We start from the raw sequence: 57,671 nt of genomic DNA, 5'->3' as shown, positions 1-57,671 counted from the left end.
GGACTACGTGCCGCGCAAGGAACCAGCCAGCGCATTCGCGGGCGGCAAGGTCGCCCGCGTGGACCGGCTGGAACTGGTGAACATCCCCGACAGCCAGACGGCCGTCAACGCGCTGCGCAATGGCGAGATCGACTTCCTGGAAGACGTGCCGCCTGACCTGATGCCGCAATTGAAAGACGCCAAGGGCATCACGCTGAAGTCGTATGGCAAGAACTCCAATATGTTCACGCTGCGCATGAACTGGCTGCAAGCGCCGTTCAACAACGTGAAGGTACGCCGCGCGGCGCTGGCGGCCTTGAACCAGGTGGACTATCTGGACGCGCAGATTGGCGACCCCGAGGTCTACCAGGTGTGTGGCGCGGTGCTGACCTGCGTGTCGCCGTATGCGTCTGAAGAAGGCGCCACGCAGATCAAGGCGCCAGACCTCGCGCATGCGCGCCAGCTGCTGAAAGACAGCGGCTACAAAGGCGAAAAGGTGGTGGTGCTGCACCCGACGGATCTGCCCATCTTCGCCAATATTGCGCCGGTAACCGCGCAGGCGTTGCGCAGCATCGGCATGAACGTCGAGATCCAATCGATGGATTGGGCCACCTTGCTCAGCCGCCGCAGCAAGAAGGACGGCGTGGAGCAGGGCGGCTGGAGCATCTTCCAGTCGAACATGTCCAGCCTGGACCTGATGTCACCCGTGGGCAACCCCAACCTGGACGGGCGCGCCGGTTCCACCTACCCCGGCTGGACGCACGACGACGCGATGGACGCGTTGCGCACCCGCTTCGCCGCCGCCGGTACTGAAGCCGAACGACGTGACATCGCCACCGCCATCCAGCGCCGGAACTACGAACAGGTGATGTACGTGCCGCTGGGCGGGTATTCGAAGTTCAAGGGCTATGACGCCAAGTTCGCCGATCTGGTGGACGCGCCGATTCCGCTGTTCTGGACCTCGGCCAAGTAGCGGGAACTGCCATCATGCTGAATCTGATCCTCAAACGCCTGCTGGCGGCCATTCCCGTGATGTTGGTGGTGGCCACCGTGGTGTTCCTGCTGTTGCGCATGGCCCCGGGCGACCCCGCCCGGGTCATCGCCGGAGACATGGCCAGCGAAGAGGCCGTGGCCGAGGTCCGCGCCCAAATGGGCCTGGACCAGCCGCTGCCCACGCAGTACCTGTTGGCCATGGGCGCGCTGCTCAAGGGCGACCTGGGCGAGTCCATCATTTCGAAGGACTCGGTGGCCACGCTGATCGGCCAGCGCCTGGGGCCGACCTTCGCGCTTGCCCTGTGCGCCATTTTGCTGACGATCTTCGCGGCCATTCCCTTGGGGGTGTTTTCAGCCTGGTGGCATAAGCGTCTGATCGACCGCGTTACGTTGGCCGTGACGGTGCTGGCGTTTTCGGTGCCCGCCTTCGTGGTGGGGTATCTGCTGATCCTGGTGTTCTCGGTCAAGCTGAACTGGCTGCCGGTGCAGGGCTATGCGGGCCTGGCTTCCGGCTTCGGCACCTTCCTGTATCACATGGTCTTGCCCACCGTGACGCTGGCCACCGTGTTCGTCGCGCTGATCACCCGCATCACGCGCGGCAGCATGCTGGAAGTGCTGGGCGAAGACTTCGTGCGCACCGCGCGCGCCAAGGGCGTGCCCGAACGCTACGTGCTGTACCGCCATGCGCTGCGCAATGCGGCGGTGCCCATCGTCACGGTGATCGGCCTGGCGCTGACCACGCTGATCAGCGGCGTGGTAGTCACCGAAACCATCTTCAACATTCCGGGCGTGGGGCGCCTGATCGTCGACGCCGTGCTGGCGCGCGACTATCCGGTGGTGCAGGGCACGATCCTGTTCTTCTCGTTCGTGTATGTCTTCATCAACCTGGCGATCGACCTGCTGTATGTGGTGCTCGATCCGCGCATCCGCTACTGAGGCCGGATCCCCATGACTTCCAACGCGATCTCATTTCCCCGGGCGCGCGCCTGGTGGCCCGCGCTGACGCGCGATCCCATGATGCTGACGGGGCTGGTGCTGCTGGTGGTGTTGATTGGCCTGTCGCTGCTGGCGCCCGTCATCACCTGGCACGATCCAGCCAGCCTGACGCCGCGACTGCGCTTGAAACCCGTCAGCGCCGAGTACTGGCTGGGTACCGATTCGTTGGGCCGCGACCTGTTTTCCCGTGTGCTCTACGGCGGCAGGCTGTCGATCACGCTGGCCGCGCTGGTCAGCGTGATCTCGGTGTGCGCCGGTTTGCTGCTGGGCTTGCTGGCCGGTTACTTCCGCCAACTGGACGCGGTGGTCATGCGCATCATCGACGGCATCATGGCCATACCCGGCCTGCTGCTGGCCATTGCCATGGTGGCGCTGGGCGGGGCGTCCATACCCACCATGGTCACGGCCATTGCCATTCCGGAAATTCCACGCGTGGCGCGCTTGGTGCGCAGCGTGGTGCTGTCGGTGCGCGAAGAACCTTACGTAGAAGCCTCGCTGGGCATGGGCACCGCCACCTGGCGCGTGCTGTGGCGCCACGTGCTGCCCAGCACCATCAACCCGCTGGTGGTGCAGGCCACCTTCATCTGTGCGTCCGCCATCCTGATCGAAGCGGTGCTGGGCTTTCTGGGGCTGGGCTTTCCGCCCGAGATCCCCAGCCTGGGCAGCATCATTTCCGAAGGCCGGCCCTTCTTTCAGCGCGCGCCGTGGATCATTTTGTTCCCCGGCATTTTCCTGGCGCTGCTGATCCTGTCCGTGAACCTGTTCGGCGACGCGCTGCGCGACCGCCTCGACCCGCGCATGGCGCGTCTACGCAAGGGCTGAACGCCATGTCTTTGACTCCCATTCTTGAAATCCGCGACTTGAACGTCAGCCTGCCCGGCGCGGGCGACCGCCGTTACGCCGCCGAAGGTATCAGCCTGACGGTGAGCGCGCGCGAAATTGTCTGCATCGTGGGCGAGTCCGGGTCGGGCAAGTCGGTGACGGCCAGCGCCGTCATGGGCTTGCTGCCCAAGAACGTGCTGCGCCTGGAAAGCGGGCAGATCCTGCTGTCGGGCCGCGACATCACGCACGCCACGAACACCGAGCTGCGCGAGCTGCGCGGCGACCGCATGGCCATGATCTTCCAGGAGCCCATGACGGCGCTGAACCCGCTGATGCAAGTGGGCGACCAGGTGGCCGAGATCTTCCAGTTTCATGGCCCGTCGCTGTCACGACGCGAGGTCGACGCCCGCGTGCTGGCCTTGCTGACCGACATGCGGCTGCCGTCGCCCGAAACACTGCGCCATGCGTATCCGCATCAGTTGTCGGGCGGCCAGCGCCAGCGGGTGATGATTGCGATGGCGCTGGCGATGGAGCCCGCGCTGATCATCGCCGACGAGCCCACCACCGCGCTGGACGTAACGTCGCAAGCGCAGGTGCTGCGCTTGCTGCACGGCCTGCGCGAGCAGCACGACACGGGCATTCTGTTCATCACGCATGACTTCGATGTGGTGGCTGAAATTGCCGACCGCGTCATCGTGATGCAGCAGGGCCGCATTGTTGAAGCCGGCACGGCGGCCGAGGTCCTGGCCAACCCCCAGCACCCTTACACCCGCAAGCTGATCGATGCCGTGCCCAAGGGGCAGTTTGGCGCGGGTGCGCCGCTGGCCGAGGGCGACCCGGTCATCAGCGTGGAAAACCTGGGCATGCGCTTTGTGACGGCTAGCCTTTTCAAGGCCAAGCGCCGCGAGGTGCTGGCGCTGGACGGGGTGTCGCTGTCATTGGCGCGCGGCGAAACGCTGGGCATCGTGGGGGAATCCGGCTCGGGCAAGACCACGCTGGGCCGCTGCCTGGCGCATTTTGCGCGGCCCACGTCTGGGCGCATCGTGATGAACGGCGAAGATGTATCGCGCCTGTCGCGTGCCGCCTGGCGGCAATGGTGCAAGCGCATCCAGATGGTGTTCCAGGACCCTTACCGCTCATTCAACCCGCGCATGACCATTGAAGCCACGCTGGCCGAAGGGCCGATGAACTACGGCGAAGACCGCGCCCGCGTGCAGGCCCGCATGCGCGACATGCTGGAACTGGTCAGCATCGACGCCAGCGCGCTCAAGCGTTATCCGCACGAGTTCTCGGGCGGACAGCGCCAGCGCATTTCCATTGCGCGGGCCTTGATGATGGAACCCCAGATTCTGATTGCCGATGAAGCCGTGTCGGCGCTGGACGTGTCGGTGCAGGCGCAGATCCTGGACTTGCTGGAGCGCATTCGCGAACAACTGAACCTGAGCATGATCTTCATCACCCACGACCTGCGCGTGGCGGCCCGGCTGTGCCATCGCATCGCGGTGATGCAGCGCGGCCGTGTGATGGAGATCGGCCCCGCCGAACAGATCTTCATGCGCCCCGGCAGCGGCTACACGCAGGAATTGCTGGCCGCCATTCCCGGCAAGGACGGGCTGGGCAGCCGCCCCGCTGCCGGCCTGGCCTTGGCCAGCGCATGACGGAATCCAGGAAACCAGACGATGACACGCGTTGCCTTATTGAGCCGGTCGGCCAATCTTTCGTATTTCCAACCCTTGCTGCAAGGGCTGGCGCCCGAGTTGGACGTGGCCGTCTGGCCCGACCCGCGCAGCCTGTCCGCCGACGTGGCGGTGTGCTGGAACCCGCCCGTGGGCGTGTATGACGACATGCCCAACCTGAAGCTGATCCACAGCATTGCCGCCGGCGTCGACAACCTGTTGGACGGGCAGCGCACGCGCGGCCTGCCGGTGTGCCGCGTGGTGGATCCGCAGTTGGCGCAGGGCATGTTGCAGTACGTGCTGTGGTGCGTGCTGACGTTTCACCGCAAGCTGGACGTGGCGCTGGCCAACCAGCCCAGCGCGCAATGGCAGCGGCCCGTGCAGACGCCCGCGTCGCAATGCCGCGTGGGGCTGATGGGCCTGGGCGAACTGGGCAGCGCCATCGCGGCGGTGTTGCCGGGGCTGGGCTACCCCGTGAATGGCTGGTCGCGCACGCCGCGCCAGATCGAGGGCGTGCGCGGCTATGCGGGCGAAGCCGAATTCGATGCCTTCCTGGCCAATACCGATGTGCTGATCTGCCTGGTGCCGCTGACACCCGCCACGCGCGGCATACTCAACCGCCGCACTTTCGACGCCTTGCCGGCCGGCGCGGCGGTGGTCAATTGCGGGCGCGGCGAACATCTGGTGCCCGCCGACCTGATCGATGCCTTGGCGCGCGGGCAGTTGCGCGGCGCGGTGCTGGACGTTTTCGCGCATGAGCCGCTGGACCCCGCCGACCCGCTGTGGCGCACGCCCGGCGTGATCGTGACCCCGCACATGGCCACCATGCCGGCCCCCGGCACCGTGGCCGAACAGGTGGTGGCCAACATCCGGCGCCTGGGCCAGGGCGCGGCGCTGGCCAACGCCGTGGACGCTACGCGCGGCTATTGAGCTGGCGCCTTTCCCGCTATTCCCTTATCCCCAATCCCCGATTTCATCCCGACCTCTCAACGAGACACACCATGTATTTCGACGACCCCGCGTTCACCATTCCCACCGGCACCCCCGCGCCTTTGGATCCGCAGATTGCCGAATTCCTGCGCCGCATGGCGGCCGACGCATCGCAGTACCCGCGCCGCGACACCTTGTCGATCGAGCAGGGCCGCGCCAATGCCGAAAAAGTGCGCCTGCCCTGGGCGCAAGGTGGCCCGGAAATGGCCCGCACCGTGGAACATCAGGTTGCCACCCGCCACGGCGATGTGCGCGTGCGCGTCTACTACCCGGCCGAACGCCGCTTGCCCGGCGCCTTCATCTACATCCACGGCGGCGGCTTCGTGCTGTTCAGCATCGATACCCATGACCGCGTCATGCGCGAATACGCCCAGCGCGCCGGGGTGGTGGTGATCGGCGTTGACTACACGCGCGCGCCCGAAGCCAAGTTCCCGCAACCGCTGGAAGAATGCGTGGACGTGGTGCGCTGGGTGGCGGCGTCGGGCCAGGCGCTGGACATCGATGCCAGCCAGCTCTTCCTGGGTGGCGACTCCGCCGGCGCCAACCTGTCCATGGGCACGGCGCTGACCCTGCGCGACGAGAACCAGCCGCTGCTCAAGGGCCTGGTGCTGAACTACGGCGGCTTCGGCAGCAACCTGTTCCGCAACTCGGTGGTGCGCTACGGCGCGGGCGACTACGGCCTGTCGCTGCACATGATGATCTGGTTTCGTGGCATGCACATCCGCCATGGCAAAGACTTTTTCGACCCGCGCGTGGACATCCTGCGCGCCGACGTGACGGGCCTGCCGCCTGCCTGGCTGGTGGTGACCGAATGCGATCCGCTGCACGACGACAGCATCGAACTGGAACGCAAGCTGCGCGAGGCCGGCGTGGACGTCGCCGCCAAGGTCTATCCCGGCACGGCGCACAGCTTCCTGGAAGCCGTGTCGATCGCGGCGGTGGCGGGCGAGGCCTTCGACGACACGGCGCGCTGGTTGCACGCCAAGGCCGCGTAAACGGAGCCGACACGCCATGTACACCCCGCCGGCCTACGCCGAAAACGACACCCGCGTGCTGCATGCCTTCATGCGGGCGCATAGCTTCGCCACGCTGGTGACCGTGGGCGCGGACGGCGCCCAGGCCACGCACCTGCCGTTCCTGCTGCGCGAAGACGGCGGGCTGGGCACGCTGGTGACGCATCTGGCGCGCGCCAATCCGCAGTGGCGCCACCTGGAGGCGGGCGCGCGGGCGCTGGTGCTGTTCCAGGGGCCGCATGCCTTCATATCGCCTAGCTGGTACGTGAACCAGCAGACGTTTCCCACCTGGAACTACACGGCAGTGCACGCGCGCGGCGCGCCGCGCCTGATCCAGGAACCCGAGTCCATCCGCGCCGTGCTGTCGGCCACCGTCGCGCATTACGACACGCCCTTGGGCGGCGAGTGGACGTTTCCCGCCATGCCCGAAACCCTGACCGCCCCGCGCCTGAAGGCCATTGCCGCGCTGGAAATCCCGATTGCCACGCTGGAAGGAAAAATGAAGCTGAATCAGGACAAATCGGTGCAGGACCGCCTGGGGGTGGTACGCGAACTGGAGCGTTTGGGCGACACTGGCGGCTTGGCCATCGCGCGCTTGATCCGTGCCCAGCTTGATCTGGCCGGCCTGGCGGATGCATGAACCCTGATCGCAACCGGAGCCTTACTCATGATTCAAGAAGCAAGCGAAGCACAAGTGCGTGAAGAACTGGCGGCACTGTACCGCCTGATCGCGCATTTCCGCATGACGGACCTGATCGACACCCACATCAGCGCACGGGTGCCCGGCGACAAGCATCATTTTCTGATCAACCGCTACGGCGTGCTGTTTCACGAAATGCGTCCGCAGGATCTGGTGAAGATCGACCTGGACGGCAACCCGGTGGACCCGGGCGACGCCGAAAGCCAGGTGGTCAACGCGGCGGGCTTCACCATCCATTCGGCGGTGCACGCCGCCCGCCACGACCTGGCTTGCGTGGTGCACACGCACACGGCCGACGGCATCGCCGTGGCCTGCCAGCGCGACGGGTTGCTGCCCATTACCCAGCACGCGCTGCGCTTCTACAAGCGGCTGGGCTATCACGACTATCAGGGTATTGCGCTGGACCTGGAAGAACGCGAAAGCCTGGTCGCCAGCCTGGGCCAGCACAAGGCCATGATCCTGCGCAATCACGGCCTGCTGGCCGCGGGGTCGTCGGTGGCCGAGGCCTTCGTCAATATCTACTACCTGGAACGCGCCTGCCAGGCGCAGGTCAAGGCGCAGTCGGCCGGCGTGCCGCTGGTGTTTCCGTCCGAGGCGGTGTGTGAACGCACCGCGGGTCAGTACGAACGGCCAAACGCCCCGATCTACACACAACGTGTCTGGACAGCGGCCCGTCGGCTGCTGGAGCCGGGCCTGGAGACAGAGGCGGGAGGCTCTTCCCTTCCTGTCTGACCGGCGGCGCTGGCGCTGACCCGTGGCGCTGGCCGGCCCCGGCGGTCAGGACATACCGGCCCCACCAATCAGGACATGCCGACCTTGCCGCTCAGCGCGCGGGCGGCCGTCATCAGCAGGGGGGAATAGCGCCGCGCGAAGTCTTCCGGCGAGTCCCATTCGGATACCAGCCCCGCAATCTGGATGGCCGCGACCGGGCGGTGGCGGTGGTCCAGGATGGCGGTGGCCAGGTTCAGTTCGCCCAGCAGGCTTTCTTCGATGGCCGTGGCGTAGCCGTCCTGGCGCGCCTGGACGACCAAGGCGCGGATGCGGTCCGGGTCGTTGTTGGTCTTGGGCGTGGTGGGGATGGTGGCGCGCGGCATGTCGATGGACCGCGTGAGGATGTCTTCGACTTCTTCATCAGGCAGGTGCGACATGATGGCGCGGCCACCGGCCGTCTGCACCATGGGCAGGGCGCGTCCGGCCAGCGTGCTGCTGAAGGTCTGGCGCTTGGTCTGGCGGCGCAGCGCGAAGATGATGTAAAGGTCGTTGAAGAGACTCAGTTCGACCCTTTCGCTGGTTTCGCGCTGCATTTCCGCGATCAGTGGCGTGGCGCGTTCCAAGAGCGGTACGCTGCGCATGTAGTCGAAACTGCGTTGCAGGATCTTCTTGCCGGGCGTGTAGCCCTTGCCGCCCGCGCCGCGTTCCAGGTAGCCCAGCGTGACCAGCGTATGCGTCATGCGCTGGGTGGTGCTGCGGTCAAAGCCGGTGATTTCCATGAGCTCGTTCATGCTGAGCGTGGACGGCCGCTGGGCAAAGGCCTCCAGCAGTTCGAAACCCTTGGCCAGGGATTGCACGAATAGGGGGTCAGGGCGGCTCATGGTGTATGGCGGCGGAGTCGATGTCAGGCGGAAATTTCGGAATTTTGGAATTGTATAAAGATTCGGAAGTATTTCCTAGAGATACCTGGGCCGGCGGTATGACACTGCACTTGGCGCGCTATCTAGCGGGCCGCGCAGGCCGGGCCGCGTAGGTCGGGCCGCTGCGATTTTCGATGTTCTTATTGATGCGGCGTTGCTTCATATTTGAGAAATTCTTGATATTTAAATCAAGCAATAACAACACTTTCCAGGCAAAAGTGTCCTGTAAGGCGCATAAACGCTCAAGAATTTTCTGAAACTCCCATGAAACGGGTGTTTCGGGGCTAATAGGAATACAATTCCCGCACTTTCGGAGGTTTCTATGTCGGTCATATCCGATATCAAAATTCGCCCCCTGGAGCGCGGCGACCTGCACTTCGTGCACAAGATCAACAACAACGACGTCATCATGCGTTATTGGTTCGAAGAGCCCTATGAGGCCTACGACGAACTGGTCGCTCTTTATGATCGCCACTTGCATGATCAAAACGAACGGCGCTTCATCATCGAGCACGATACCGGCCAACCCGCCGGCCTGGTGGAACTGGTTGAAATCGACTACATACATCGCCGTGCCGAATTCCAGATCATCATTGCCCCCAGCTACCAGGGCCGGGGTTACGCCAAGGCAGCTACCCGCATCGCGGTGGGTTACGCATTCCGCGTGCTGAACATGCACAAGGTCTATCTGGTGGTGGACAAGGACAACACCGCGGCCGTGCACGTGTACGAACGCTGCGGCTTCCAGATCGAAGGGCTGATGAAGGAAGAGTTCTTTTCCAACGGCGCCTACCGCGACGCCTACCGCATGGCCTTGCTGCAGCACGAGCATCTGCGCGACGTTGGCCCCGGCGCACCAGACGCGCCCGTGCTGCGCGATTGGCCGCAAGAAGAACAGACGGGCTAAGGCCCAGGCCGGAACTGCTGCGGGGCTAACGCCGCGCGGGGCGCGAACCCCCGCGCGGCATGAGTGGCTACCGGGTTTAATCCGCCGCGCGCAGCAGCCGCAGGCCGTTGGCCACCACCAGCAAGCTGGCGCCCACGTCGGCAAACACCGCCATCCACAAGGTCGCATTGCCGGTCATGGCAAGCGCCAGGAACACCACCTTGATACCCAGCGCCAGCACAATGTTCTGGATCAGCACGCGATGGGTGGCGCGCGACAAGCGCAGGAAAGTGCCGATCTTGCGCAGGTCGTCGTCCATCAGGGCAACGTCCGCCGTTTCGATCGCCGTGCCGGTGCCGGCCGCGCCCATCGCAAAACCGATGTCGGCGCGCGCCAGCGCAGGCGCGTCGTTGATGCCGTCGCCCACCATGCCCACCTTGCCGTCGCTTCCCACATTGGCCGCCAGCTTGCTTTCAATGGCGGCCAGCTTGTCTTCTGGCAATTGATCCCCCCGCGCTTCATCCATGCCCACCTGCCGCGCAATGGCTTGGGCGGTGGGCGTGTTGTCGCCCGTCAGCATCAGCGTGCTCACGCCCAGGGCGTGCAGGTCGGCGATGGCGGCGGCGCTGGTGGGTTTGACTGTATCGGCCACGGCGGCCAGTGCCAGCACGTGCGTGCCGTCCGTCAGGGCGATCGCGCTTTTGCCTTCGCGTTCCAATTCGTCCATACGCGCTTCCAGTGTCGGATTCGACACGCCGGCATCGCGCATCAGGCGGCGGTTGCCCAACTGGAACGTCATGCCGTCAATGCGCCCGCTGACGCCGCGGCCGGGCAGGGCGGTGAAGGCGTCCACATCCAGCAAGGTGCTGCCGGCCTCGCGCGCGGCGTTGGCGATGGCCAGCGACACGGGGTGGTCCGAGCGGGCGGCCAGGCTGGCCGCGATCAGCGTGGCGGGATGGGGGGTGAAGTCGGCCACATCCCAGGCTTCCAGGTCGGTCTGCACCGGCTTGCCCTGGGTCAGCGTGCCGGTCTTGTCCAGCGCCAGCCACTTCAGGTTACGGCCTTCTTCCAGATAGACGCCGCCCTTGATCAGGATGCCTCGGCGCGATGCCGCGGTCAGGCCGCTGACGATGCTGACCGGCGTGGAAATGACCAGCGCGCAAGGGCAGGCGATGATCAGCAGCGCCAGGGCGCGGTAGATGGCGTCGAACCACGGCTGGCCCCAGAGCAGCGGCGGCACCGTGGCCACCAGCAGCGCCACCGCGACGACGGCGGGCGTGTAGATGCGTGAAAAGCGGTCGATGAAACGTTGCGTGGGGGCGCGCGCGCCTTGCGCCTGTTCGACCGCGTGGATGATGCGGGCCAGCGTGGTGTTGCCGGCGGCGGCGGTGACGCGGTATTCGAAGGAACCCGCGGCGTTCACGGTGGCCGCGTAGACCGGATCGTTCTGCGCTTTTTCCACGGGCAGGCTTTCGCCGGTGATGGGGGACTGGTCCACGGTGGAGCTACCGTTGACGATGATGCCGTCGGCGGCGATGCGTTCACCTGGGCGCACGCGCACCACGTCGCCCACGTTCAATTGCGCGGCCGGCACTTGCAGCCAGGCGCCGTCGGCCTGGCGGACGGTTGCGGTTTCCGGCGCCAGGTCCAGCAGGCCGCGCACGGCATTGCGCGCGCGGTCCAGCGAGCGGGCTTCGATCAGCTCGGCCACGTTGAACAGGAACATCACCATGGCGGCTTCGGGCCACTGGCCGATCAGCACCGCGCCGGTGACGGCGATGCTCATCAGCGCGTTGATGTTCAGGTTGCCGTTGCGCACGGCGATCCAGCCCTTGCGGTAGGTGCTGATGCCGCAAGCCAGGATGGCGGCCAGCGCCAACGCCGCGGTCACGCCCCAATGCCAGCCTGCAAAATGCGAAAACTCGGACAGCGCGGCCAGCACGCCGGCCCCGCCAATCTGCCACCAGTTCACCGGCGTGGCGGCGGGGGCGGGCGTGCCCGCGCTGCCTTCGGCCAAGGGTTCGGGCGTCATGTCCAGGGACTTGATGGCGGCCATGATGCGGTCCAGAGCGCCTTCGGCGTGCACCACGGTCAGCACGCGCTGCATCAGGTTGAAGTCCAGCGCATGCACGCCGTCCAGGCCGTCCAGCTTTTTACGGATCAGCGTTTCTTCAGTCGGGCAGTCCATTTGCCCGATGCGCAGCCGCGCCAACACCTGGCCGGGACCGGCGCTAAGCGTGGACGCATCGGCGGCCGCCGCGTAAGCGGGCGTGCCGGGGTCGTGCCCGCAGCAGGCGGATGCCGCGTGATCGTGGCTGTGATCGTGGCTGTGCTCGTGATTGTGCTCGTGGCTGTGGCTGTGCCCCTTCGTGTCGCGCGCATGCCCATGGCCAGCGCAGCCCGCGTGAGCGTGCTCGGCAGAGGGACGATCGTGAGATTTGACCGGCGGGAATGACATGGTTCTGGGCCTTGTTGAAACGGATGCCGTCATTCCACACCTTGGAGTTACTATAGGGTCAACCCCCAAAAAACACTCATTCGGATGCGATCCCAGGAGGCGTGATGCGAATTGGCGAATTGGCCACGGCGGCCGGCACCACGGTCGAAACCGTGCGCTACTACGAGAAAGAAGGTCTGCTGCCCGCCCCGGACCGGGGCCTGAACAACTACCGCAGCTACGGGCAAGCCCATCTGGAACGGCTGCGCCTGATCCGCAACTGCCGGGCGCTGGACATGACGCAAGACGAGATCCGCGCCATCCTGTCCTTGGCCGACAACCATCACACCGGCTGCGGCCCCATTAATGAACTGTTCGACGAACACATCTCGCACGTGGATGAGCGCATCGCCGAACTGATGCAGTTAAAGACCCAACTGACCGATTTGCGGCAACGCTGCCTGTCGGCGCAGCCCGATGCGGAAAATTGCGGCATCTTGCATGGCCTGTCTGAAATGCAGGTCGAAGAGCGCCAGGAGCGGCACACGCACCTGGGCTGACCCCGCCCGCGATGCCCTTTGCGCCGGCCGGGGGATACCCACCCCGGCCCGCGGCCTTCGCTTACTATGAGAATCTGTCTCTTTTACCTTTGCGCCTGAATCAATGACCGACTCCACGACCGCCACCCCGTTGCACGCGCTGACCACTCGCCGTTCCACCAAATTCCTGCGCGGCCCCGCGCCCAAGCCCCAAGAACTTGAACAGATCCTGCAAGCCGCCATGTCGGCCCCCGACCACGGCGCGCTGCGTCCGTGGCGCTTTGTCGTGATCCAGGGCGAGGCCATCGCCAAGCTGGCGGACGTGGCGCTGGATGCCGTCAAGCGCAGCGGTGACCCGCGCATGACGCCCGAAAAAGAAAAGTCGGTACGCGAATGGATGGCCGGCGTGCCGCTGTTCATTGGCGTGGCGCAAAAGATCGCGCACGACAACACCAAGATCCCCGAGCATGAGCAGTTGCTGGCCACCGGTTGCGCCGTCATGAACATCCTGAACGCCACCCACATGCTGGGTTACGCCGCGTTCTGGAGCACTGGCGTCGGCACCTATGTCGAAGACGTGCAGAATGCCCTGGGGCTGGATTCGCTGGACTACCGCTTCCTGGGGTATCTGGCCATCGGCACGCCGGGCTGCGCCGTGCCGCCCGCCAAGCGCCCCGACTTCCGCGAGTTCGTCACGGAGTGGACCGGTCCGGTCTGAACTGCTTCAAGTAAACCGTGGAAAACCCCTAGTGCAACACGGGCCGGCAAGCCGCTTTGGCCCGCTCAACGCCCCTGTCCCCTGTGCTAATCTCGTCGACGGCCACGCATATTTATCCCTATGCGCGGGCCGACGATGGCAGCGCCCGGGGTCACACGCTCTTGGCAATGTCTTGGTAGGAAGAAAACGCGTGACACGATCAAGCGTGGAGACAATACATGAGCCAATATGGGCCGTTGAAGTTGCACGTCCCCGAGCCTACAGGGCGTCCGGGTTGCAAGACCGACTTTTCCTATCTGCATCTATCGCCGCCCGGCGAGGTGCCCAAACCCCCCATTGATGTTGCCGCGGTTGATACCGGCGCCTTGGCGTACAGCCTGGTCCGGGTGATCGACGACGACGGCCGCGCGGTGGGGCCATGGGCGCCCGAGATCAGCAACGACATGCTGCGCGCGGGCATGCGAGCCATGCTGAAGACGCGCATCTTTGACGGGCGCATGCTGACCGCGCAGCGCAAGAAGAAGATTTCGTTCTACATGCAAAGCCTGGGCGAGGAAGCCATCGGCTCCGCCCATGCGCTGGCCCTGGAACAGGGCGACATGTGTTTCCCGACCTATCGCCAGCAAAGCATTCTGCTGTCGCGCGATGTGTCGCTGGTGACGATGATGTGCCAGCTCATGTCCAACGAGCGCGACCCGCTCAAGGGCCGCCAACTGCCGGTCATGTATTCCGACCGCCCCAACGGCTTCTTCACGATTTCAGGCAACCTGGCCACGCAGTTCATCCAGGCGGTGGGCTGGGCGATGGCGTCTGCCATCAAGGGCGACACGCGCATTGCATCGGCCTGGATCGGCGACGGCGCCACCGCCGAGGCCGACTTCCACACCGCGCTGACCTTCGCGCACGTCTACCGCGCGCCGGTCATCCTGAACGTGGTCAACAACCAGTGGGCCATCTCCACCTTCCAGGCGATTGCGGGCGGCGAAGGCGCTACCTTCGCGGGCCGTGGCGTGGGCTGCGGCATTGCGTCGCTGCGCGTGGATGGCAACGATTTCCTGGCGGTGTATTCCGCCTCGCGCTGGGCCGCCGAGCGTGCCCGCCGCAACCTGGGCCCGACCCTGATCGAATGGGTCACGTACCGAGCCGGTCCGCACTCCACGTCTGACGATCCTTCCAAATACCGCCCCGGCGATGACTGGGCGCACTTTCCGCTGGGCGACCCGATCGAACGCTTCAAGAAGCACCTGATCGGCCTGGGCATCTGGTCCGACGCCGAGCACGACGCCGTGCGCGCCGAACTCGATGCCGAGATTGTCGCCGCCCAAAAGGAAGCGGAAAGCTACGGCACCCTGGTGGACGGCCACGTCCCCAGTGCCGCCAGCATTTTTGAAGACGTCTACAAGGACATGCCGGAGCATCTGCGCCGGCAGCGCCAGCAGCTCGGAGTCTGACCATGGCAATCGATAACAACGCTGGTCCGGCCTCGGCGCCGATGACCATGATCCAGGCTTTGCGCTCGGCCATGGATGTGATGCTGGAGCGTGACAACAATGTGGTGGTGTTCGGACAGGACGTCGGCTATTTCGGCGGCGTGTTCCGGTGCACGGAAGGCCTGCAAACCAAGTACGGCAGCTCGCGCGTGTTCGACACGCCGATTTCCGAAGGTGGCATCGTCGGCGTTGCCGTCGGCATGGGCGCCTACGGCCTGCGGCCCGTTTGCGAAATTCAGTTCGCGGATTATTTCTATCCCGCGTCGGACCAGATCGTGTCCGAGGCCGCGCGCCTGCGCTACCGCTCGGTGGGCGAATTCATTGCCCCGATGACGATCCGCATGCCTTGCGGCGGCGGCATCTATGGCGGGCAGACGCACAGCCAAAGCCCCGAAGCCATGTTCACGCAGGTCTGCGGGTTGCGCACGGTAATGCCGTCCAACCCCTACGATGCCAAGGGCCTCTTGATTGCGTCCATCGAAAATGATGACCCGGTGATTTTCCTGGAACCCAAGCGGCTGTATAACGGCCCGTTTGACGGCCACCATGATCGCCCCGTCACGCCGTGGACCGGCCGCCCCGGCAGCGTGGTGCCCACCGGTTACTACACGGTGCCGCTGGACACGGCCGCCATCGTGCGGCCGGGCAATGCGCTGACGGTGCTGACCTACGGCACCACGGTGTATGTGTCCTTGACCGCCGCCGAAGAGACCGGCATCGACGCCGAAGTGATCGACCTGCGCAGTCTGTGGCCGCTGGATCTGGAAACCATCGTGAACTCCGTGAAGAAGACCGGCCGCTGCGTGGTGGTGCACGAAGCCACGCGCACCTGCGGGTATGGCGCCGAACTGATTGCGCTGGTGCAAGAGCATTGCTTCCATCACCTGGAGGCGCCTGTCGAGCGCGTGACCGGTTGGGATACTCCCTACCCGCATGCGCAGGAATGGGCGTACTTCCCCGGCCCGCGCCGGGTTGGCGAAGCGTTCAAACGCGCGATGGAGGTGTGACATGGGGGTCCATATCATCAAGATGCCCGACATCGGCGAAGGCATTGCCGAGGTTGAACTGGTGGGCTGGCACGTCAAGGTCGGCGACACGGTGGCCGAAGACCAGCCGCTGGCCGATGTGATGACCGATAAGGCCACGGTGGAAATTCCGTCGCCCGTGGTCGGCAAGGTGCTTGCGCTGGGCGGCGACGTGGGCCAGGTCATGGCCGTGGGCGGGGAATTGATCCGCCTGGAAGTGGAAGGCGAAGGCAACGTGCGCCCGGGATCGGGCGCGCCGCAGAAAGCGGCATCTGAAGGGGACAAGCCGGCAGGCAGTGACGCGTCCCCGTCCGCGCAAGGCGATGCTGGCGCGAAGGCGGGCGGCATCGCGGGGCAGATCGCGGCGTCGATGTCGCCGGCGGCCGCGTCGGCCTCAGCGTCGACCCAGCAAAAAGGCAATCAACAGGCCGATCAACCACCGAGGCAACAAGCCGCGCGGTCCTCATTCGCATCCTCCACCACCCCGGCCGTGCCGCGCCAACCGGGCGACAAGCCCTTGGCCTCGCCCGCCGTGCGCAAACGCGCCTGGGACTTGGGCATCGAACTGCGCTTTGTTGTCGGCAGCGGCCCGGCCGGCCGTGTCATGCACGAAGACCTGGACGCCTATCTGCAATCGCAAGGCGCGGGCCAGGCCGCGCGCGGCGGGTCGGCCTATGTGGAACGTCACGATCAGGACGTGGTGCCCGTCATCGGGTTGCGCCGCAAGATCGCGCAGAAAATGGCCGAGTCCAAGCGCCGCATTCCGCACTTCAGCTACGTCGAGGAAATCGACGTGACCGAACTGGAAGACCTGCGCGTGCAACTGAACCAGAAATGGGGCGAGTCGCGCGGCAAGCTGACCTTGCTGCCGCTCCTGGCGCGCGCCATGGTCGTGGCGCTGCGGGACTTTCCGCAGATCAATGCGCGTTATGACGACGAAGGTGGCGTGGTGACGCGCTTTGGCGCCGTCCACATCGGCATCGCCACGCAAAGCGATGGCGGCCTGATGGTGCCCGTCATGCGCCACGCCGAAGCGCGCGACATCTGGTCCATGGCGGCCGAGATCGGGCGCCTGGCGCAAGCGGTGCGCAGTGGCACGGCCGGGCGCGACGAGCTGTCCGGCTCCACCATCACCATCACCAGCCTGGGGCCCTTGGGCGGCATCGTCACCACGCCGGTGATCAATCACCCCGAGGTCGGCATCGTGGGCGTGAACCGCATCGTTGAGCGGCCGGCGTTCCGCAATGGCGCCGTGGTGGCGCGCAAGCTGATGAACCTGTCGTCGTCGTTTGACCACCGCGTGGTGGACGGCATGGACGCGGCGCGCTTCATCCAGGCGGTGCGCGCGCTGCTGGAACAACCCGCGCTGCTTTTCGTGGAGTAAGCATGAGCCAGATCACAAAGACTACGACCTTGCTGGTGATCGGCGGCGGCCCCGGCGGCTACGTGGCCGCCATCCGCGCCGGGCAATTGGGCGTGCCGACCCTGCTGGTTGAAGGCGCGCAACTGGGCGGCACCTGCCTGAACATCGGCTGCATCCCGTCCAAGGCACTGATCCACGCGGCCGAGGAATTCGACAAGGCGCGGCACTATTCGGGGGAATCCGCGGGTCCGTCCGGCATTGGTATTTCAGTGTCCGCTCCCGCCATCGACATCGCACAGACCGTGTCCTGGAAAGACGGCATCGTCGGCAAGCTGACCGGCGGCGTTGGCGCGCTGTTGAAGAAGAACGGCGTGCAAGTGGTGCAGGGCTGGGCGCATCTGCTGGACGGCAAGACCGCCGAGGTCACCACCGCCGATGGCGGCACGATGCGCATCCAATGCGAGCACCTGTTGCTGGCGGCCGGGTCCGAACCCACGCCGCTGGTATCGATGCCGTTCGGCGGCATTGTGGAGTCATCCACCGAGGCCTTGTCGCCTACGTCCATCCCCAAGCAGTTGGTGGTGGTGGGCGGCGGCTACATCGGGCTGGAACTGGGCACCGTGTACCGCAAGCTGGGCGCGGAAGTTGCCGTAGTGGAAGCGCAGGACCGCATTCTGCCGACCTACGACGCCGAACTGACCAAGCCGGTGGCCGCCGCGTTGGCGAAGATGGGCGTGGCCCTGCACCTGAACCGCAAAGTGCTGGGCTTGAACGCGGCGGGCAACGCAGTGCGTATCCAGGACGCATCCGGCGCCGAAACCCTGTTGCCGGCCGACCGCGTGCTGATCGCCGTGGGCCGGCGTCCTCGCACGCAGGGCTGGGGGCTGGAGAGCCTGCAACTGGACCGCAAGGGCAACGCGCTGCGCATCGACGACCAATGCCGCACCTCGATGCGCGACGTCTGGGCCATTGGCGACATTGCCGGGGAACCGATGCTGGCACACCGCGCCATGGCGCAAGGCGAGATGGTGGCGGAACTGGTGGCGGGCAAACGCCGTCACTTCCAACCCGCCTCGATTCCCGCGGTGTGCTTCACCGACCCCGAAGTGGTGGTGGCGGGCTTATCGCCGGCGGACGCGGAAGCCGCCGGGTTGGACTGCCTGGCGGCATCGTTCCCGTTTGCGGCGAACGGCCGCGCCATGACGCTGGAATCCACCGACGGCTTTGTCCGCGTGGTGGCCCGGCGCGACAACCACCTGATCGTGGGCTGGCAGGCGGTGGGGCGTGGGGTGTCGGAACTATCGACGGCGTTCGGCCAATCACTGGAAATGGGCGCCACGCTGGAAGACGTGGCGGGCACCATCCATGCGCATCCGACCTTGGGCGAAGCGGTGCAGGAAGCGGCCTTGAAAGCACTGGGCCACGCGCTGCACATCTGACGCGGGTTGGCGCGCGGGTCGATGCACGGCCGGTGGTGGCAAACGCTGCTGCCGGCCGCGCTCACTTCTACGGCCGTTAGCGCTGCTACGGCGATAACCGCCTTGCGCGCCGCATTCGCCGCTACCGGCTGCCGTCGATATACGGCCGCGCCTGCAAGACAATGATGTGGTCGCCCTGCACGGCCCATTCGATATCCTGATCCACATTGCCCAAACGCAGCTTGATCTGCTTGCCCACGGCGGCCAGCCTCGCGACGAGCGCATCGTTCAGCACTTGTCGTGATCCTTCGATCGGCACTTCGCGCACGCCACCCGCGGCGTCCGCCACCAACTGCGTGTCCTCGGCGGAACGGCTCAGCACCTGCACCGCCTTGGACCACGTCGAATACATCAGTTGCTCTGCCTGGCGCTTGCCTTCCACCACCTTGATGCCCAGCCCGCGCTTGGCGGAAATGTACGTGACGTAGCGGCGCGACGCATCAAAGGGATCGCGCGTGATCATCACGCCCGAGCTGTCCGACGCCGCCGCCTGTTGCACCAGCACCGCCATCACCACGGCATCCTGACCGATGCCGGCCGCGCGCCGGGCCTCGTAGGCTTCAAAGTTGTAGACCGACGCCCATACCGTCTGCACGGCTTGCGCCAAGGCATCGGCCCGCGTCACGTTGGGCACCGTGGTGTACAGGCCCGCGCCACTGAAGCCGGGCAGGTCTTCGGAATTGGATGAGCTGCGCACGAACACGCCGCGTCCCTTTAACTGCTGTTGCCAGCGTTCGCGCCAGGCGGCGGCCAGCGCGGCGTCGGGCGGGGCGGTGATGATGTCCTGGCGCAAGGCGGCCAGTTCGGCGCGGCGCACCTTGGCGTCACGGGCGAAGTCGGGCCGTTGTTCCAGCGCGGCGATACGTTGCGGGATGCCCAACTGCTTCATGAATGCCGCGTACTGGGCAAACGGAATGCAGAAGCCGTCCGGCACGCTGGCCAACGGCGGCAGCGCCGATTTAAGTGCGCCCAGGTTGGCCGCCTTGACCCCGCAGTACCGGCTGTCGCGCGTGGCCATGCCCGTCAGCGGCTTCAGCGTGTGCACCGATAGGTCGGGCTTGGGCAGCGGCAGGGCGGCTGCTTTGGTCGGGGCGTTGGGCTTGCCTTCGGGGTTGTCCTCGGGTTTGGCCTCCGGCTTGGCAATGGGCTGCACCTGATAGCCGTTACTAGTCACCGTCAGTTCCACCCACTGGCCGTCATACTTGCCCAGCGCCGCGACGGCATCGCGCACGTAAGCGTTGGGAATGCGCCAGCCCTTGGCCAGCAGGTTCACATGCGACAGCAAGGTGGAGGGCCGCTGCGTGACCAGGCCCGCGACCGGCGAGATGGCGACGGGCACTTCGTCCAGCACCACGATATCGGTGGGCGCCAGATCCGGCGTGTCATCCACCGACTTCACGATACGCAAGCGGCCCTGCGCATGGCCGGTGTTCAGCGGCAAGAACGCCTGCTCGCGCAGCAACGCTTCTTGCGTCACGAAGGCCAGGCCGGCGGTTTGCGCGGTCTGCTCTTGCGCCGTGGAGTTCGTCTTGAAACGCACCGGCTCGTAGAACGTGGCGCGCAGCTTGTCTTCGGTCAGGCGCAGCAGTGAGGGCGTGACTTGGTCGCCTTCCCAGAATTCGTAGGTGTAGCCGGGCAGGTCGTGCTGCCAGCTCAGGGTGCCGAACAAGAGCCGCCGCTTGGGATCCTTGTACTGCGCGATCAGCGCGGCCCGGTCCGTGCCCGGCAGCAGCCGGTGTGCGCGCGCAAAGTTCTCGTGCAGGGAATAGCGGGGCGTGTCGACGTAATAGATGCGGTCGCCGCGCTCGCGGTCAATCACGAACAGCACATGCGGAATCTCAAGCGGCGTGCCGGCGTTGTAGACGCGGGCCAGTTGCTGGAATTCGGCCTGCGTGCCGATCCGATCCAGATACGCCGGGCCTCCACGCTTCGCGCCTTCCTGCGGCGGCGTCGCAAGCTCGTCGGGGCGCAGGGGGCGGGCATTCTCGTAGGGCGAGGGCTTGCGGGCGGTTTGCGCCAGGGCGTCGGAGGCACTGCCGGCGGCAAGCAGCAAGCCGAACGCGCTCAGAATGATCGGGCAAACACGCAGGCTGCGCGGCAGGCCAACACGGCGTAGGGCAGACGATAGCGGCATGAAACAGGGGGCGGGTCGCAAGGAGTTGCGATGATATCGGAGCGCCCGCCGTGGCCTGTAGGCGAGTGTTTCCAGATGTGGCGAGTCATGCGTGGCCCATGCGCGCTGAATCGGCGCAACGAAAATACCCAATTCCAGTGATACGCGCCCAACGACGATTCCCGTGTAATCCAGTCTCGGCAATCAGCCGCGCCGGCGGCGCGAGAGCCACCCTGTTTTCGCACGCGCGGACTGGGAGCGGTTTCTCGTAGGGCCATTTACGCAGGGGGAGCGAAAGCTGCCCCTGTTTTTTTTCGGCTGAGGAATTGCGTTGGAGAAGTGAGGGATACCGTCGCCCGGTCTGATTTTCACCTGACGGCCGCGAGATTTTTGAGAAGGTCCTCTAAGGTGGCGCTGGGAGGAGACGGCGACAACGGACACAACACGGGTGTTAATAAGGACATCAGATGTGTTGTAATCTTGGCCTGTCGCTGCGTTCACATACGCATGACCTACAGCGAATTCAAAAGATGGCTGGAACGGCAAGGCGCGGTATTCGTACCGCATCGTTCAGGGAGTAGCCACTATCGTGTGACGTTAAACGGAGTGACTACGATTTTTCCATTTCACGGTTCAAAGGAAATGGGAAAACACCTGGAGCATCAGCTCAAAAAGCAGTTGGGTTTGAAGTGACGCGCTTATTCCGGCCATTCGCTTTCAATCCGAGCCGCACTACCCCTTGCGGGGATTCCCGAAAATCAGGAGGCCATTGTGCTGACCTATCCCTATACCCTCACTCCCGACACCAACGGTACGTTGTTGGTGTTGTTTCCGGACTTCCCGGAGGCGACAAGTGTTGGGGATGACGAGCAAGACGCTGCCGTGAACGCCTTGGAGGCGCTTGAGGCCGCGCTGGAGATTTACTTCGACGAGCGCCGACCCATCCCGCTGCCCAGTCTTGACCGGCCAACACCGTACTCCGTGACGTTGCCGGCCGTCGTGACGAGCAAAGTGTTCCTGTCCAACGAGATGATCCGGCAAGGTGTGCGTAAAGCAGAGATGGCCCGCCGCTTGGGTGTTCATATGCCGCAGGTCGATCGTCTGTTGAACCTGCGTCATTCGTCACGGATCGAGCAGGTGGAGGCGGCACTGGAGAAGCTTGGCCGTCGCCTGGACGTATCGATCGCCTAGCGACTACCCCGGGATATTCCGCACCAAGCCCTCTATGGGTTCATTGCCTCCGACGCAACAAGGCCCCCTGTCGGGGGCCTTGTTTTACTTGGTTCGCCAAGCCAGCCTGAGCCGGAATCAGCCTTCGGCCGTTTCCGCCAGTACGCGCTGGGCTTCTTCGGCCACGCGTTCAGGGGCGGTGCCGCCGACGTGCTTGCGGGCGGCTACCGAGCCTTCCAGCGTCAGCACCTGGTGGACGTCGTCGCCGATCTGGGCGTGGTAGGCCTTGAGTTCGTCGGTGGACAGGTCGGCCAGGTCGCAGTTGCGCTGTTCGCAGTCGCGCACGGCGTGGGCCACCACTTCGTGGGCGTCGCGGAAGGGCACGCCGCGCTTGACCAGGTAGTCGGCCAGGTCGGTGGCGGTGGCGAAGCCTTGCAGGGCGGCGGCGCGCATGTTGTCGGCCTTGACCTTGATGCCGGCAGCCATGTCGGCAAAGATGGTCAGCGTGTCGCGCACGGTGTCCACGGTGTCGAACAGGCCTTCCTTGTCTTCCTGGTTGTCCTTGTTGTAGGCCAGGGGTTGGCCTTTCATCAGGGTCAGCAGGGCGACCAGGTTGCCGTTGACGCGGCCGGTCTTGCCACGGGCAAGTTCGGGCACGTCGGGGTTTTTCTTTTGCGGCATGATCGAGCTGCCGGTGCAGAAGCGGTCGGCCAGGTCGATGAAGCCCACGCGCGGGCTCATCCACAGCACCAGCTCTTCGGACAGGCGCGACACGTGCGTCATGATCAGCGCGCCGGCGGCGCAGAATTCGATGGCGAAGTCGCGGTCGGAGACGGCGTCCAGCGAATTGCGGCACACGCCGTCAAAGCCCAGCGTCTTGGCGACGCGCTCGCGGTCGATGGGGAACGAGGTGCCGGCCAGGGCGGCGGCGCCCAGCGGCAGGCGGTTCACGCGGCGGCGGCAGTCGGCCAGGCGTTCGGCGTCGCGGCCGAACATTTCGGCGTAGGCCAGCAGGTGGTGGCCGAAGGTAACGGGTTGGGCAACTTGCAGATGGGTGAAGCCCGGCATGATGGTGCCGGCGTTTTCCAGGGCGACGGCGGCCAGGGCATGGCGCAGTTGGCGCAGCAGGTCTTGCAGGTTGTCGATTTCATCGCGCAGCCACAGGCGGATGTCGGTGGCCACCTGGTCGTTACGCGAACGGCCGGTGTGCAGGCGCTTGCCCGCGTCGCCCACCAGTTCCACCAGGCGCTTTTCGATGTTCAGGTGCACGTCTTCCAGATCCAGCAGCCATTGGAAGCTGCCGGCGTCGATTTCAGACAGGATCTGGGTCATGCCACGCTGGATGTCGGCCAGGTCTTGCGCGCCGATGATGCCTTGGGCGGCCAGCATGTCCGCATGCGCGAGCGAGCCCTGGATGTCGTGGCGCGCCAGGCGCTTGTCGAAATCCACGGACGCCGTGTAGCGTTTGACGAGTTCGGATACCGGTTCCGAGAACCGGGCGGACCAGGCCTGCGCCTTGTTGGCGAACTGGTTTTGATCGGGGGAGGGAGTGTTTGCCATGATGGGCGGAATTATAGGGCCTGCCGACAAGCCGGCGCACGCGGGGGCCGCCCCGGCCCTGATTTCCCGGGCGCGACAGCGCGCCAACGCCCGACTTGTCGGATAATCCAGCGTTGGTTTCAAGTAGCCGTTTCAAGAACTTAGAGCGAGTCAAAGACATATGCCCGTGGAATGGGAAGAACTGGTAACCCAACTCGACGCCCACATGCCGCACGAGGCCTGGGCGCAGACGCTGGTGGGCGTGGGCGTGCTGGTGCTGACCGCGCTGTTCGTGCAGTGGGTGGTGGCGCGCGTGGTGCTGCTGCTGGCGCACCGCGTGCTGGTGCTGAGCGGGCGGGGCGACTGGGACAAGGCGCTGCAGCGCCGCCGGGCGTACCAGAACCTGTGGTACGCGGTGCCGTTCGCCGTGGTGTCGATGGGCATCAACCTGGTGCCGCACGCGGAAAAAGCCGTCAGCATTGTCGGGCGGCTGGCCCACGCGGGCGCCTGGATCTGCGTGTTCGTGGCGTTCTCCGGCGTGCTGAGTGCCTGGCAAGACACCTATTCCGCCACCACGCGGGCGCAAACGCGCTCCATCAAGGGCTATATCCAGATCGGCAAGCTGATTCTGGCAGCGGTGTGCACCGTGCTGGTGCTTTCCATCCTGATCGACCGTTCGCCCTTGTGGATGATTTCCGGCCTGGGCGCGCTGTCGGCGGTGCTGTTGCTGGTGTTCAAGGACACGCTGCTGTCGCTGGTGGCCAGCACGCAATTGACCAGCAACGACATGCTGCGCATTGGCGACTGGATCGAAATGCCGCAGTCCAACGCCGATGGTTTCGTGAAGGACATCGCCCTGCATACGGTCAAGGTGCAGAACTGGGACAACACCGTCACCACGGTGCCGACCTACAAGCTGTTCTCGGAAAGCTATCGCAACTACCGCCACATGTTCGAATCCGGCGGGCGGCGCATCAAGCGCACGCTGCGCATCGACGCGACCAGCGTGCGCTTCCTGACCGACGAAGAGGCCCAGCGCCTGATGCGTTTTCGCCTGCTGCACGACTACCTGCAGGCCAAGACGCAAGACATCGCCCAGACCAACCAGACCATGGGCGAATTGGCCAGCGTGCCCGCCAACCGCCGCCGGCTGACCAATATCGGCACCTTTCGCGCCTACGGCGTGGCGTTCCTGAAGCAGAACCCGGAAGTGCGGCAAGACATGGCGATGATGGTGCGCATGATGGAACCCGCGTCCGACGGCATTCCGGTCGAGGTCTATTGCTTTACGGCCGTGACCGCCTGGGTGGAATACGAACGTATCCAGGGCGACATCTTCGACCATCTGCTGGCCGTGCTGCCCGAACTGGGGCTGCGCCTGTACCAGCAGCCGTCGGGGGCTGATTTTGGCGCCCTGGGCAGCCATCTGCGCGAAAACGCCATCCAGGCGGCGTTGGCGGCTGACCGGGACCGCCCGGCGCCAGCCTTGCCGGATGGCCCGGGCGCCGTGTCCGAGCGCGGCCTGACCGACGGCAAGATGCCCACCTAGGCGAAAGCGCCCCAGGCGCCGTGAGATAATCCGCCGGTTGGAACTTAGTCTTCATTGACCCCAGGCGAACCCCCGATGTCGAACCCGTTCTTCAACCTGTATTCCCACGGCTTCGCCCGGGTGGCGGTCGGCGTACCCGAATGCCGCATCGCCGATCCGGCCTTCAACGCCACGCAAACCATTGAACTGGCCCAGCAGGCCGCCCAGGGCGGCGCGGTGCTGGTGGCGTTTCCGGAATTGGGCCTGTCGGCCTACACCTGCGACGATCTTTTCCACCAGAAAGCCTTGCTGGACGAATGCGAGGAAGCGCTGGCGCGGGTGGTGGCGGCCACGGCCGAACTGGATATCGCCGTCATCGTGGGCGCGCCGCTGCGCGTGTCGCACCAGTTGTTCAACTGCGCCGTGGTCGCCGCCGGCGGGCGCGTGCTGGGCGTGGTGCCCAAGAGCTACCTGCCCAACTACGGCGAGTTCTACGAAGCGCGCCAGTTCAGCGCCGCCGATTGCGCGCCCGTCACCGACATCCGCCTGCTGGACCAGACCGTGCCCTTTGGCGCCGAGCTGCTGTTCCAGATGGAAAAGCTGCCGCTGTTCCAGTTCCATGTGGAAATCTGCGAAGACGTCTGGGTGCCGATTCCGCCCTCGTCGTTCGCGGCGCTGGCCGGCGCCACCGTGCTGGTGAATTTGTCCGCGTCGAACATCGTCGTGGGCAAGTCGGAATACCGCCACCAGCTTGTGGCGCAGCAATCTGCGCGCTGCTTGTCCGCCTATATGTACACGTCGGCCGGCCGGGGTGAATCGTCCACCGACCTGGCCTGGGACGGCCAGGCGCTTATCTATGAAAACGGCGAACTGCTCGGGGAATCCGAGCGCTTCTTGGGCCATTCGCATCTGTTGTTCTCGGACGTGGACCTGGAACGCCTGTCGCGCGAGCGCATGCGCCAGACCACTTTCGGCCAATCGGTTCGGCGCCACCAGGACGAGGTCCGCAAGTTCCGCCCCGTGGCGGTGCCGGTGAACCCGCCGCTTGCCGACGCCGAGCTGCCGCTTGAGCGGCGCGTGGCGCGGTTTCCGTATGTGCCGGCCGACCCGCAACGGCGCGACGCCCGCTGCAAAGAGGTCTACAGCATCCAGGTGCAGGCGCTGGTCCAGCGCCTGTCAGCCAGCAAGATGTCGAAAGTGGTCATCGGTATTTCTGGCGGGCTGGATTCCACCCACGCGCTGCTGGTCTGCGCGCAAGCCATGGATACGCTGGGGCTGCCTCGGTCCAACATCCTGGCCGTGACGATGCCGGGCTTTGCCACCAGTTCCCGCACGCTACAACAGGCGCGCCGGCTGATGTCGGTGGTGGGCTGCACCGCGTCCGAAGTCGACATTCGCCCCAGTTGCCTGCAGATGCTGAAAGACCTGGGCCACCCCTATGCGGACGGCCAGCCGGTCTATGACATCACGTTCGAAAACGTGCAGGCAGGCGAACGCACCAACCATCTGTTTCGCATCGCCAACTTCAGCAACGCCATCGTCATCGGCACGGGCGATCTCAGCGAACTTGCACTGGGTTGGTGCACGTATGGCGTGGGCGACCACATGTCGCACTACAGCGTGAACGCCAGCGTGCCCAAGACCCTGATCACGCACCTGGTGCGCTGGGTGGCCGAATCCGGCCGGCTGGGCGAGGACGGCGCGGCCGTGCTGCTGGACGTGCTGGGCACGGACGTCAGCCCTGAATTGGTGCCGGGCAGCGACGAAAAGCCCGTCCAGAAAAGCGAAGATTCCATCGGCCCCTACGAATTGCAGGACTTCAATCTGTACTACACGCTGCGCTACGGCTTTGCTCCGACCAAGGTGGCCTTCCTGGCGTTTGCCGCCTGGCGCGACCGCGAGGCCGGCGCCTGGCCCGACGCCGGGCACGTCGTGCGCAACCAGTACGACCTGGCCGCCATCAAGCGCAACCTGAAGATATTCCTGGACCGGTTCTTCCGCACGACCCAGTTCAAGCGCACTTGCGTGCCGAACTCGCCCAAGGTGGGCTCGGGCGGTTCGCTGTCGCCGCGCGGCGACTGGCGCGCGCCCAGCGATTCGGAATCGGTGGTGTGGATGCGCGACGCCGAGCGCATTCCCGACGCCGCGCCGCCGGGCTGATCGGGGTTGTCCCGCAATGCCGCAATCACCCCGCTTGCGGCGCGGGCCCCGGTGGTATTCTCTTATCCATTGCGTTTTGCCGGCCGAATCCGCGCGGGCAGGGCGCCGCAACACATTAAAAACCCAGGACGACCAACGTGAAACAAGTCACCGCCATCATCAAACCCTTCAAGCTTGACGAAGTCCGCGAAGCGCTGGCCGAAGTCGGCGTCAGCGGCCTGACCGTAACCGAGGTCAAGGGTTTCGGCCGCCAGAAAGGCCACACCGAACTCTATCGGGGCGCGGAATACGTGGTGGACTTCCTGCCCAAGATCCGCGTAGAAGTCGTGCTGCCCGACAGCCAGGTCGAAGCCGCCATCGAAGCCGTGGTCAAGGCCGCGCGCACCGGCAAGATCGGCGACGGCAAGATCTTCGTGTCCCCGGTCGAACAAGCCATCCGCATCCGCACCGGCGAATCGGACGAAGAAGCGCTGTGATCCGCGCTACCTGTTGAGCGCCATCGCCTGACCGTCAAAGGCGCTCGCCCCATCACCGGGGCGGGCGCCTTTGTCTTTCTAGCGGATCAGCTGATTCATCTCCAGAATCGGCATCATCACCGCCAGCACGATCAGCAGGACAAACCCGCCCATCAGCAGGATCAGCGCCGGCTCCAGCAGCGCCGTCATCGCCATGGCGCGGCGTTCCAGGTCGCGTGACAGGTTCTGCGCGCCGCGATCCAGCAGCTCAGGTAGCCGTCCGGTTTTTTCACCGCTGGCGATCAGGTGCACCAACAACGACGGAAACACCTTCTGCGCGCCCAGCGACGACGATAGCGCCGCGCCTTCGCGCACGCGCGCCGACGCTTCGTCCACCGCCTGGCGCAGCACGTCATTGCCCAAGGTGCGGCGCGCGGCTTCCAGCGCGGTCAGCAGCGCCACGCCGCTGCCGCACAGAATGGCCAGCGTGGATGCAAAGCGCGCGGCGTTGACCCCCAGCACGAAGCGGCCCATCAGCGGCAGCCGCAGCACGCGCGCATGCCAGGCACGGCGCGCGGCGGGCGCGCGCAGCGTGTAGCGCCACAGCACAATGGCCAAGGCCACGGCCACGCCCGTCACCATGCCCCATTCGCGCACATAGTCCGACAAGGCCAGCATCATGCGGGTCAGCATCGGCAATTGCTGCTTGGCCTGGCTGAACGCGGACACCACCTGCGGCACCACATAGCCCAGCAGGAAGATCACGATGATGACCGACACGCTGGCAACCACCGCCGGGTAGATGAAGGCCGTCATGACCTTGCTGCGCAAGGTGTTGCGTTCTTCGATGTAGTCCGCCAGCTTTTCCATCACTTGCGCCAGGTCGCCGGACTCTTCGCCCGCGCCGATCAGGGCGCGGTAGATCTCGGGAAAGTCGCGGGGCCGGGCGGCCAGCGCGGTGGACAGGCGGTGACCGGCGCGCACATCGTCGCGCACGGCGCCAAGCGTTGCCGCAATGTGTTTTTTCTCCGCTTGTTCAAGCGTCGCGGAAAGCGCGGCATCCAGCGGCAGGCGCGCCGCCAGCAGGCTGGCCAGTTGGCGCGTCAGCCAGGCCAGGTCGGCATCCGACAGGCGGGTGCGCAGGCTGGCGCCCAGGCCTTCGGTGCGCGCGGCCGACGCTGTCGACAAGGGCAGCAGGCCACGGCCGCGCAACTGGTTGCGGGCGCCGCGCTCGGTGTCGGCGTCGATCGTGCCACGCACGATTTTGCCCAGCGCGTCAGTGGCTTCGAAACGGTAGGAAGGCATGGAGGAAGCAGGGGTCGACGCGCAAATGAAAAACGCGCAAGAGCCCCGAATTTAAAGGGTTTGCAGCCCGTATGTTGCATGTCAAATATGACCGTGGTGTTGCACCGTCACCCCGTATACTCCGACGCGATTTCATGTTTTTTCACCCCTGCATTCACGTCTGAAGGCACCACTCTCGTCATGCGTCACATTGCGCAATTCAGCCTTGCCGTCTTGCTTGCTGCAAGCCAGATCGGACCGGCCGTCAGCACGGCCCATGCTCAACAGGCGGACAACCGTGTCAGCTTGAATTTCGTCGACACCGACATCCCCGCTGTACTGCGCGCGCTGTCCTTGTTTACGCATCGCAACTTCCTGGTGGACCCGCGCGTCAAGGGCAAGTTGACGTTGGTGTCGGACCGACCGGTGGATAGCGGGCAGGCGCTGGCCATGCTGACGGGGGCGCTGCGGCTGCAGGGCTTTGCCATCGTGGACGTGGACGGCGTGACGCGCGTGGTGCCTGAAGCCGACGCCAAGCTGCAAGGCAGCGCCGTGGTGGGCAATACACGGCCAGCGGCCGGGTCTGCATCAACCGGCGCGACGGCCAGCGCCGCGGCCGGCAATGCCACGCGCGGGCCGGTGCCCGTGTCGGCCTTTGCCAAAGGCGGTGGCAGCAGCGGCGAGATGCTGACGCGCGTTTTCCCGCTGAAGTACGAGAACGCCGCGAACCTGGTGCCGGTGCTGCGCCCGATGGTGCCGCCCAACAACCCCATCAATGCCTACCCCGGCAACAACACGCTGGTGGTCACCGACTACGCCGACAACCTGGAACGCATTGCGCAGGTGATCGCCCGTATCGACGTGCCCAGTTCCATCGATACCGACGTGGTGCCGGTGCAATCCGGCATCGCCACCGACATCGCCATCCTGGCCTCGCAATTGTTGGACACGCAAAGCAGCGACCCCACGCAGCGTATCGCGGTTGTGGCCGACCCGCGCAGCAACAGCGTGCTGGTGCGCTCGGGTAGCCCGGCGCGCACGCGTCTGGCGCGCGACCTGATCCTGAAGTTGGACGCGCAGCAAAACCGCGCGGGCAACCTGCATGTGGTCTACATGCGCAACGCGCAGGCTTCGCGTATTGCCGAGGTGCTGGGCGGCCTGTTGACCGGGCAGGCCAATTCCGCGCCTGGCGCGTCGGGCGGCGCCAGTAGCGCCACGGGCGGTTCGCAGGGCGGCGCACGCACGCAGAACACGTCCGCCGGCGCTGCGCAAAGCGCGCAAGGCATGGCGGGGATGTCGGGATCGTCGGGTTCGTCCAAGGGCGGTTTGTCTGGCGAGCAAGAGCGCATTGCGCGCGAAGACAACAGTTCGCAAGCCGTGTCGTATTCGGCGGGCGGCGCCACCATACAAGCCGACCCCGCCACCAACTCGCTGATCATCTCCGCGCCCGAACCGTTGTACCGCAGCCTGCGCGAAGTGATCGACCAACTGGACCAGCGCCGCGCGCAGGTGCTGGTGGAAAGCCTGATCGTTGAGGTCAGCGAAGAAAAGGCCGCGGAATTCGGCATTCAGTGGATGACGGGCGCCGGCAACATCAACAGCAACGGCACGAGCTTCATCGGCGGCACCAATTTGGGCGGCAGCGGCATCACGGGCAATGGCCCGACGTCCATCGACGCCCTGGGCGGCGGCCTGAGTCTAGGCGTGGTCAAGGGCACGGTGGACGTGTTGGGCAACCAGGTCATCAACCTGGGTGTGCTGGCCCGCGCCATGCAGAACACGGGCGAAGCCAATATTCTGTCCACCCCGAACCTGCTGACGCTGGACAACCAGTCGGCCAGCATCCTGGTGGGCAAGACGGTGCCGTTCGTGACCGGCCAATACGTCACGTCGGGCAGCAACGGCAGCTCGAACCCGTTCCAGACGATTGAACGCGAGGACGTGGGCTTGAAGCTGAACATCCGCCCGCAGATTTCGGAAGGCGGCGCGGTCAAGCTGGACATCTACCAGGAAGTCAGCAGCATCGACGAAAGCCGTTCCAATTCCACCAGCGGCATCGTGACCAACAAGCGCGCCATCGACACCAGCGTGTTGATCGACGACGGCCAGATCATCGTGTTGGGTGGCTTGTTGGAGGACAACGTGACCTTGACGTCCAACAGCGTGCCCGGCCTGGGTTCGCTGCCGGTGATCGGGTCGCTGTTTCGCTACGACACGCGCAAGCGCACCAAGACCAACCTGATGGTGTTCCTGCGGCCCTACGTGGTGCGTGACGCCAACCGCAGCGCCAGCGTCACCATGGACCGCTACGACTACATGCGTCGGGCGCAGGGTGCCACGCAGCCCGGCCACCACTGGGCGCTGCCCGATATGCAGGCGCCGATGCTGCCGCTGCCCGGCGCCGCGCCGTCGGTGTCGAACAACGCCTACGACCTGCGTCCGGAGCAGCAGGCCGCCACGCTGCGCCGCCCGCCGCCCACCACGGTGCAGTCGTTCGCGGTGCGACAGTATCCGGGTAGCCTGCCCACGGGCAACGCCGCCTTGCCGATCCACGTGTCCAGCACCTTGATGCACAGCGTGGCGGTGGACCCCGAGTCGTTGCTATGAGCGCGCATCCCTTGCCCTACGCCTGGGCGCGCGCGCAGCGGGCCGTGCTGTCGCTGCGCGCGGGCCAGGTGCAGTTGACGGTCAGCCCGCGCACACCGGAATGGGCGGTGCAGGAAATCCGGCGCTGCCATGGCCATGTGGCGCTGGCGCAGGTGGACGACGATGCGCTGGAAACCTTGTTGACGGCGGCATACAGCCATTCCGAAGATGCCGCGTCCGTGATGGGCGTGGCGGAAAACGAGATTGACCTGGACCGCCTGCTGCAAGACATGCCCGAGGTGGCCGACCTGCTGGAAGCGCAGGACGATGCGCCCGTCATCCGCATGATCAACGCGCTGTTCGCGCAGGCCGCGCGCGACGGCGCCAGCGACATCCACATTGAGCCTTTCGAAACGCATTCGGTGGTGCGCTACCGCGTCGACGGCACGCTGCGCGATGTGGTGTCGCCGCGCAAGGCCCTGCACGCGGCCTTGATTTCGCGCATCAAGATCATGGCGCATCTGGACATCGCCGAAAAACGCCTGCCGCAAGATGGCCGCATTGCGCTGCGCGTGGGCGGCCGGCCCATTGACGTGCGGGTGTCGACCCTGCCCACGGGGCATGGCGAACGCGCCGTGCTGCGCTTGTTGGACAAGGAAGCGGGGCGGCTGCAATTGGAGCGCCTGGGCATGTGCCCCGAGGTGCTGACGCAACTGGACCGCCTGATCCGCCAGCCGCACGGCATTGTGCTGGTGACGGGGCCCACCGGCAGCGGCAAGACCACCACGCTGTACGCCGCGCTAAGCCGCCTGGACGCGGCCACCAGCAACATCCTGACGGTGGAAGACCCCATCGAATACGACCTGTCCGGCATCAGCCAGACGCAGGTCAACGCGAAGATCGACATGAGCTTCGCGCTGGCCCTGCGCGCCATCTTGCGGCAGGACCCCGACGTCATCATGATCGGCGAAATCCGCGACCTGGAAACCGCGCAGATCGCGGTGCAGGCCTCGCTGACCGGCCACTTGGTGCTGGCCACGCTGCACACCAACGACGCCGTATCCGCCGTGACGCGCTTGACGGACATGGGCGTGGAACCCTTCCTGTTGGCCTCGTCGTTATTGGGTGTGCTGGCGCAGCGGCTGGTGCGCAAGCTGTGCCCGGAATGCAAGACGCCGTCGATGCTGGATGGCGTGCGCGTGTTCCATCCCGTGGGGTGCCCGGCCTGCAATCACACTGGCTACAGTGGGCGCTCAGGCATCCACGAACTGTTCACCGTGGACGACGAGGCGCGCCGCTTGATCCATGAAGGCCGCGATGAACGCGAGCTGCGCGTGGCCGCCATGGCCGCCGGCATGCGCACCATGCGTCAAGACGGACAGCGCTGGGTGGAAGGCGGGCAGACCTCGCCCGAGGAAATCGTGCGGGTCACGCGCGACGCCTAGCGCTGCGGACAGCCCCGGCTACTTGCCGGCGCGAAACACCACCGTGTCGCCCGAGCGGCGGCCCAGCGTGGACATCAAGCCGTCCAGCGCGGCCCGCTGTGCGGGCGTGGCCGCGTCCGCGAAGGTGGCGCGGCCCTCGAAGCGCACGCCGCGCGGGCCGGCGTTGCCTTGGCCCGTGACCGCCAGCAGGCCGCTTTCCGTGCTGAGCGTCAGCGTGGCGCCCGCCTTGCCTTGGCCCTGCACCCGCAGCAGATACGTGCCAACCGGGGCGATGGACGTCAGCGCGGTGCCGGCATTGCGCCAGCGCAGGTCGGCGATCTGGCCGTTTGGCAAGTTGCCGCCAAGGCGCAGCGCCTGCCAATTGATTTCCAACATGCCTTCGGGCGCCAGCGTATTCCAGGGCGCGCCCAAGGCGGGCAGCACGGTGGCGGGCACCCGCAGCGACTGCGCCGGTATGAGCAGGCCATTCCAGGCGACGCGCGCGCGCAAGGGGCCTTGCAGCCAGGGGTGAGTGATGGCCAGCGCCATCGTGTCCCAATGCCATTCCCATTGCACCGGCTGCGGCAACACGCGCTGCGAGCCGGGCGGGCCCAAGGCCACCCAGGCGCTGCCGTGCCATACCGTGCCGCTGGCGTCCGCCAACGAGACGAGCGCATCCTCCGACGGCATGGCCAGCAACCAGCGCGCGGGCAGCACGCTGACACCCGCCGCAACCGCACAGGCAAAACTTGTCAGCCAAAGCGCGGCTGACCGCTTGTTCAAACGCGGCAACGCCATCAGCGGGCTCCCGGTTGCTCGGGCAGTGTCAGCGTGATGTGGCCGTTGACCAAGCCCGGCAGCGGTCGGCCATTGGGATTGGTGGCGCGGGTCAATTCCACCTGCTGCGTGCTCAGGCCCCAGTCTTGCCCGGCACCGTCCAACCAGGGCAGCAGGGCGGATGATGGCGCCTGGTTCAAGCGCAGTTGCAAGCCCTTGCCGGACTCGGGCGCGTCCAGGGTCCACATCGCCGCCGGCAAGCCGGCGCGTTCCAGGCTGGTGCTTACCTCGGCCGGCGTGGGCAGGGACGCCACGGGCGCGGCGGATCGTTGGCGCAGCGCGCGGGCCTGGGCCGTCAGGTCGGCAACGGCGGCAGCCTGGCCACGCAAGAGGGGCAATTCGGTATGCAGTTTGCGCATCGTGTTCAGGGGCGGTTCGATCAGCGTGACAAAGACCACGGCCGCGCCCAGCAGCGCGCCGGCTGCCGTGACCAGACGGCGTTCGCGAGGCGCCAGCGCCTGAAAGCGTAGTCGGGCGCGGGCAAGCGTGGGATCGACGGCTTGGCGCAGACGGGCGCGGGCGGTTTGCCAGCGGGCTTGCAGGCGGGTGTGCAGAGGCGTTTGCGAGGGGGGATGCAGACTCGTCTGCCGGCTTTCAATCGGGGCGTTCATGGTTGTTTGCGCACGATGCGCCAGGTGTTGTCGGTATCGCCGCGTTCCAGCTTCAGGCCCAAGGCGGCGGCTTGCTGGATCAGCGCGGGGGTTTCGGCTACGCGCTGCGCGTGCTCGCCGGACTCGGCAAGGGTCAGGGTCAGGGCCTGGTCCGCGTAGGTCAGTCGCGATACCTTGTCGGCCGCGAACGGCAGCAGCTGCGCGGTGGCGCGCGCCAAGGGCAGGAAGTCCGCCGCGTTGGCCGCGCCGCGATTGGCCTGTAGCGCATCCAGTCCTTGCTGGGCCTGGCGCGGCGGGTCCAGCACGACCGGCAGGTCGGGAAACGCGGCCAGCACCTGCTGGCGCATGCCCGCCGTCAAGGCTTGCGCTTCGGCGCTGAGCCGCGAGGCGTAAAGGTTCAAGCCCGCAATCCAGACCACGGCCGCCGCCGCGCCCCAGCGCCACACCGGACGCCAGCGCGAGACCTGGGCCGGCGCCAACTGCGGCATGGCCAGCGACCAGGTGGGCGACGGCGCCTGCCAACGCGGGTCGGCGGGGTCGCGCAGGGGCTCGGACGACGTGGGGGCCAACGTCTGCGGTGCGATCAGCGCATGGGCGCGCAGGCCGTGGGCATTCAGCAGGCCCCAGGCGCGCCGCACCGGTTCACGGGGTGACCACGCCAGCGTCACGCTGCCATCGGCGGCGCGCGCGCTGAACCCGATGGCCAGCGCGTCCAGGTCGCTTAGCACCAGAGGCTCCAGCGCGCTGTGCACCGCAGCGGTAAAGCGGGCGCGTGGCACGGCGGGAATGCGCACCGTGGTGGCGATGACGTCGGCCGGGTGCAGCACCGCTTCGCAGGCGGCGTGGGGGTAGGCGTTGCCCAGGGCGCGCACGCTCAGTTCGCCCTGTTGGACGCAACGTCCGCGCCGGTCGAACCAGGCATAGGACAGGGGCGAGTCGGCGCTGAATTCGTCCAAGGGGGCAAGCGCGATGCGCAAAGCGTTCTTCAAGGGATTTCTCTTGTCCATATCGTTTCGGGCGCGGCGGGCGGCGCGCTGCGCACCAGGGCTTGCATGGCGACTCGCGCGCGTTCGTAGACGACGGTGCCGCTGGCCATGAACCAGCCGCTGGCGGTGGTGACGGTGGGGGCGGTCGCCTCTACGCCGGTGCCGGCAAGGCGGTTGCTGAAGTCGCCGGCGTTGTTGAACCAGTTGCCACGGTCGCGTTCGCCCGTCATGGAGCGCGCCTGGCTCAGCGACAGCCCCGGCACCAGGGCGGCGATGACCTCGGCGGGCGCGGTGTTGACGTTGACGCTGGTGGCCACCGGCAGCACCGTCATCGTGCGGCGCATTTCATTGCGCACGGCGGGCTCCAGCCCCAACTGAGCGGCAATTTCATCCACGCCGCGCGGCAGCGGCGCGCGCGCATCCGGGGTGGCGGCGGGCTGGCCCTTGGCGCCCGACGGCGCGTCGGCCGCCAGGGCGGGCGGCTGCGCCAAGGCAATGATGTCGGTGATCTGAGCGGCCAGCGTGTCCGGCAACTGCTGCGCGGCCAGCAGGCGACGCAGCACTTTTTCCTGCTCGGGTTGCGGCACGCCGTTGCGCGCCAGGTTGCTCAGGTTGTACTTGCCCTGTTCGTCTTGAACGCGGCCCGAGAACACGGCGACGCGGTCGTCGCCGGGGCGTTCGATGCGCGTGTCCAGGATGGGCGTGGCCCATATCTGGTCGCCGCGCGTGGTGGATTCGCGCTTGCCGTGGTCGCGGATGACCAGGCGCGCCCAGTCGATGCCGCCCGCCAGCATGACGCGGGCCTGCACGCGCGACATCTCGTTTTCCACCCGCCGCGTGCTGGCGGTCTGGCGCTGGAACAGGCTGGTGGTCAGCGCCGCCACAATGGCCACGATGATCAACGCACTGATGACCGCCGCGCCGCGTTCCTTCAGGGTAGGGCGGGGCGTCATGGCAGCTCCAGAATGCGCGTGTAGCGCTGCGGCGCGTTGGCCGCGCCGCGTTCCAGCGTGATCTCGATGCCGGTGGGCGCCGTGCCGAAGCTGGCATTGGCGTCTGCCCAACCCACGCCCGGCACCCAGGCGCGCAGGCTCAACACGCGCACGCCGGGCAGCAGCAGCACGGCGTTCACGGCGGCGGGCAGCGGGCTGCGCGGCGCGGGCGGCCCGCTGACGCGCCACAGGCCGTCCGCCCGCACCTGCCATTGCACGCGCTGCCACAGGCCATTGCCGTCGGCATCGGGGCGCAGCAGTTCCAGCGTCTGCCCGCCCGTGTTCTGGCGCAGCAGGCGCAGCCCGCTGGTCAGCGCAACGGCGTCCTTGCCGGGCGCATCGAAGCGCGGGCCGGTATAGGACAGTTCCACGTCGCGCGCCATCTGGCCCAAAGTCCGGACGATGGCGTCGGTGTCTTCGGCCTGCTGTTCGATGCGGTCGCGCGCGCTGGATACGCTGGCCAGCCCGCGCCAGGCCATCAGGCTGACCAGCGCCATCAGCGCCAGCGCAACCAGCACCTCGATCAGGGTGAAGCCTGTCTGGCGAGCGCGCTTGGCGGGTGAGGGCAATACGCGGCGCATCGTCATCGCAGGCTGGACAGCAGGCCGTCCAATTGCAGCAGCACGGCGTCAGGCCGGCCCGACGCGGCGTCATGGACGTTGACTGACACCTGCCGGAAGCTGCGGTTCATGGAATTCGTGAAAACCAGTTCGCACTGCAACGCGCGGCCGCCTTGCGGGCAGGGCACGGTCTTCGACCCGGCGCGCGGCAAGCTCTGTTCCAGCCGCAACTGGGTCAAGGCATTCTGCGCGGCCAGCAGCGCCAGCGTCTTGTCCTGCAAGGCGCGGTTGTTGGCGGTCATGACGCCGGTGGCGCGCAGCGCGGCCGCCATCGCCACGGCAATGATGGCCAGCGCCACCAGCACTTCAATCAGGGTGAAGCCGCGTTGGTGCCGGGTTTGCTTGGCAGGCGGGAGAAAATCACTGGATGTCATAACGGCCGGCGGCGTCGCGGTGCAGGGTGACCTGGTCATCGCCCGCGCGCAGGGTCAGCGTGATCGGGTCGGCGACCCATTCGGTGTTGAACACCAGCGGTCGGTCGGGGGTCAGGGTCAGGTGGACGACGCCCGCCTGCCACGACTGCGGGCGCAGCATGTCGTCGTGCTCCAGGTGGTCTACCGGCACGGGCACGTTTTCGTCGGCGCTGGGGCCGGGCAGGCGCCCTTGGCGCTCGAACGACCAGCCTTGGTCGTCGGCCAGCCAGCGGATGGACCGACCGTCGCTGCGGGCTTCGCTTTGCGCCACGGTGAATGCATCGGCCAGGCGTTCGGCGTCGGCGCGCAGGCCGTTGTCGCGCTTGCCGATGGACAGGCTCACCATGCTGGCGGCAATGGCCACAATCACCAGCACCACCAGCACTTCGACCAGCGTGAAGCCGCGCTCAGAGCTCCCAGGAACCGATGTCGGCATCGCCGTTTTCTCCACCGGGCTTGTTGTCGGCGCCAAACGAGAACACGTCGATGTCGCCCTTCACGCCCGGGCTCAGGAATTGATAGGGGTGACCCCAGGGGTCGTTGGGCAGCTTGTCCAGGTACCCGCGCCAGTTCGACGCGCCATCCGGCTTTTCAGCCAGCGCGCGCAGGCCTTGCGCCGTGGTCGGGTAGCGGCCGTTGTCCAGTCGGTACAGCTTCAAGGCCTGCATGATGCCGGCGATGTCCTGGCGCGCCGCCACCTGCCGCGCCTGATCGGGGCGGTCCAGCACGCGCGGCACGATCAGCGCGGCCAGAATCCCCATGATCACAATCACCACCATGATCTCGATCAGGGTGAAACCTTGCTGACGGGCAAGCCCGCGCGGTAGCTGACGCACTTTACGACTCCGGTCCTCTAGTAGAAGCCCGGAATTGTGGACATGAAATATGACAGTAATGCTTGCGTTGGCGGGGCCAGGAGGAAAACCGCAAATATTGCGGCTTCCCACAACTGGCGGGCGATTTGGCTTTGTGTCTATACTTTCCGCATGCCTTGTCTTGGGTCCCAGGATTGGGGTCCAACACGCCGATAAAGGAAGCGCATATGCGTTCCACCATTTCTCATAGCGGGCTGGTCGCTTTCATTGTGGAAGGCGCTCGAGCCGACAGCAGTCGTTCCCTGCACCTGCTTCGCGCTATCGAAGACACGGTAGCCAGCAACGAAGTGCTGGCCAACACCTTTGAAACGATCTCAAGAAATGCTTCCGATGTGGCGCACGCGATCTGCCGCTCGCCCGCAAGCGAACGGCAGGTGCTGGACCGCGAGGGCGTATTCCAGGCCGCGTTTGATGACACGCTGGATGTGCTTGCCGAACTGGGGCGCATGCTTGAAGAAAAGCGCCTGGCGGCCTTGGCGGACCATGAGCTTCAAGATGGCGATGGTGTGGTGGAGTCCTTCGATAAGGCAATTATTCAAGTGAAAGATGCCTTTTCCCACTTGCACGACTTGAAGTGGGCCGTCATGGAAAATGATGCAGACGTGGCGGCTGTGGTCGTGGGCGGCCCGCAGGACGACGTCGAAGCGTTTCTGAAATCTTTGGGTCGATAAGTTTGGCGTCCATTCTTATTCGGTCTCTTGCCAGGAGAGAGACGTTCGATCGTGACTTTCGCAGGGCTCCTCTCGAAATCCAGAATGCCGCAAAGAATGCCATTCGCGATTTGGTGCGTTATCCCCAACCTAACAAGCTCAGGCTTCATTCAATTACTGGCTGCTTCGATCCTCGCATATTGAAAATTGACGTGTTGCCCAACAAGTCTTGGCAGATTACGTTCGAAATGGAGGGCTCCGTCGCCATCTTGCGTCGTTTGGGTACGCATCGGCTTATTGATCGAAAGCCATGAAGCGCACCTGGATATGACAGTAATGCTTGCCGCTTATTCCACCCAGGGAGTTTGCGCCCCGATCTCACGCAGGCGGGCGTCGTCACCCTTCAGGCGTTCCTGCCACTGTGCCTGATCTTGCTGTCACAAGGGGCCAACGCGCGTCAGCAGTTTGACCGTGCCGTGCGCGACGAAGTCGACGCACCCGCTACCGCGCTGCGTTACGACGTGACCAACATGGGCACGGCCGCCGGCATGGTGCGGCAGGGGCTGGGCGTGAGCGTACTGCCCCGCCTGGCGCTGCCCGAGCTGAACCTGTCCGGCCTGCGCTGCGCGCCGTTGGGCGATGCGTCGGCACGGCGCTACATTGGATTACTGCACCGGCGCGACCGCTCGCTGTCGCCCGCCGCGCAGGCCTTGGTGGCGCAGTTGGAAAACGTCATGGCAGGGGTCCTGCCCAGCCTGTTGCCCTTGCCGCCGCTAGGGAAACCCGCCTGATCCAGCAGGTCTTACCTTTGCGTATCGCGGCGGCTTTCCCCACCCCTGCTACCATGGCCCCTCTACAAGGAGCGGTAATGGCTACAAAAGAGAAGTCTTCGACTGGTTTGGCGGCGTTGGTTGAAAAGGCGCTTCAGCAGAAGAAGCTGGCTGCCGCCACACAAAAGCCGACGGGGTCGTCCCTGTCGAACATGGCGGGACGCAAGCAAATGGGGCGACCCGCAGGCCGCAAACGCTGATTCATTTCACGTTGGCAATTCCCGCCGGCGCCTCCAGCGCGGCGGGCGTTGCCAGTTTGTTCAATCTTCCCCCTTGCTCCACCGTCACGGCGTCTGCCGCGATATCGCGCAGCACGATGCCTGGCGCCACTTCGGTGCCTACCCGCCACGCCAGGGGCGGGCCGCCGTCCACGCTGAGCACCGCCGCGCCATCCGGGCCGGCCGCGATCAAACCCAGCACGCTGATCTGCGTGCGCATCACTTCATCCTTCCCAAACCATAAGGCCACCGGCATGTTGTCGGCCGCGCGCGGCGGCGCGGCTGATACGGCGGGCGGCAACGCGCCTGGACGCGGCGCCAGCAATATCGCCCCCCACACCCCCACGCCCGCCGCCAGCGCCAGTACGGCAAGCACACGCAGCGCGGCGGGCGCGGAAGGCAGGGAAGGGCGCAAGGTAAGAGACATGGGTGTACAGCGAAGGGATACAAGGGAAGGCCACAACGGCCCACAACGCGCCCGACTATAGCGGGGCTGCGTGACAATTACGCGATAGCGACAGCGTCCTGGCGCAACACGCCAACATCGGCCCGGCATCAGCGCAACCGCCGTGCGGGCGGATTCAGCTTCCCTACAGTTTTTTGTCATTCCGCTTACACGGCGCGTATCTAGCATGCGGACACGCTCGGCTTGAACGCTTGAGCATCCATCCGAACCAACAGGGAAACCGCATGCAAGACATGAATCAAGCCAATCGCCGCCGACTGCTGAAGATGCTGGGAGGCGCGCCGATGCTGCCGATCAGTGGGGTCAGCATGGCGGCGTTGCTGGCCGGCTGTAATTCAAGCGATGACGATGACGACGCAACCGGCTCGCCGCCCGCCACGCCGGTCACCTTCACGTCTGCCTCGTTTACGTCCATGCCCGCGCCCACGCTGGCCAACCCGGAACTGATGGCCCGCACCACGGTGAGCTCGGCCATGAATCTGATGTTCAGCGATGGCTCCAAACGCACGGTGGAACTGGGCTACGAGCCGTTCTTCATCACGGGCGACAACGTGCCCGACGGCAAGGGCGGCGTCGCCATTGCCGGCGGCTATTTCAACCTGGCCGGCGCGCCCATCATGGACAATTCGGTGCCGGCCCAGGCGCGCCAGTTCTTTTCGAACTGTCCGGACGGTACGTCGTTGTTGGCGCTGTCGGCCCCCACCACCGTGCCGGGCGTCGCGGGCAACGCGCTCTACGCGGTGGTGCAGTTCGAATATCAATCGAAGGACCAGGCCGGCAATGACATGTATGGCTTGCTGCCGTCGCCTATCGCCGTGTTGACGCTGTCGCAAGACCCCAATACGGGCAAGCTCAGCCTGGTGAAGTACAGCAATGTGGACACCTCGTCGGTGCATGGGCTGTGGATCACCTGCGGCGCCAGCCTGTCGCCGTGGGGCACGCACCTGTCCAGCGAAGAGTACGAGCCGGATGCGACCACGGCGGCCGGCTCGGCTTCGTTCCAGGCCTATAGCAACAACCTCTATGGCGATCCCAACCAAGCCAACCCGTACCACTACGGCCACCTGCCGGAAGTGACGGTGCACCCTGACGGCACCGGCACGATCAAGAAGCACTACTGCATGGGCCGCATCTCGCACGAGCTGGTGCAGGTGATGCCTGACCAGCGCACCACGCTGATGGGTGACGACGCCACCAATGGCGGTCTGTTCATGTTCGTGGCCGACCGCAAGGCCGACCTGTCGGCCGGTACGCTGTACGTGGCGAAATGGACGCAGACCTCGGGCACGGGTCCCGGCGCGGGCACACTGACCTGGATCAAGCTGGGCCACGCCACCAGCGCCGAGGTCAAGGAACTGGCCGACCAGCTTACTGCCGCCGACATCATGGACGTGCGCACGGTTGACCCCGCCGACCCCACCTTCACGAAGATCCGCTACAGCGGCCACGACAACTGGGTCAAGCTGCAGCCGGGCCGCCGCCAGGCCGCCGCCTTTCTGGAAACGCATCGCTACGCGGCGCTGGTGGGGGGCACGCTGGCCTTTACCAAGATGGAAGGCACCACCGTCAACATCAAGGACAAGATCGCGTACAGCGCCATGTCGCGTATTGATTCGTCCATGACGGACGGCCTGGTCGCGGGCTTCAAGGTGGAAGCCAATTCCGCCGGCGCCGTGTATCAACTGCATCTGCAAGCGGGGCAGGTGGATACCGACGGCGGCGTCATCGACAGCGAATGGGTGCCGGTGAACATGGCCGCCGTGCCCGAGCTGATTGGCAAGCCGCTGGCCACGCCGGATGCGTTGGGCAATACGCACAACGCCGACTTCGTGTCCAACCCCGATAACCTGAAGTTCTCGGAAAAGCTGCGCACGCTGTTCATAGGCGAGGATAGCGGCGGCCACGTCAATAACTTCCTGTGGGCCTACAACATCGACACCAAGGCCTTGTCGCGCCTGTTGTCGTGCCCGGTGGCGGCGGAATCCACCGGCTTGCAGGCGGTGGATGAAATCAACGGCTGGACCTACATCATGAGCAACTTCCAGCACCCGGGCGATTGGGGCGGCGTGCATGCGGTGGTGCGGCCCACGCTGGAACCGCTGATCAAGGCCAACTACAAGGACGGTTTTGGCGCGGCGGTGGGTTACCTGACGGGCGTGAAGATCGGCGCGTAAGCGTACGGCCGCTGTCAGCGGCTGACATTGCGGCACCAGGGGACCGGTACGCCGGTCCCCTGATTCATTCATGGCATCCGTACCAACAGGAATCATTTCACAGGTGTAACGCCAGCCATGCCGTTGGCGGTGGCCTCCTACACTCGGCGGCATCAGGCGTGGTCGATGGGCTTGATGTGTCTGCCGTGCCTGATGTGTCGTCCGGCTTGCGTGCTGCGCGCATGGCCGGTTCGTTGTTGGGGGTTTGAACCCGGGAGCGTTCACATGAAAAATCCTGACCACATTGATCGTCGCCGGCTGCTCAAGATGTTGGGCAGCGCGCCGCTGTTGCCGCTGGGCGGTGCGACGCTGGCGGGCGTGCTGGCGGGACGCCATGCGTCAGCCGCGACGCAGGCGCCCGCATTCGTATCCGCCGAATTCATATCGATGCCCGCGCCGGGCTTGTCGGATCCCGCAGGCATGGCGCGCACCACGGTGGAATCAGCGATGGAACTTGTCTTTGCCGACGGCCGTCGGCGGCGCGTGCAACTGGGCTACGAAGCGTTCTTCATGACGGGCGACCTCGTGCCCGACGGCAAGGGCGGCACCGTGCTGGCGGGCGGCTACGTCGATATCCATGGCAAGCCCATCCTGGACACCTCCGTGCCCGGGCGCATACGGCCGTTTTTTTCAGACTGCCCGGACGGCATGTCGCTGTTGACACTGGCGCGGCCGGTGGGCGAGGCCGATGGCGCCACCGGCCCGCCGTGCGCCGCTGTGTACGCCGTGGTGCAGTTTGAATACCTGTCGCGCAACCAGGCGGGCGATGACATGTGGAGGCACCTGCCATCGCCGATTGCCGTGCTGACCCTGGCGCAGGACTTGCAGACTGGCAAGCTGAGCCTGGTTCGCTACTGCAACGTCGACACCGAGCCGGTGCACGGCCTGTGGGTCACCTGCGGGGCCAGCCTGTCGCCCTGGAACACGCATTTGTCCAGCGAGGAATACGAGCCCGACGCCACGATCGCGCGTGACTCGGCATCTTTCCAGGCTTTCAGCCGCCACCTGTATGGCGACGCGCGCCGCGCCAACCCCTATCACTACGGCCATCTGCCTGAAGTGACGGTGCACGCGGACGGCACGGGCAGCATCAAGAAGCACTACTGCATGGGCCGCATCTCGCACGAGTTGGTGCAGATCATGCCCGACCAGCGCACCGCGTTGATGGGCGACGACGCCACCAACGGCGGCCTGTTCATGTTCGTGGCCGACCGCAAGGCGGATCTGTCGTCGGGCACGCTCTACGTGGCCCGTTGGATGCAGACCTCGGGGGTGGGGCCGGGCGCGGCGGTGCTGCGCTGGATAAGGCTGGGCCACGCCACCAGCGCCGAGGTCAAGGAACTGGCCGACCAGCTTACCGCCGCCGACATCATGGACGTGCGCACGGCCGACCCCTCGGACACGAGCTACACGCACATTCGCTTTGATGGCAAGGACAACTGGGTCAGGCTGAAGCCGGGCCGGCGCCAGGCCGCGGCTTTTCTGGAAACGCACCGCTACGCGGCATTGGTGGGCGGCACGCTGGCCTTCACGAAGATGGAAGGCACCACGGTGAACGCGCACGACAAGATCGCGTACACCGCCATGGCGCACATCGAAACGTCCATGGTCGACGGCACGTCGCCGCATTTGCGCGTGGAAGGTCCCGAGGCAGGCGCGGTCTATCAACTGCGCCTGCAAGGGGGGCAGTCGGACACCGGGGGCGTCGCCATCGACAGCGAGTGGGTGCCGGTCGACATGGCGGCCGTGCCTGAACTGGTGGGCGCGCTGCTGTCCGCGCCCGACGCGCTGGGCAACCGCCACCGAAGCGACTGCATCTCCAACCCCGACAACCTGAAGTTCTCGGAAAAGCTGCGCACCCTGTTCATTGGCGAAGACAGCATGGGCCGCGTGAACAGCTTCCTGTGGGCGTTCAACGTGGATACGCGCGTTTTGTCGCGCCTGCTGTCTTGTCCGGTTGCCGCCGAATCCACGGGTCTGCACGCGGTGGATGACATCAATGGCTGGACCTACATCACCAGCAGCTTCCAGCACACGGCGGATTGGAATGACGTGCATGGGGTGGTGCGGCCCGTGCTGGCTCCCTTGGTCAAGGCCAATTACAAGGACGGCACTGGCGCGTCGGTCGGCTACCTGACGGGGGTGAAGATAGACGCCAAAGAATCCTGATTCGTCGATCAGTCTTTCTGGCCTTCTCTTCATGGACGTTTCACGTTGACCCGCCACTATGTGCGCAGCGGAAACCCTGTTCCTGAATCAAGAAGGCAAGCATGAAAGCGATGGATTGGAAAAGATGGTGTGCCATGCTGTTGGCCGCTAGCGCGTTGGCGGGTTGTGGGGGCGATGGCGACGATGACGACGCCCAGGCGTCGCCGCCCGTGACCGAGCCGGCGCCGGCCACCATCGACAAAGTATTGTTCATTGGCATTGACGGCCTGACTTATGACGCTCTGCGTCGTGGCGTCGCCGACAAGACGCTGACCAACATCGGCCAGTTGACGGCTACGCGTGCCTGGACGGGCGGCGTAACGGGCGAGGTCACCCAGCAGCCCACGCTGGCCGCGCCGGGTTGGGCGACCCTCTTGACTGGCCAGTGGGCGGACGTGCACGGCGTGCGTTCCAACGCGTCCGGCCAGGCGATGAAAGCGCCCAGCCTGTTCCAGCGCATCAAGACGGAGCACCCCGCGGCACGCACGGCGGGCGCCTTCAATTCGCCCTTGCTGGCAGGTCTGGTTGCTAGCGATCGCGACGCCGGCTATCTGCAAACGCTGACCGATTGCGCGGGCGTTGACGACTGCGTCGCCTCGCAAGCGCGCGACCGCATCACGGAAGGCTATGACGTGGTCGTGGCCCAGTTCGGCGCACCCGAACGCGCCGCGTCCGATAGCGGCTTTGGCGCCAACTACAACGCTGTCATCCGCCGGACCGACGCCGCCATCGGCGAGCTGGCCAAGCAGATCGCCGACCGCCGCGCCGACCATCCGGACGAGAATTGGCTGATGATCGTGGCGTCCAGTCACGGTCTGGGCAAGACCGGCGTGGCCGACGGCCTGCCGCAAGCCGCGAACAAGACCATCTTCCTGGCATCGAACCAAGCGGCGCTGCTGGGCGGCAGCGCGGACGACGCGTCGTTTGACGGCGTCTGGGACAACAACTGGTATGCACTGCCCAGCGCCGCCGACGTGGCGCCCACCATGCTGGCGCATCTGGCCGCGCTGCCCGCGGCCGGGCAATACGACATGGCGGGCACGCCGCTGTCTGAACCCCTGGCGCTGCGCCGCCTGTCGGCCCGCACGTCCATGGACAACAAGACTGTGACGCTGTCCTGGGTGCGCGTGGGCGAACCCGAGGGCGACATCGTGGTCAGCCGAGACGGCGTTGAAGTGGCGCGCCTGCCGGGCACGGACACGGGCTATGCCGACACCGGCTTCACCTTCGATACCGAAGGCGTGCATACGCTGAACTACAGCGTGTCACTGGGCCACGCCACCAGCGCCACCCACGCCACGGTGGTGTACGCCAAGCCGGTGGAACTGCTGGCGTCGCTGCGCACTGGCCTGACGATGCTGTTTCCCTTCGAAGGCGATGTGACCGACGTGGCCGCGGGCGGCGGCGCCATCACCCCGTATGACGGCGTGCAGGCGCCGGCATTCGCCGATGCCGGTGTGTTCGGCAAGATGTTCCAGAACGAGCGCGGCTCGGCCGCCCTGGGCGCCTTCAAGCTGGACTATCCGGCGGGCATGCTGGACAGCCTGTCCGTCTTCACGATCGGCTTCTGGTATCAGTCGGACGGCACGGCGAACGACCGCTCGATCCTGGGCAACAAGGACTACAACTCCGGCGGCAATCCCGGCATCACCATCGCCCAGTGGGCCGGCCCCGAGCTGCGCTTCAACGTGGCGGGCGGCGGTGCTCGCGCCGACATCAACGGGGTGAAGTTCACACCGAACAAGCCGGTCTACGTCGCCATGACCATCAACAAACCCGCCAAGACCATGACGGCCTTCGTCTACGACAGCGAAATCGGTTTCTCGCGGCGCAACACGACCACGGGCTCGGTTGACCTGGGGCTGGTGGCCGGCGTGTTCGGTCCGCACATCGGCCTGAACGAAGACGGCCTGGGCACCTACGGCATCTGCTGCGCGGGCACCAAGGGTCCTTACACCATGAATTTCGACGATCTTGCCTTCTGGTCGCGCGCATTGACCGAGGACGAAGTGAAGTCCCTGGCGCTGTCCGGCAAGTCCGTTTCCGACCTGTTCCCCTGATGTTTCTAGGATAGAAAACCATGAGCCATTCCCTGATCTTGCGCGGCCTGCTGCGCGCTGGCGCGGTGCTGATGCTGACCGCCACCCTGGCCGCTTGCGGCGGCGACGACGGTGACGACAGCACGACGCCGCCTGACAACGGCGGGACGGAAACGCCCGCGCCCACCAAGCCCGAACTGCGTTGCGCGCCTTGAATTTCGCACCATCCACCGCGCCCACCACCGAGTCATAGGAAACCCATCCGTGAAGTCCGAAAAAGACCCGATCCACGCCGGCAAGCGCCGCTTCCTGCGCAACGCCGCCGCGTCCACCGCCGGCCTGACCGCGCTGTCGATGTTCCCGCCCGCCATCCGCCGCGCGCTGGCCATCCCCGCCAACAACCGCACCGGCACGATCAACGACGTTGAACACGTCGTGATCCTGATGCAGGAAAACCGTTCGTTCGACATGTACTTCGGTACGTATAAGGGCGTGCGCGGTTTTGGCGACCGCATCACCATTCCGCTGCCGCAGAACCGTTCGGTGTGGGAACAGACCAATGGCACCCGCGTGGTCATGCCGTATCACCTGGACAGCACGCAGGGCAACGCCCAGCGCGTGGCCGGCACGCCGCATGATTACGTGGACGCGCAGATGGCGTGGGACGGCGGCCGCATGGACCAGTGGCCGCGCTACAAGCAGAACCAGTCCATGGGTTATTACCGCCAACAAGAGGTGAACTTCCAGTTCCTGCTGGCCGAAGCCTTCACGCTGTGCGACGCCTACCACTGTTCCACCCACGGCGGCACCAACACCAACCGCCTGTTCCTGTGGACGGGCACCAACGACCCGCTGGCCCAAGGTAATGGCCCGTCGACCCGCAACCAGTGGGACAGCCTGGGTGCGTCCACCACCGGCTGGACGTGGAAGACGTATCCGGAACGCCTGCAAGAAAACGGCGTGACCTGGAAGGTCTACCAGAACCTGCCCGAGAACTTCGGCGACAACTCGCTGGCGGGCTTTCAGCAATACCGCCGCGCCAACGAACAGGCGGGTAACGCCGCCAATGGTTCGCCGTATCCGGCCTGGACGCCCAGCATGGACGCCGCCAACCCCTTGTACAAGGGCACGGCCAACACCATGCCGGATGGCGGCTTCCTGCAATCGCTGCGCGACGACGTCAACAACGGCACCTTGCCGCAAGTGTCCTGGATCGTGGCGCCCGCCACGTATTCAGAGCACCCCGGCCCGTCCAGCCCCATCCAGGGCGCGTGGTATATCCAGGAAACGCTGGACGCGCTGACGGCCAACCCGGACGTCTGGAGCAAGACGGTGCTCTTGATCAACTTCGACGAAAACGACGGCTACTTCGACCACGTGCCGCCGCCCGCCGCGCCGTCGCTGAACGCCGATGGCTCGATGGCGGGTGCGTCCACCGTCAATACCGACCTGGACCGTCACACGCACGCCTCGGCCCAGGATGCGGCCGATAACCGCGTCTACGGCCCCGGCCCGCGCGTGCCCATGTACGTGGTGTCGCCGTGGAGCCGTGGCGGCTGGGTCAATTCCCAGGCCTTCGACCACACCTCGGTGCTGCGCTTCCTGGAAGCCCGCTTCGGGGTGCCCGAAGACAACATCAGCCCGTGGCGCCGCGCCGTGCTGGGCGACCTGACCTCGGCCTTCAACTTCGCCACGCCCAACGACGAAGCGCTGCCCGACCTGAATATCCTGACGCGGGCTGGCGCCGACCAGTTGCGCGCGGACCAGCAGGCCTTGACCGCGGTGCCGCTGCCGGACACCACGGTGCAGGCTCGGCCCGAGCAGGAAAAGGGCGTGCGCTATTCGCGTCCCTTGCCGTATGAGCTGCACACCAGCGGTCGCAGCCAGCCCACCACGGGCAATATGTGGCTGCTGTTCTCCAACACCGGCAAGCAAGCCGCGGTCTTCCATGTGTATGACCGCCTGCATCTGGACCGCCTGCCGCGCCGCTACACGGTGGAACCCGACAAGCAGTTGGAAGGCAGTTGGGACACGGCTGCCGACGGCGGCAAGTATGACCTGTGGGTGCTGGGCCCCAACGGCTATCACCGCCACTTCGCGGGTGACCTGGCCCTGGCGCGCACGTCGCAACTGGACCCGGAAATCCGCGTCTGCTACGACATCGCCAACGGCGACGTCTACGTCAGCTTCATCAACAGTGGCAAGGTCGACTGCACCTTTGAAGTCACGCCCAACGCCTACTACAGCAATAACGAGCGCTGGACGCTGACGGTGCCGGCGGGCGCCAAGGTCGAACAACACTGGGCGCTGGAAGCCAGCGGCCACTGGTACGACTTCACGGCCCGCCTGGCTGAAGACCCGGCCTACCTGCGCCGCTTTGCCGGCCGCGTTGAAACCGGCAAGCCGTCGGTAACCGACCCGGCAATGGCCACGTAAGGCTCAGGCGGCAGTCTGCGGTTCGCGCGCCCGGAAAGCCGTGGCGCACGCGTCGCAGATTGCCGCCGTGATGCCCTGGCGCGCATGCTCGCGCCGTTCCAGCATGCCGATGGCCCGCGCAAGCGGGCCCAAGTCCTGGGGCAGCGTCAGAATGCGAAGTTCCGGGCTGTGCTGCCAGTTGGACCCATTGATCAGCGGCAGCAGGGTCACGCCCACTTCCTGACGCACCAGTTCCACCAGCGTCTCGATGGCGTTGAGTTCCAGGAATTCATTCAGCGGCACGGCCAGGCGCCGCAGCAGGCGGTCAATCTGCAAGCCCGTGCGCTGCGTGCGGTCAAAGCGCAAGAAGGGATTGTTGGCCAGTACCTGGCGGGCGTCCTTGCCGGGCGCCGACGCGGGCGCAATCACCACCAGTTGTTCTTCATATAGCGGCGTCCAGCGCGTGCTGGCCATCTTGCGCCCGGCCTCCACCAGGAAGGCCGCGTCCAGCTCGCCGTCTTCGACCTTGCCGGCCAATTCACTGGCCTTGCCCGACAGAATGCGCACGTCCAGCTTGGGGTGGGCCTTCTTCAGCCCCGACACCACCTTGGACAGCGTGCCCATGCACGACACGATGCTGCCCACCGATACCGCGCCCGCCAATTCGCCCGGCACGGTTCTCGGTAGCCGCATTCGGTCGTATAAATCCAGTAAATGCTTGATTTCAGGTAGCAATTCGCGGCCAGCTGCGTTAAGAATGGCAAGTCGGCCGCTGCGGTCAAAGAGTTCGCGCCCCAGCTCGGCCTCTAGCGTGCGCATCTGGAAGCTGACGGCGGCCTGGGTCAGCGCCACCTGCTCGGCCGCTTCCGAAAAAGAGCCATGGTGGGCGACCGCCAGAAAAGTGCGTAAAAACCGGATGGTGCTCATAGCGGTGACCCATAAAAATTTCTTTTATGACGGAACAAAAAATCAAATTGATTTAATTAGATCACGAGAGTACCTTCGCCTGCTTAACCGTTCAGACCGTTTAGAGACAAGCACATGAAAACCTTCGACTGGGCCAACCCGTATCCTTCCGTCCGCATTCCGCTGTTCGCGCGCAACGTGGTGTCCACGTCGCACCCGCTGGCGGCCCAGGCGGGCCTGCGCATGATGCTCAAGGGCGGCAACGCCGTGGACGCCGCCATTGCCGCCGCCGCCACGATTGTGCTGGTGGAGCCGGTGTCTTGCGGCCTGGGCGGCGACTGCTTCGCCATCGTCTGGGACGGCAAGGAACTGCATGGCTTGAACTCGTCGGGCGTGGCGCCCGCCGCGTGGAATACCGAATACTTCAAGGCCAAGTACGGCACGGGCCCCGACGGCCTGGCCATCCAGCCCAAGCGCGGCTGGGACGCCGTGACGGTGCCGGGCGTGGTGGCCGGTTGGGCCGCGCTGCACGAAAAGCTGGGCAAGCTGCCGTTTGAACAACTGTTCGAACCCGCCATCGAAATCGCCGAGCGCGGCTACGCCGTGCCGCCGGTCGTGGCGCACAAGTGGGCCGCCGCCGCCGACGAACTGAAGTCGCAGCCGGGCTACGCCGCCGCCTTCATGCCCGAGGGCCGCGCGCCCAAGGTCGGCGAACACTTCCGTTTCCCCGACGCCGCCAACACGCTGCGCCGCATCGCCGAATCCAAGGGCCGCGACTTCTATGAAGGCGAGCTGGCCGAACGCATCGCCGCCTTCAGCAAGGAATGCGGCGGCGCGATGACGCTGGAAGACCTGCGCAACTACCGTCCGGACTGGGTCAAGCCCATTTCGAAGTCGTACCGTGGCTACGAGCTGCACGAAATCCCGCCCAACGGGCAGGGCATTGCCGCGCTGATCGCGCTGGGCATCGTCGAACGCTTCGATATGTCCGACATTCCCGTGGATTCGGTGCAATCGCAGCACATCCAGATCGAAGCCATGAAGCTGGCGTTTGCCGATCTGTACAAGTACGTGGCCGACCCGCGCGCCATGCAGGTGACGCCCGAGCAGATGCTGTCGGACGCCTACCTGGACAGCCGCGCCAAGCTGATCCGCCTGGACCAGGCCACGCATTTCGAAGCCGGCCGCCCGCATGCCGGCGGCACCATCTACCTGACCGCCGCCGACGAAAACGGCATGATGATTTCGTTCATCCAGTCCAACTACATGGGCTTCGGATCGGGCGTGGTCGTGCCGGGCACCGGCATCAGCATGCAGAACCGTGGCGTGGGTTTCTCGATGGATCCCAAGTCGGCCAACGTGGTGGAAGGCGGCAAGCGCCCGTTCCACACCATCATCCCGGGCTTCCTCACGCGCGGCGGCAAGCCGGTGATGAGCTTTGGCGTGATGGGCGGCGACATGCAGCCGCAAGGCCACATGCAAACCGTGGTCCGCATGATCGACTACCACCAGAACCCGCAGGCCGCGTGCTGCGCGCCGCGCTGGAAGGTCAACCGCGACTTCACGCTGGACATCGAAACCAACATGAAGGCCTCCACCATTGCGGGCCTGAAAGACCTGGGTCATGCTTTGAAGTCGGTTGACGATCCGTACATGGACTTCGGCGCCGGCCAGTTCATCTGGCGCATGTCCGAAAACGACAACGAACTGGGTTATGTCGCCGCCAGCGACAGCCGCCGCGACGGTCAGGCGGTCGGCTTCTAAACCGCCGCCATACGGCTTCCATACGTAACGCTCTCAAGCTCCAAGGGGAAATACCACAATGAAACGCTTGACCTTGACCTTCGGCGCCAGCCTGCTGGCGCTGGCCGCCGGCGCCGCGTGCGCCCAGAACATCCGCATCGGCCTGCAGGAAGATCCGGACGTGCTGGACCCGCACCGCGCCCGCACCTATGTGGGCCGCATCGTGTTCACGTCGCTGTGCGACAAGCTGGTGGACATCGACCCCAAGCTGCACTTCGTGCCGCAACTGGCCACGTCGTGGTCGTTCAGCCCCGACAACAAGGTGCTGACCTTCAAGCTGCGTGACGACGCGCTGTTCCACGACGGCTCGAAGTTCGACGCCGCCGCCGCCAAGGCCAACATCGAACGCGCCAAGTCCCTGCCGGACAGCCTGCGCAAGGGTGAACTGGCATCGGTGGAAAAAGTTGACGCGCCGGACGCCACGACGCTGGTGCTGACCCTGAAAAAGCCCGACGCCACCTTGCTGGCGCAATTGTCCGACCGCGCCGGCATGATGCTGTCGCCCAAGACCTTCAACGACGCCGACGTGGCTGCCGTGGGTCGCAAGCCCATCTGCTCGGGCCCGTACAAGTTTGTGGAACGCATCCAGAACGACCGCATCGTGCTGGAGAAGTTCGACAAGTATTACGACGCCAAGGATTACGCCTTCCAGCGCATCACCTTCCTGCCCATCCCCGACACCACCGTGCGCTTGTCGAACCTGCGCGCGGGTGACCTGGACATGCTGGAACGCCTGAACCCGTCAGACGCACCGCAAGTCAAGACCGACGCCAGCCTGACGTTTGCACCGGTGGCGGGTCTTGGCTTCCAGCAGTTCATGTTCAACGTGGGCAACGGCAAGCGCGCCGAAGACAACCCGTTCAAGAACAAGCTGGTGCGCCAGGCGTTCCAGTACGCCATCGACCGCAACGTCATCAACGACGTGGCGGGCGGCGGCATCTTCGAACCCGCGCAGCAACCGTTCCCGCCCGCAAGCCCCTATCACAGCGACAAGTTCCCCGTCACCAAGCGCGACGTGGCCAAGTCCAAGGCGCTGCTGAAGCAGGCCGGCATGGAACGCGTGAAGGCCGAGCTGGTGTTCGGCAACAACACCACCACGTCGTCTATCGCCGAAATCGTGCAGGCCATGGCGGCCGAGGCGGGCTTTGACCTGTCCCTGCGTCCCACGGAATACGCGGCCCTGCAGAAAGAAGCGTCGGCCGGCAACTTCCAGATCGTGATGCTGGGCTGGTCCGGCCGGGTTGATCCGGACGGCAACATCTACGCCTTCGTGACGTGCAAGGGCGCATTGAACGACGGCCACTACTGCAATCCGGAAGTGGACAAGCTGCTGAACGAAGCGCGCACCATTCCGGATGAAGCCCAGCGCAAGGTCATCTACGAAAAGGCGCTGACCATCATGCAGGACGAGCTGCCCGGCGTGTACAACTACTACCAGCCGTGGCCCTTCGTGATGGCCAAGAAGGTGAAGGGCTTCACGCCGTATCCGGATGGCATGATCCGTCTGAAGGGCGTGACGTTCGCGCAGAAGTGATGACGAGGCGCGGCGGCCCGCCTGCTTGGTGGCCGCCGCGCGCGTGGGGCGCAGCGATGCGTCCCATGGCTTTTTGCGGCGGACGCGCGCCAGGTGTTGTGGCCTGAGCCCGTCCGCCGTTCCTGTTTTACGGTTTCCCCCACATGCTTAAACTTATCTTGCGCCGCGTGATCGTCGCGATACCGACCCTGATTCTGGTGTCGATGATCGTCTTCATGCTGCAGAAAATCTTGCCTGGCGACCCGGTGCTGACGCTGGCCGGCGAAGAGCGCGACCCGGCCGTGCTGGATTATCTGCGCGACAAATACCGCCTGAACGACCCGCTGCCCGTGCAATACGCGGCCTGGGCCGGGCAGGTGCTGCAAGGCGATTTGGGCAAGTCCCTGCGCACCGACGTGCCCGTCACGACGCTGATCGCGCAGAAGCTGCCCGTGACCTTGCAACTGGCCGCCATGGCCATGTTCTTTGCGCTCTTGATCGGCATTCCCATGGGGATCATCGCCGCGGTGCGCAAGGGCAAGCCCATTGAAATGGGCGCCAACATCGCGGCGCTGTCCGGCATGTCGATTCCCAATTTCTGGCTGGGCATCATCCTGATCATGGTGGTGTCGGTGCAATGGAGGCTGCTGCCGGCCTCGGGCTATGTATCGCCCGCCGAAGACTTCTGGCTGTCGATCAAGACGATGCTGATGCCGTCGCTGGTGCTGTCCACGGCGATTGCGGCGTATCTGATGCGGCACACGCGTTCGTCCATGCTGGAGGCGCTGTCAGCCGATTACGTGCGCACCGCGCGCGCGAAGGGCGTATCGCCGCGCAAGGTGGTGCTGCGCCATGCCTTGCGCAATGCGTTGATGCCTATCGTGACGCTGGTGACCTTGCTGTTCGGTGAATTGCTGGCCGGCGCCGTGCTGACCGAACAGGTCTTCACGATTCCGGGCTTTGGCAAGCTGGTGGTGGACGCGGTGTTCACGCGTGATTACGCGGTGGTGCAGGGCGTGGTGCTCTGCGTGGCGGTGGGCTTCATCTTGATGAACCTGCTGGCCGACATTCTGTACATCCTGGTCAACCCCCGCCTGAGGCACTCATGAGCGCAAATACTGCAACGGCCGCTGCCGTCACGCCGCCCCGCAGCCGCAATCGCGCCTGGGGCAAATTCAAACGCAACCACATCGCGATGCTCGGCCTGGGCATCGTGGCGTTCTTCGTGCTGCTGGCCGTGCTGGCGCCGTTCATCGCCAACCACGATCCCTTGCAGACCAGCTTCACCACCATCCGCAAGGCGCCGTCGGCGTCGTATTGGCTGGGCACGGATGAACTGGGCCGCGACATTTTCAGCCGCATGGTCTATGGCGCCCGCGCGTCCTTGATGGCGGGCCTGGTGTCGGTGCTGATCGCCTTGGTGGTCGGGGTGCCGTTCGGGCTTGCGGCCGGCTACTTCGGCGGCTGGACGGACAGCATCATTTCGCGCGCCACGGAAGCGCTGCTGGCCATTCCGTTTTTGATTCTGGCGATTGCGCTGGCCGCGTTTCTTGGGCCCAGCCTGACCAATGCGATGATCGCCATTGGTGTGTCGGCGGCGCCGAAGTTCGTGCGGCTGACGCGCGGGCAGGTGCTGGCGGTGAAGAACGAAGACTATGTGCAGAGCGCGCGCGCGCTGGGCGCGTCGGACTTGCGGATCATCGGCCGGCACGTGTTTCCCAACGTGATGCCGCCGCTGATTGTGCAGGCCACCATCACCATCGCCACGGCCATCATCGCCGAGGCAAGCCTGTCGTTCCTGGGGCTGGGTCTGCAACCGCCGACGCCGTCGTGGGGCTCGATGCTGAACACGGCCAAGAACTTCATGACCCAGGCGCCCTGGATGTCGATCTTTCCCGGATCGGCCATTTTCCTGGTGGTGCTGGGCTTCAATCTGCTGGGCGACGGGTTGCGCGACGCGCTTGATCCGCGTCAGGAAAAGTAATCACTATGGCAACAATGGATTCCAAACGCGTCGTCGAGGTCAGTGGCCTGTCGGTGCGCTTCAAGACCCCGGATCGCACGGTGGATGCCGTGCGCAATGTGTCGTTCCATGTGGATCGTGGCGAAACCCTGGCCATCGTGGGCGAGTCGGGTTCGGGTAAGTCGGTGACGTCGCTGGCGCTGATGCGCCTGGTGGAATACGGCGGCGGCAAGATCATCAATGGCGACATGTTCCTGCGCCGCCGCAATGGCGAGGTGCTGGACTTGGCGCACGCACCGGACACGACGTTGCAGCGCGTGCGCGGTGCGGACGTGGCGATGATTTTCCAGGAGCCGATGACGTCACTGAACCCCAGCTTTACGGCGGGCAACCAGATTGCCGAGGCCTTGCAGTTGCACCAGGGGCTGGACGCGGCGGCGGCGCGGGCGGAGACGCTGCGCATGCTGGAGCGGGTGCGCATTCCCGAAGCGCGGGCGATTCTTGATCGTTATCCGCACCAGTTGTCGGGCGGGATGCGGCAGCGGGTGATGATTGCGATGGCGCTGTCGTGCAAGCCGCAGTTGTTGATTGCCGATGAGCCGACGACGGCGCTGGATGTGACCATCCAGGCCCAGATTCTGCAGCTGATCCGTCAGTTGCAGGAAGAGATGGACATGGGGGTGATCTTCATCACGCACGATATGGGCGTGGTGGCGGAAGTGGCCGACCGTGTGCTGGTGATGTATCGCGGCGACAAGGTGGAAGAGGGCGGTTCGGACGAGATTTTCGCGCGTCCGCAGCATGCTTACACGCGCGCGTTGTTGTCGGCGGTGCCTCGCTTGGGGGCGATGCACGGCACGGATGAGCCGGCGCCGTTTCCGCTGTTGAAGCTGGAAGAGGCGGCGCAGGTGGCGAACCCGGCGGCGCTGGTGGATGCGCCGGTGGCGGCGCCGTCAACGGTGCGGCGCGAGAACGGGCCGGTGTTGAAGGTGCGGGACCTGACGACGAGTTTCGATATTACGGGCGGCATTCTGGGCCGGGTGCAGAAACGTGTGCATGCGGTGGAGAAGGTCAGCTTTGATCTGTATCCGGGCGAGACTTTATCGCTGGTGGGTGAGTCGGGTTGCGGCAAGACGACGACGGGTCGGTCGTTGTTGCAACTGGTGAAGAGCAAGGGCGGCACGATCGAGTTCGACGGCAAGAACATTGGTGCGTTGCGCGGTAGCGCGATGCAGACGTTGCGCCAGCATATCCAGTTCATTTTCCAGGACCCGTTCGCGTCGCTGGACCCGCGCATGACGGTGGGTTATTCGATCATGGAGCCGTTGCTGATCCATGGGGTGGCCAAGGGCAAGGCGGCCGAGGAACGGGTGCGCTGGCTGATGGAAAAGTGCGGGCTGTTGCCGGAAATGATCGACCGCTATCCGCATGAGTTTTCGGGCGGGCAGCGTCAGCGTATCTGCATTGCGCGGGCGTTGGCGTTGAATCCGAAGGTGGTGATTGCGGATGAGTCGGTGTCGGCGCTGGACGTGTCGATCCAGGCGCAGATCGTGAATTTGCTGCTGGATCTGCAACGGGAATTGGGGGTGTCGTTCCTGTTCATTTCGCACGATATGGCGGTGGTGGAACGGGTGAGTCACCGGGTGGCGGTGATGTACCTGGGGCAGATCGTGGAAATCGGCCCGCGCCGCGCCATCTTCGAAAATCCGCAGCATCCGTATACGAAGAAGCTGATGGCGGCAGTGCCGATCGCGGACCCGCAACGGCGGCATCGTGAACGGTCGCTGCTGGTGGATGAGATTCCCAGCCCGATGAGAAAGCTGGGGGACGATCCGCTGGTGGAGCCGCTGGTGGCCGTTGGGGAAGGGCATTTCGTGGCGCGGCATTCGGTTGGGGTTTATTGAGGGCGATGTTGGTCCTGGGATGGGATGTTGATTCTAGGATGGGATGTTGGTTCTTAAGGCGCGTTTGGCGTTGGGGCGAGGGTGAGCTTGGCTCAACGATTGCGGTCCGGAGCCTTCGCTCCGGACGTCCCCTTCGTCATCCTTGTATGGTGTAGGTGCGCCCTCTGCAGTGGGGAGGGCGCTGGGGTATGGGACGTCGTCATCCATCAGCCGG

The 57,671-nt window shown here is 65.4% G+C and carries 49 protein-coding genes (1 of these 49 running past the window's edge); 34 read left to right on the top strand and 15 right to left on the bottom strand.

The genetic code is table 11. The features are described from left to right. From WBR68_RS24695 to WBR68_RS24660, 8 genes are all read left to right on the top strand, one after another. A protein-coding gene (locus tag WBR68_RS24695; protein ID WP_230695521.1) for an ABC transporter substrate-binding protein crosses the window boundary here: on the top strand, positions 1-952 show its 3' portion. 632 nt of this gene lie to the left of the window's left edge; the window shows 952 of its 1,584 coding nt (coding positions 633-1,584); the start codon falls outside the window, past its left edge; its stop codon occupies positions 950-952. Positions 953-966: 14 nt separating this feature from the next. Continuing rightward, positions 967-1,908 carry an ABC transporter permease gene (locus WBR68_RS24690; RefSeq protein WP_050449721.1) on the top strand — a complete coding sequence of 314 codons (942 nt, stop codon included), beginning with the start codon at positions 967-969 and terminating at the stop codon, positions 1,906-1,908. Positions 1,909-1,920: 12 nt separating this feature from the next. Then, on the top strand, positions 1,921-2,790 hold the full coding sequence (locus tag WBR68_RS24685; RefSeq protein WP_050449722.1) for an ABC transporter permease: 870 nt from the start codon (positions 1,921-1,923) through the stop codon (positions 2,788-2,790). A gap of 5 nt (positions 2,791-2,795) precedes the next feature. Next, positions 2,796-4,448 carry an ABC transporter ATP-binding protein gene (locus WBR68_RS24680; protein ID WP_230695520.1) on the top strand — a complete coding sequence of 551 codons (1,653 nt, stop codon included), beginning with the start codon at positions 2,796-2,798 and terminating at the stop codon, positions 4,446-4,448. 21 nt (positions 4,449-4,469) lie between these two features. Then, complete coding sequence (locus tag WBR68_RS24675; RefSeq protein ID WP_230695519.1) at positions 4,470-5,396, top strand: 2-hydroxyacid dehydrogenase; 927 nt, start codon at positions 4,470-4,472, stop codon at positions 5,394-5,396. A gap of 71 nt (positions 5,397-5,467) precedes the next feature. After that, positions 5,468-6,451, top strand: a complete 984-nt coding sequence (locus WBR68_RS24670) for an alpha/beta hydrolase fold domain-containing protein (RefSeq protein ID WP_127184226.1) — start codon at positions 5,468-5,470, stop codon at positions 6,449-6,451. A 16-nt stretch (positions 6,452-6,467) separates the two neighbouring features. After that, entirely contained in the window at positions 6,468-7,109 is a 642-nt protein-coding gene (locus WBR68_RS24665; RefSeq protein WP_230695518.1) for an FMN-binding negative transcriptional regulator, read from the top strand. Positions 7,110-7,136: 27 nt separating this feature from the next. Beyond that, on the top strand, positions 7,137-7,901 hold the full coding sequence (locus WBR68_RS24660; protein WP_230695517.1) for a class II aldolase/adducin family protein: 765 nt from the start codon (positions 7,137-7,139) through the stop codon (positions 7,899-7,901). Between the two features lie 68 nt (positions 7,902-7,969). Here WBR68_RS24660 and WBR68_RS24655 read toward each other — a convergent pair whose 3' ends face one another. Continuing rightward, complete coding sequence (locus WBR68_RS24655) at positions 7,970-8,761, bottom strand: IclR family transcriptional regulator (protein ID WP_230695516.1); 792 nt, start codon at positions 8,759-8,761, stop codon at positions 7,970-7,972. 361 nt (positions 8,762-9,122) lie between these two features. Between WBR68_RS24655 and speG the strand changes: the two genes are divergently transcribed. Next, complete coding sequence (gene speG / locus WBR68_RS24650) at positions 9,123-9,707, top strand: spermidine N1-acetyltransferase (protein WP_006218930.1); 585 nt, start codon at positions 9,123-9,125, stop codon at positions 9,705-9,707. A 76-nt stretch (positions 9,708-9,783) separates the two neighbouring features. Here the strand turns inward: speG and WBR68_RS24645 are convergent, their stop codons facing one another. Further along, on the bottom strand, positions 9,784-12,144 hold the full coding sequence (locus tag WBR68_RS24645; RefSeq protein WP_370641277.1) for a heavy metal translocating P-type ATPase: 2,361 nt from the start codon (positions 12,142-12,144) through the stop codon (positions 9,784-9,786). A 104-nt stretch (positions 12,145-12,248) separates the two neighbouring features. Between WBR68_RS24645 and cadR the strand changes: the two genes are divergently transcribed. From cadR to lpdA, 6 genes are all read left to right on the top strand, one after another. Then, the gene (gene cadR / locus WBR68_RS24640; protein ID WP_050449728.1) at positions 12,249-12,683 is read left to right on the top strand and encodes a Cd(II)/Pb(II)-responsive transcriptional regulator; all 435 of its coding nucleotides are present in this window, start codon (positions 12,249-12,251) and stop codon (positions 12,681-12,683) included. A gap of 103 nt (positions 12,684-12,786) precedes the next feature. Continuing rightward, positions 12,787-13,380, top strand: coding sequence for a nitroreductase family protein (locus tag WBR68_RS24635; RefSeq protein ID WP_230695515.1), 594 nt, complete (start codon positions 12,787-12,789; stop codon positions 13,378-13,380). A 218-nt stretch (positions 13,381-13,598) separates the two neighbouring features. Further along, complete coding sequence (locus WBR68_RS24630; RefSeq protein WP_050449730.1) at positions 13,599-14,831, top strand: 3-methyl-2-oxobutanoate dehydrogenase (2-methylpropanoyl-transferring) subunit alpha; 1,233 nt, start codon at positions 13,599-13,601, stop codon at positions 14,829-14,831. 2 nt (positions 14,832-14,833) lie between these two features. Next, positions 14,834-15,877, top strand: coding sequence for an alpha-ketoacid dehydrogenase subunit beta (locus WBR68_RS24625; RefSeq protein WP_046804595.1), 1,044 nt, complete (start codon positions 14,834-14,836; stop codon positions 15,875-15,877). Between the two features lies 1 nt (position 15,878). Beyond that, the gene (locus WBR68_RS24620; protein WP_230695514.1) at positions 15,879-17,279 is read left to right on the top strand and encodes a dihydrolipoamide acetyltransferase family protein; all 1,401 of its coding nucleotides are present in this window, start codon (positions 15,879-15,881) and stop codon (positions 17,277-17,279) included. A 2-nt stretch (positions 17,280-17,281) separates the two neighbouring features. After that, positions 17,282-18,697 carry a dihydrolipoyl dehydrogenase gene (gene lpdA / locus WBR68_RS24615; RefSeq protein WP_230695513.1) on the top strand — a complete coding sequence of 472 codons (1,416 nt, stop codon included), beginning with the start codon at positions 17,282-17,284 and terminating at the stop codon, positions 18,695-18,697. A gap of 121 nt (positions 18,698-18,818) precedes the next feature. Here the strand turns inward: lpdA and WBR68_RS24610 are convergent, their stop codons facing one another. Next, positions 18,819-20,870 (bottom strand): PEP/pyruvate-binding domain-containing protein, encoded by a 2,052-nt coding sequence (locus WBR68_RS24610; RefSeq protein ID WP_230695512.1) that lies wholly within the window; start codon positions 20,868-20,870, stop codon positions 18,819-18,821. A gap of 486 nt (positions 20,871-21,356) precedes the next feature. On the opposite strand from WBR68_RS24610, the gene WBR68_RS24605 reads away from it, so the two are divergent. Both WBR68_RS24605 and WBR68_RS24600 read left to right on the top strand, forming a co-directional pair. After that, positions 21,357-21,542, top strand: a complete 186-nt coding sequence (locus WBR68_RS24605) for a type II toxin-antitoxin system HicA family toxin (RefSeq protein ID WP_127184236.1) — start codon at positions 21,357-21,359, stop codon at positions 21,540-21,542. A gap of 78 nt (positions 21,543-21,620) precedes the next feature. After that, complete coding sequence (locus WBR68_RS24600; protein ID WP_230695511.1) at positions 21,621-22,040, top strand: type II toxin-antitoxin system HicB family antitoxin; 420 nt, start codon at positions 21,621-21,623, stop codon at positions 22,038-22,040. A 117-nt stretch (positions 22,041-22,157) separates the two neighbouring features. Here the strand turns inward: WBR68_RS24600 and argH are convergent, their stop codons facing one another. Then, positions 22,158-23,579: an argininosuccinate lyase gene (argH, locus tag WBR68_RS24595; RefSeq protein ID WP_230695510.1), complete on the bottom strand. Its 1,422-nt coding sequence runs from the start codon at positions 23,577-23,579 to the stop codon at positions 22,158-22,160. A 160-nt stretch (positions 23,580-23,739) separates the two neighbouring features. Here argH and WBR68_RS24590 point away from each other — a divergent pair, with 160 nt between their 5' ends. From WBR68_RS24590 to WBR68_RS24580, 3 genes are all read left to right on the top strand, one after another. Further along, a complete protein-coding gene (locus WBR68_RS24590) occupies positions 23,740-25,107 on the top strand; it encodes a mechanosensitive ion channel family protein (protein ID WP_230695509.1) in 1,368 nt (455 codons plus the stop codon). 75 nt (positions 25,108-25,182) lie between these two features. Then, a complete protein-coding gene (locus tag WBR68_RS24585; RefSeq protein WP_050449737.1) occupies positions 25,183-27,246 on the top strand; it encodes an NAD(+) synthase in 2,064 nt (687 codons plus the stop codon). 137 nt (positions 27,247-27,383) lie between these two features. Continuing rightward, the gene (locus WBR68_RS24580; RefSeq protein WP_050449738.1) at positions 27,384-27,722 is read left to right on the top strand and encodes a P-II family nitrogen regulator; all 339 of its coding nucleotides are present in this window, start codon (positions 27,384-27,386) and stop codon (positions 27,720-27,722) included. Between the two features lie 78 nt (positions 27,723-27,800). Here the strand turns inward: WBR68_RS24580 and gspF are convergent, their stop codons facing one another. Continuing rightward, on the bottom strand, positions 27,801-29,006 hold the full coding sequence (gene gspF / locus WBR68_RS24575; RefSeq protein ID WP_230695508.1) for a type II secretion system inner membrane protein GspF: 1,206 nt from the start codon (positions 29,004-29,006) through the stop codon (positions 27,801-27,803). A 180-nt stretch (positions 29,007-29,186) separates the two neighbouring features. On the opposite strand from gspF, the gene gspD reads away from it, so the two are divergent. Together gspD and gspE are read left to right on the top strand one after the other, a co-directional pair. Beyond that, positions 29,187-31,592 (top strand): type II secretion system secretin GspD, encoded by a 2,406-nt coding sequence (gene gspD, locus WBR68_RS24570; RefSeq protein ID WP_050449740.1) that lies wholly within the window; start codon positions 29,187-29,189, stop codon positions 31,590-31,592. Then, positions 31,589-33,016 (top strand): type II secretion system ATPase GspE, encoded by a 1,428-nt coding sequence (gene gspE / locus WBR68_RS24565; protein WP_230695507.1) that lies wholly within the window; start codon positions 31,589-31,591, stop codon positions 33,014-33,016. Before gspD ends, gspE begins: the two co-directional genes overlap by 4 nt. 18 nt (positions 33,017-33,034) lie before the next feature. On the opposite strand, the gene gspN is transcribed toward gspE, so the two are convergent. The 8 genes from gspN to gspG are packed head-to-tail and all read right to left on the bottom strand — an operon-like array spanning position 33,035 to position 38,290. Then, positions 33,035-33,793 (bottom strand): type II secretion system protein N, encoded by a 759-nt coding sequence (gene gspN, locus WBR68_RS24560; RefSeq protein WP_230695506.1) that lies wholly within the window; start codon positions 33,791-33,793, stop codon positions 33,035-33,037. Then, complete coding sequence (gspM, locus tag WBR68_RS24555; protein WP_230695505.1) at positions 33,793-34,443, bottom strand: type II secretion system protein GspM; 651 nt, start codon at positions 34,441-34,443, stop codon at positions 33,793-33,795. Before gspM ends, gspN begins: the two co-directional genes overlap by 1 nt. After that, on the bottom strand, positions 34,440-35,432 hold the full coding sequence (gene gspL, locus WBR68_RS24550; protein ID WP_230695504.1) for a type II secretion system protein GspL: 993 nt from the start codon (positions 35,430-35,432) through the stop codon (positions 34,440-34,442). Before gspL ends, gspM begins: the two co-directional genes overlap by 4 nt. Beyond that, positions 35,429-36,382 (bottom strand): type II secretion system minor pseudopilin GspK, encoded by a 954-nt coding sequence (gspK, locus tag WBR68_RS24545; protein WP_230695503.1) that lies wholly within the window; start codon positions 36,380-36,382, stop codon positions 35,429-35,431. The genes gspL and gspK overlap by 4 nt, the downstream gene beginning before the upstream one ends. Then, positions 36,379-37,008 (bottom strand): PulJ/GspJ family protein, encoded by a 630-nt coding sequence (locus WBR68_RS24540; RefSeq protein ID WP_230695502.1) that lies wholly within the window; start codon positions 37,006-37,008, stop codon positions 36,379-36,381. The genes gspK and WBR68_RS24540 overlap by 4 nt, the downstream gene beginning before the upstream one ends. Further along, a complete protein-coding gene (gene gspI / locus WBR68_RS24535; RefSeq protein ID WP_127184247.1) occupies positions 37,005-37,415 on the bottom strand; it encodes a type II secretion system minor pseudopilin GspI in 411 nt (136 codons plus the stop codon). Before gspI ends, WBR68_RS24540 begins: the two co-directional genes overlap by 4 nt. Beyond that, positions 37,402-37,890: a type II secretion system minor pseudopilin GspH gene (gene gspH, locus WBR68_RS24530; protein WP_230695501.1), complete on the bottom strand. Its 489-nt coding sequence runs from the start codon at positions 37,888-37,890 to the stop codon at positions 37,402-37,404. The genes gspI and gspH overlap by 14 nt, the downstream gene beginning before the upstream one ends. Next, a complete protein-coding gene (gspG, locus tag WBR68_RS24525) occupies positions 37,862-38,290 on the bottom strand; it encodes a type II secretion system major pseudopilin GspG (protein WP_050449346.1) in 429 nt (142 codons plus the stop codon). The genes gspH and gspG overlap by 29 nt, the downstream gene beginning before the upstream one ends. 173 nt (positions 38,291-38,463) lie before the next feature. On the opposite strand from gspG, the gene WBR68_RS24520 reads away from it, so the two are divergent. Both WBR68_RS24520 and WBR68_RS24515 read left to right on the top strand, forming a co-directional pair. Beyond that, on the top strand, positions 38,464-39,000 hold the full coding sequence (locus WBR68_RS24520) for a hypothetical protein (protein WP_230695500.1): 537 nt from the start codon (positions 38,464-38,466) through the stop codon (positions 38,998-39,000). Between the two features lie 344 nt (positions 39,001-39,344). Next, positions 39,345-39,770 (top strand): LysR substrate-binding domain-containing protein, encoded by a 426-nt coding sequence (locus WBR68_RS24515; RefSeq protein ID WP_230695499.1) that lies wholly within the window; start codon positions 39,345-39,347, stop codon positions 39,768-39,770. Positions 39,771-40,010: 240 nt separating this feature from the next. Here WBR68_RS24515 and WBR68_RS24510 read toward each other — a convergent pair whose 3' ends face one another. Beyond that, positions 40,011-40,454 (bottom strand): hypothetical protein, encoded by a 444-nt coding sequence (locus WBR68_RS24510; protein WP_050449344.1) that lies wholly within the window; start codon positions 40,452-40,454, stop codon positions 40,011-40,013. 263 nt (positions 40,455-40,717) lie between these two features. On the opposite strand from WBR68_RS24510, the gene WBR68_RS24505 reads away from it, so the two are divergent. The 5 genes from WBR68_RS24505 to WBR68_RS24485 all read left to right on the top strand — a co-directional run bounded on the left by WBR68_RS24505 (position 40,718) and on the right by WBR68_RS24485 (position 49,389). Then, complete coding sequence (locus WBR68_RS24505; protein WP_050449343.1) at positions 40,718-42,667, top strand: PhoX family protein; 1,950 nt, start codon at positions 40,718-40,720, stop codon at positions 42,665-42,667. A gap of 264 nt (positions 42,668-42,931) precedes the next feature. Continuing rightward, the gene (locus WBR68_RS24500; protein ID WP_230695498.1) at positions 42,932-44,875 is read left to right on the top strand and encodes a PhoX family protein; all 1,944 of its coding nucleotides are present in this window, start codon (positions 42,932-42,934) and stop codon (positions 44,873-44,875) included. Between the two features lie 134 nt (positions 44,876-45,009). Further along, positions 45,010-46,974, top strand: a complete 1,965-nt coding sequence (locus WBR68_RS24495) for an alkaline phosphatase family protein (RefSeq protein ID WP_230695497.1) — start codon at positions 45,010-45,012, stop codon at positions 46,972-46,974. Positions 46,975-46,994: 20 nt separating this feature from the next. Beyond that, positions 46,995-47,168: a hypothetical protein gene (locus WBR68_RS24490; RefSeq protein WP_230695496.1), complete on the top strand. Its 174-nt coding sequence runs from the start codon at positions 46,995-46,997 to the stop codon at positions 47,166-47,168. A gap of 49 nt (positions 47,169-47,217) precedes the next feature. Beyond that, positions 47,218-49,389, top strand: a complete 2,172-nt coding sequence (locus WBR68_RS24485; RefSeq protein ID WP_050449341.1) for a phosphocholine-specific phospholipase C — start codon at positions 47,218-47,220, stop codon at positions 49,387-49,389. A 3-nt stretch (positions 49,390-49,392) separates the two neighbouring features. Here WBR68_RS24485 and WBR68_RS24480 read toward each other — a convergent pair whose 3' ends face one another. Beyond that, positions 49,393-50,295, bottom strand: coding sequence for a LysR family transcriptional regulator (locus WBR68_RS24480; RefSeq protein ID WP_127184259.1), 903 nt, complete (start codon positions 50,293-50,295; stop codon positions 49,393-49,395). A 114-nt stretch (positions 50,296-50,409) separates the two neighbouring features. Between WBR68_RS24480 and ggt the strand changes: the two genes are divergently transcribed. The 5 genes from ggt (at position 50,410) to WBR68_RS24455 (ending at position 57,457) form a co-directional block, all read left to right on the top strand. Continuing rightward, entirely contained in the window at positions 50,410-52,038 is a 1,629-nt protein-coding gene (gene ggt / locus WBR68_RS24475; protein ID WP_050449339.1) for a gamma-glutamyltransferase, read from the top strand. Between the two features lie 58 nt (positions 52,039-52,096). Continuing rightward, positions 52,097-53,611 (top strand): ABC transporter substrate-binding protein, encoded by a 1,515-nt coding sequence (locus WBR68_RS24470; protein ID WP_230695495.1) that lies wholly within the window; start codon positions 52,097-52,099, stop codon positions 53,609-53,611. 143 nt (positions 53,612-53,754) lie between these two features. Further along, positions 53,755-54,699 carry an ABC transporter permease gene (locus WBR68_RS24465; RefSeq protein WP_050449337.1) on the top strand — a complete coding sequence of 315 codons (945 nt, stop codon included), beginning with the start codon at positions 53,755-53,757 and terminating at the stop codon, positions 54,697-54,699. Further along, a complete protein-coding gene (gene nikC, locus WBR68_RS24460) occupies positions 54,696-55,574 on the top strand; it encodes a nickel transporter permease (RefSeq protein WP_050449336.1) in 879 nt (292 codons plus the stop codon). Before WBR68_RS24465 ends, nikC begins: the two co-directional genes overlap by 4 nt. A gap of 14 nt (positions 55,575-55,588) precedes the next feature. Further along, positions 55,589-57,457, top strand: a complete 1,869-nt coding sequence (locus WBR68_RS24455; protein WP_127186311.1) for a dipeptide ABC transporter ATP-binding protein — start codon at positions 55,589-55,591, stop codon at positions 57,455-57,457. Positions 57,458-57,671: the final 214 nt, after the last annotated feature.

The sequence above is a fragment of the Achromobacter sp. JD-1 genome (assembly GCF_038594925.1).
In the GTDB taxonomy this organism is placed as follows: domain Bacteria; phylum Pseudomonadota; class Gammaproteobacteria; order Burkholderiales; family Burkholderiaceae_B; genus Achromobacter; species Achromobacter spanius_C.
Note: the sequence above shows the minus strand (reverse complement) of the source record. Positions and strands in the feature narration are given on the sequence as shown.

Bases quoted from the DNA above. Each gene is read 5' to 3' on its own strand.
- gspD (WP_050449740.1), top strand. From the start codon at position 29,187: ATGCGTCACATTGCGCAATTCAGCCTTGCCGTCTTGCTTGCTGCAAGC.
- WBR68_RS24675 (WP_230695519.1), top strand. From the start codon at position 4,470: ATGACACGCGTTGCCTTATTGAGCCGGTCGGCCAATCTTTCGTATTTC.
- WBR68_RS24495 (WP_230695497.1), top strand. From the start codon at position 45,010: ATGCTGTTGGCCGCTAGCGCGTTGGCGGGTTGTGGGGGCGATGGCGAC.
- WBR68_RS24625 (WP_046804595.1), top strand. From the start codon at position 14,834: ATGGCAATCGATAACAACGCTGGTCCGGCCTCGGCGCCGATGACCATG.
- WBR68_RS24630 (WP_050449730.1), top strand. From the start codon at position 13,599: ATGAGCCAATATGGGCCGTTGAAGTTGCACGTCCCCGAGCCTACAGGG.
- gspM (WP_230695505.1), bottom strand. From the start codon at position 34,443: ATGAACGCCCCGATTGAAAGCCGGCAGACGAGTCTGCATCCCCCCTCG.
- WBR68_RS24540 (WP_230695502.1), bottom strand. From the start codon at position 37,008: ATGACGATGCGCCGCGTATTGCCCTCACCCGCCAAGCGCGCTCGCCAG.
- WBR68_RS24685 (WP_050449722.1), top strand. From the start codon at position 1,921: ATGACTTCCAACGCGATCTCATTTCCCCGGGCGCGCGCCTGGTGGCCC.
- WBR68_RS24645 (WP_370641277.1), bottom strand. From the start codon at position 12,144: ATGTCATTCCCGCCGGTCAAATCTCACGATCGTCCCTCTGCCGAGCAC.
- WBR68_RS24585 (WP_050449737.1), top strand. From the start codon at position 25,183: ATGTCGAACCCGTTCTTCAACCTGTATTCCCACGGCTTCGCCCGGGTG.
- WBR68_RS24635 (WP_230695515.1), top strand. From the start codon at position 12,787: ATGACCGACTCCACGACCGCCACCCCGTTGCACGCGCTGACCACTCGC.
- WBR68_RS24665 (WP_230695518.1), top strand. From the start codon at position 6,468: ATGTACACCCCGCCGGCCTACGCCGAAAACGACACCCGCGTGCTGCAT.
- WBR68_RS24505 (WP_050449343.1), top strand. From the start codon at position 40,718: ATGCAAGACATGAATCAAGCCAATCGCCGCCGACTGCTGAAGATGCTG.
- nikC (WP_050449336.1), top strand. From the start codon at position 54,696: ATGAGCGCAAATACTGCAACGGCCGCTGCCGTCACGCCGCCCCGCAGC.
- gspI (WP_127184247.1), bottom strand. From the start codon at position 37,415: ATGACATCCAGTGATTTTCTCCCGCCTGCCAAGCAAACCCGGCACCAA.
- WBR68_RS24455 (WP_127186311.1), top strand. From the start codon at position 55,589: ATGGATTCCAAACGCGTCGTCGAGGTCAGTGGCCTGTCGGTGCGCTTC.
- gspE (WP_230695507.1), top strand. From the start codon at position 31,589: ATGAGCGCGCATCCCTTGCCCTACGCCTGGGCGCGCGCGCAGCGGGCC.
- WBR68_RS24500 (WP_230695498.1), top strand. From the start codon at position 42,932: ATGAAAAATCCTGACCACATTGATCGTCGCCGGCTGCTCAAGATGTTG.
- WBR68_RS24670 (WP_127184226.1), top strand. From the start codon at position 5,468: ATGTATTTCGACGACCCCGCGTTCACCATTCCCACCGGCACCCCCGCG.
- lpdA (WP_230695513.1), top strand. From the start codon at position 17,282: ATGAGCCAGATCACAAAGACTACGACCTTGCTGGTGATCGGCGGCGGC.
- WBR68_RS24690 (WP_050449721.1), top strand. From the start codon at position 967: ATGCTGAATCTGATCCTCAAACGCCTGCTGGCGGCCATTCCCGTGATG.
- ggt (WP_050449339.1), top strand. From the start codon at position 50,410: ATGAAAACCTTCGACTGGGCCAACCCGTATCCTTCCGTCCGCATTCCG.
- WBR68_RS24660 (WP_230695517.1), top strand. From the start codon at position 7,137: ATGATTCAAGAAGCAAGCGAAGCACAAGTGCGTGAAGAACTGGCGGCA.
- speG (WP_006218930.1), top strand. From the start codon at position 9,123: ATGTCGGTCATATCCGATATCAAAATTCGCCCCCTGGAGCGCGGCGAC.
- gspK (WP_230695503.1), bottom strand. From the start codon at position 36,382: ATGACGCCCCGCCCTACCCTGAAGGAACGCGGCGCGGCGGTCATCAGT.
- WBR68_RS24610 (WP_230695512.1), bottom strand. From the start codon at position 20,870: ATGCCGCTATCGTCTGCCCTACGCCGTGTTGGCCTGCCGCGCAGCCTG.
- WBR68_RS24590 (WP_230695509.1), top strand. From the start codon at position 23,740: ATGCCCGTGGAATGGGAAGAACTGGTAACCCAACTCGACGCCCACATG.
- gspF (WP_230695508.1), bottom strand. From the start codon at position 29,006: ATGCCTTCCTACCGTTTCGAAGCCACTGACGCGCTGGGCAAAATCGTG.
- WBR68_RS24655 (WP_230695516.1), bottom strand. From the start codon at position 8,761: ATGAGCCGCCCTGACCCCCTATTCGTGCAATCCCTGGCCAAGGGTTTC.
- gspH (WP_230695501.1), bottom strand. From the start codon at position 37,890: ATGCCGACATCGGTTCCTGGGAGCTCTGAGCGCGGCTTCACGCTGGTC.
- WBR68_RS24620 (WP_230695514.1), top strand. From the start codon at position 15,879: ATGGGGGTCCATATCATCAAGATGCCCGACATCGGCGAAGGCATTGCC.
- WBR68_RS24490 (WP_230695496.1), top strand. From the start codon at position 46,995: ATGAGCCATTCCCTGATCTTGCGCGGCCTGCTGCGCGCTGGCGCGGTG.
- WBR68_RS24470 (WP_230695495.1), top strand. From the start codon at position 52,097: ATGAAACGCTTGACCTTGACCTTCGGCGCCAGCCTGCTGGCGCTGGCC.
- WBR68_RS24480 (WP_127184259.1), bottom strand. From the start codon at position 50,295: ATGAGCACCATCCGGTTTTTACGCACTTTTCTGGCGGTCGCCCACCAT.
- gspN (WP_230695506.1), bottom strand. From the start codon at position 33,793: ATGGCGTTGCCGCGTTTGAACAAGCGGTCAGCCGCGCTTTGGCTGACA.
- WBR68_RS24510 (WP_050449344.1), bottom strand. From the start codon at position 40,454: ATGTCTCTTACCTTGCGCCCTTCCCTGCCTTCCGCGCCCGCCGCGCTG.
- cadR (WP_050449728.1), top strand. From the start codon at position 12,249: ATGCGAATTGGCGAATTGGCCACGGCGGCCGGCACCACGGTCGAAACC.
- WBR68_RS24605 (WP_127184236.1), top strand. From the start codon at position 21,357: ATGACCTACAGCGAATTCAAAAGATGGCTGGAACGGCAAGGCGCGGTA.
- argH (WP_230695510.1), bottom strand. From the start codon at position 23,579: ATGGCAAACACTCCCTCCCCCGATCAAAACCAGTTCGCCAACAAGGCG.
- WBR68_RS24465 (WP_050449337.1), top strand. From the start codon at position 53,755: ATGCTTAAACTTATCTTGCGCCGCGTGATCGTCGCGATACCGACCCTG.
- WBR68_RS24680 (WP_230695520.1), top strand. From the start codon at position 2,796: ATGTCTTTGACTCCCATTCTTGAAATCCGCGACTTGAACGTCAGCCTG.